Here is a 55,624-nt window from a genome sequence, read left to right as displayed (position 1 = left end):
CACCGGGAACGAGGCCGCCAGCGGTAGCGCGATCCATGGCCAGCTGGCGCCGACGAGCGCAGCGCGGAGGCCCAACATCATGCAGGCGCCGGGGAGCAGTAGCAGCGCAACGTCTATGGCGGGGCGGCCGGCGCGCAGCAGGATGAGGGCCTCGATTACCAGCACCGCAAGGACGAGATCGGCGGCGTGGCCGCTGGCGAAGAAGGTAGCGAGATCAGGCATGACTTGCCCTGCACCGTTGCGTGAGCACCCTTCGACAGGCTCAGGGTGAGCGGAGTTGTTGTGGTGATCGCCGTCTCAAAACGGCCCGTTGAGCTGGATCACCTGCCAGTTGAGCGCGCCGGCGATGCTCACCCAGACGAGATAGGGCATGAGCAGCAACGCGGCGAGGCGGGAGAAGCGGCCGCAGGCCACGATCAGGACGAGGATCGAGACCCACAGCACCGCCAGCTCGACCATCGCCCAGTCCGGGCGGCGCAGCTGGAAGAACAGCACCGTCCAGCTGACGTTGAGCGCGCCGTTGATCGCGAACAGCCCGATCAGTGTATCGGCGGAGCGGCTGTCCGGCGCGGCGCGCCAGGCGTAGACGCCGGCGGCGGCGATCAAGGTAAAGACAACGGTCCAGATCAGGCCGAAGGCGGGCGCCGGCGGGTTCCAGCTCGGCAGGTTGAGCGACTGGTACCAGCCGGTCGTATCGGTCATCGTGCCGCCGACGCCGGCGACGATCGTCGCGGCAATGGCGGCAACGGCAATCGGCAGGCCCCAGGGCCGGTTGGCGTGCCTGCTCAAGGGTGCGCGGCCCTCAAACCAAGCAGATGCGCGGTGTCCTTGAGGAAAATCCTGAGGTGCGCGAGCGGATCGGCGCGGACCAGCTTCTTGTTCATGTAGGCCTGCCAGGTCAGGCGCTGCACATCGGGATCGGCGCACATCGCCACGAAGCGTTCGCGGCGCTTGTCGCTGGAATACCAGAAGTACTGCATGATCCCGAGGATCCAGAACACGCGCCCATGTTCCTTCAGGAAGGTACGCCGCGCGGCCCGGAGGGCGGAGGGCTTGCGCGTCAGCAGGAACTGGTGCGCTGCGTTGGCCACGTGGCGGCCGCACGTCATTGCGTAGTAGATGCCCTCGCCCGACGCGGGCGCGACAACACCGGCGGCATCGCCGGAGACGATGACATCCCGGCCATTATCCCAGCGCTTCAATGGCTTGAGCGGGATCGGCGCGCCTTCGCTGCGGATCGTTTCGCAATGGGCAAGGCCCATTTCCTGGCGCATTGCGGCGACCGAGCCGCGCAGCGAAAAGCCCTTGTTCGCGCTGCCGACGCCGATACTGGAGGTCTCGCCGTGCGGGAAGACCCAGCCGTAGAAATCAGGCGAGACGCGGCCCTGGTAGATCACGTCGCAGCGCGCGGGATCAAAGCCGTGGTCGTTGGCGGGGGGCGACTTGATGATCTCGTGGTAGGCGAAGACACACTTGACGTTTTCGCTGCCGGGCAGGCTGTCGCGCGCCACACCGGAGCGGGCGCCGTCTGCACCGACGACGAGGCGGGCGCGCACGCGGTGGTCCGGTCCGCTGCGGCTCTCGCGGTAGACGACGACTGCGCCCTCGGCCCCGTCGCGCTCGATGCGTTCGAAGGTGCCGGTGCGGCGCTCGGCCCCGACTAGCGCAGCGCGATTGCGCAACCATTCGTCGAACACGTCGCGATCGACCATGCCGACGTAGCCGATCTCGCCCACCGGCATATCGACCGCGCGATCGGACGGCGCGACCATGCGCGCGCTGCGGGCGCGGGCGACGAGGAGGCTGTCGGGGATGGCGAACTCTTCCATAAGTCGTGGGGGGACTGCGCCGCCGCAGGGCTTGATGCGGCCATCGCGGTCGAGCAGCAGCACGGAGTGGCCCATGCGGGCGAGGTCGGCAGCCGCCGTGGCTCCGGAGGGGCCGCCTCCCACCACGACGACGTCGAAATCGATCTTGATCATGCTTCCGCCTCCCGCAATTTCACTGCCGCGCCCTGACCCGCAATGCGCGCCGCCATCACCGCCGCGGCCATGAACAGCATGGCCTCGAACGTGAAAATCGTCTGGAATGCACGCCCATCGCTTTCCGCGTGGCGCGCAAGATCAACGCCGATGGCGCCGGAAAGGCCGCCGAGGCCGAAGGCGATGCCCTGCGCCGCGCCCCATATGCCCATGCGCAGGCCGGTATCGGATTTCCGGCCTTCGCCGGCGAGGCTCATCATCGCGCCGATGGCGGAGACGGCAAATACGCCGTTGGTGAAGCCAAGCACCCCGATGTTGGCGGCGAGCGGCCAGCCGGGTCCGATGCCGGCACCGACGGCCAGGCCTGCCAGTGCGAGCGCGGAACCGACACAACCGGCGGCGATCCAGCCCCTGAGTTCGCCCGCCGCGCGGCCTGCAAAGGCACTGCCGCCGATGCCGGCGACGATCATGCCGAGGAGCACGCCGCTGTGCTGGACCGCGGAGAGCGAGGTGGACTGGGCAGGCGTCATGCCGAAGACGATCCCGGCGAAAGGTTCAAGGATCAGGTCCTGCATCGAATAGGCGAGCATCGAGAGGAACACGAACACGGTGAAGCGGCGCGCGGCGGTTTCTGCAAAGACGGCGCGCAGGGCCTCGCCGAGGCTGGTTTCACTGGTCGGTTCGGGAGTGGCGGGCTGGATGCCGCGTTCGAGGCGGAAGGTGGCGAGCACCGTGATCAGGAGGGCAGCGAGCGCGATGCCGCCGGAGACCCTGACGAGTTGCGCCCACGAAAATGGCTCAAGCAGCGCACCAGCTGTGCCGGCGGATACCACGATGCCCATGACCATCATGATCCACGTGACCGCCGCGGCAGCGGCGCGGCGCTGGGGTGCGACACCCGCCGCGAGCAGGGCGAGAAGCGATGTGCCCGCCGCACCGACACCTGCTCCAATCAGGACGAAGCCGAGCAAAAGCAATGCATTGGCAGGGAGCGGCGCGAGCGGCAGTGCGAAAACGGCGAGCATTGCTCCAGCGCCCAGCACGGCAACACCGCCGATGATCCACGGCGTGCGGGCATGGCCACGGTCCGAGCCATGGCCCCAGACCGGCCGCGCAAGCTGGACGGCATAATGCAGCGCGACGAGCCCCGCCGGAACGGCGGCGGCCATGCCATATTCGACGACCATGACGCGGTTGAGCAGCGACGTGGCGAGCATGACGATCGCGCCGATGGAGGCTTGCACCAGCCCGAGCCGGGCGATCGAGAACCAGCCGAAGCCTGTCACCACGCCCCCTTCACCAATGCCCGCCGAGGCCGCCGGCAGCTGCCAGCATGCCAAGGACATAGAGCGTGACGCCGGTTCCGCCATACCAAGGCGCGCGGCCCGCCGGATCGGCAATCAGTCTCGGCATCAGCGCGAATTGCACCGCGAGGACCGCCGCAACGATAGCGGCAGACAGCATGAAGCCATGTTGCACAAGGTAGATCGCGGCGAGGACTTGCGCGAGCGCCATGACCGTGCAGGCGAGCAGCGCGGCATTGCGGACGCCGAGCACGACCGGGAGCGAGCGCACACCGGTCTGGCGATCACCCTCTACAGCCTTGAAATCATTGAGCGTCATGATCCCGTGCGCGCCCAGGCTGTAGAGCACGAGGACGACGAGCACCGGCGTGGGCGGCAGCGTGCTGGTCATCACGGCGGCGCCAGTGAACCAGCTGAGGCCTTCGTAGGTCAGCCCGACCAGCATCGGGCCCCACCAGCCGCTGGCCTTCAAGCGGAACGGCGGCGCGCTGTAGGCCCAGGCGGCGGCAAGGCCGACCACGGTCGCGGCCATGACCCACAGGCCGAGCGCCGCGCCGACCGCAAGGGAGATGACCGTACCGATGCAGGCGATCCACAGGCCCCAGCGGCCAGGAATGCGGCCCGACGGGATCGGGCGGTTCGGTTCGTTGATGGCATCGACATGGCGGTCGAACCAGTCGTTGATCGCCTGGCTGTTGCCGCAGACCAGCGGGCCGGCAAGGAGGCCGCCCGCGATGATCTGCACCAAATGCCCGGAGGCAGGCTGACCCGACGAAACGACGCCGCACATGAAAGCCCAGATCGGCGGGAACCACGTGATCGGCTTCAAGAGCTCCAGCACGTCGCGCGGAGCGGGACGCCGGATCACCTTGGGGTCCGTAAGTGCCATCGAGCGGGCCGAAGTGGCAGGCTTCGTCATACCCTCGGAGGGTATGGTTGACACCAACAAGTGTCAATTGATTCTTACACTTGCGTGGAAAAGGCTACTCGCCCTCACCCACGAGGTTGCCGAGCCCGTAGCGGTGCAGCTTGGAATAGAGGCTCTGGCGGCTGAGGCCGAGGATCTCGGCGGCCGAGGCGCGGTTGTCCGAGGTGTAGGCGAGCGCGGCCTCGATGCAGAGCCGCTCGATGAGATCGGTGCTCTCGCGCACGATTTCCTTGAGGCTGGCGCGGCCGACGAGTTCGGTGAGCTGTTCGACCGAGCGCGGTAGATCGAGCGGCGTCGGCGGCAGATCGCGCAGACGGCGGCCGATCTCGCGGATTGCGAAGCCATAGCACGGATTGTCGCCCGACGTGCGCACAGCGGAAAGCTCGACCGGCTCTTCCAGCTCGGAATCGCGGGCACGGACCACGGTGCTCACGTTGCGCGCAAGGCCGTACTTGGTGAGCTGGCTTTCGATGAGATCGAGATCGATCCCGGGCCGGCCGACAAATTCGCCCAGCGGACGTCCGCGGATCTGATCGAGCGAGGCCGCGCGCGCGAGTTCGAGGAACGCGATGTTGGCCGCGATGATCCGCATGTCGGAATTGGCGACGACGAAAGCATCGGGCATGCGCTCGACAATGTCGAGCAAAGTGGCAGCGCCTTCGGTGGTGCGCGCGCCAGCCGAACTCAGCCGGACCAGCAAGTAGCGGCCTCCCAGCTGTCGGAAACCGGTGGCGGAAATGGTGAGTTGCTGGCGCGCTCGTTCGAGTTCGACCGTGAGCGGCGACACCTCGGATGTCGTCAGCACCGCGCCAAGATAGGCGATCAGCGCGTCGCGCGAGCCGCGCGCGACGAGGCCGGAGAGCTTGGTGCCGACGAGACTGCCGGGCCGCGCCTCCAGCACCGCATGCGCGGCCGGGTTCGCTTCCTGGATGCGCTGGCTGTCCGCCTCGACGAGCAGGACCGGCTCGGATGAGAGATCGAACAGCAGGCGGTAGCGTGTCTCGATCTGGCGCAGGCGCATGTAGTCCCGCTCGAGCGATTGCTGCGCCTGGAGGAGGCGCTGCTGCAGCACAACGGCATTGCGCATGTCGCGCCCCACCGCGATCAGGCGCTGGCCGCCATCGAGGCTGATAAGAAGGTAGCGGACAGGGATATCGCCGGCGGGGCTGGTGTGGTTGATCTGGCGCCAGCGATTGCTCGCGTCAGCATGGTCAGCCTGCAGCATGTCCTTGATCTTGCTGCGGCTTTCTACCGTAACGGTGGCATCGAAGTGCTGCCCGATCCAGCCGTCGCAGCCGGGAAAATCCTGCCGGTTGGCAGCAACGTCGAGGATCTGGCCAGCGGGATCAAGCGCAAGGGTCACATCGCCCGAGGCGAGCACGAGGCGCATCGCATCCGCAGGGCCGATGGCATTGAAAGCGGATTCCGACCGATTAAACGGCATCTTGTCCGCGATGGCGCGCTCGGGTTCTACCACGGGGTGCCCGGCCCTAGCCGGCGTTCACGGTCCGGTGCGCGACCGCGCCAACCAGACGGTTGGCGAGAGCGAGCGCTCCGGGCGCATCAACCGCCGAGCCATCCGCGCCGGCTTCCAGAGCCATCGCCGGATTGGCATTGATCGCATGTCCTCCCACCAGAATACTCACTTCTTGGCACATGGACACGCTGCGGATCGCCTTGATCGTTCTTGCAAGAGACTCGGTAGTAACTTCACAAGATACGGTCAAGCCAACGAGATCGTAGGATTTGTTGGCAACTTTCGCGACCAGCTGGCGCATGTCGGGCGCGACGAGAACCTCGCTGTCCCACGCGGCGCGGACGAAGACTTCGTGCACCATGGTGGCGCCGAAACTGTGCTGCTCACCCGGCATCGGCGAGAAGAGTGCGCGGCGAGGTGCGCTGAGCGGACCGGTGATGATCGGGCTGCCCCACGCAATCTCGCGCATGACTTCCTGCAAACGCCAGAGACCGATGGTGACATCGAGAAAATCGCAGAGATCCTCTTCCCACAGCACGCCGAGGCGGCGGGCTGCCGGAGCCAGGAGATCCACGAAGATCGCATCGATGCCGACACCGCGCGCGAGGTATTCCTCGACATGGACGAGCAGTTCGTCTGCCTGCAGTGTCAACGGCAGTGGACAGAAGCGCGCCAAATCCTCAGGCGTGATGACCCCGCCGCCACTTGGTGCCGCGCGGCCGGGCCGCATACGGTGCGCCACGAGGAGCTGGGGAATGATCTCGCCCTCGATCAGCGAGTTGATGGCCGAACTGGAACCAGAACGCTGCGAGCGGCGCGAGCTTCCGCTCCGGCCATTGCCGCTACCGCTGCCATTTCCGCCGCTGCTGCCCTTGCGCCGCCCTGTAACGGGGACGCCGGTATGCTCTTCGTGTGCAGCGCCGGGATCCGCCTTGCGGGGTCCCTGGCCACCTTGTGGCCCGCTTTTCCCAACCGCCAAGTCCATGCCAGACTCCCCCCGTCTGCCGCGGCAGGTACCGCGTGGGGATAGTGGTTAAAGACACTCCGACTCTGTCCCGTTCACAAGACGTACGCCCATTGTCCGACCTTGGCAAACGCAATGATGTCAATTTTTCTTGTCGTCCAATTTTATTGACAGTCCTCGCGAACGAGTCGTAAGCTGCCCGTTGCGAAGAGGATGGGACGCACGAAATGTCGGAAGCTCGTACGACAGCGCTGCGCGGAATCAGGTCCGGTTCGGACCACCGCCAGAATGCTCGCGGGCCTGCCCGACAGGCCCGCCCACTTTATACCCCCGAAGAGCAGCAAAGGCGTGACAATACGCCGTGGACACTGGTCCAGGGCCTGCTCGCACCCTTCCAGTTCGTGGTGTTTCTGGTCAGCCTCGCGCTGGTTGTGCGCTGCCTTCTGACCGGTGACGGCGCCTTCGCGGCAGACCTTTCGGTCATCGCCAAGACCCTCACGCTCTACACCATCATGGTTACGGGATCGATCTGGGAGAAGGTCGTTTTCGGGAAGTGGCTCTTTGCCCCGGCGTTCTTCTGGGAAGACGTCGTCTCGATGCTCGTGATCGCACTGCACACGGCCTACATGGTCATGCTGCTGGGCAAGATCGGCACGGTGGAAGCACGGCTTACCGTGGCGCTCGCCGCCTACCTCACCTACGTCGTCAACGCAGCGCAGTTCGTTCTGAAGCTGCGCGCGGCGCGGCTGCAGCGAGCTGCCGCATGAGCCCTGCCCAGTCCTCCGCCCTTGCGGCCAGCCCGCGCGATGGCACGCTCGAAGTGCTGCGCGAGCGCGGCCAGCGCGAGGTGTTCTGCGGGCTGACCGGAATCGTCTGGCTGCACCGCAAGATGCAGGACGCGTTCTTCCTCGTCGTCGGCTCGCGCACCTGCGCCCACCTGCTGCAATCGGCGGCGGGCGTGATGATCTTTGCCGAGCCGCGCTTTGCTACCGCAATCATCGAGGAGCGCGATCTGGCGGGAATGGCCGATTGCCATGCCGAGCTCGACCGCGTGGTGGAGCGGCTGCTGGCGCGGCGCCCGGAAATCCGCACACTCTTCCTTGTGGGCTCGTGCCCTTCCGAAGTGATCAAGCTCGATCTCGCCAATGCCGCCCAGCGCATCGGCGCGCGGCACCTGAAGGGCGAGAACGGCTCCGAGGGCGTGCGCATCCTCGCCTATTCGGGGAGCGGAATCGAGACGACCTTTACCGAGGGCGAAGACGCCTGCCTCACCACGCTGGTGCCTGAAATGCCGGCCGAAGCTTCGGGCGCGGCGCAGTCGCTGCTGATGGTCGGGACCCTGCCGGACATTGTCGAGGACCAGTTCCTGCGTCTGTTTGCGGAACTGGGCATCGAACATGTCGGCGTACTGCCTGCCCGCCGCGCCGGGGCGCTGCCTTCAATCGGCCCGAACACCCGTTATCTCCTCGCACAGCCCTTCCTCGGCGAAACGGCGCGAGCGCTGGAAGACCGGGGTGCGGTGCGGATCGATGCGCCCTTCCCGTTTGGTGCTGACGGCACTGCCGCATGGCTGACCGCGGCAGCAGCGGCGTTTGGCATTGACGAAATGCATGTGAACCGCGTGATCGCCCCGGGCCGTGAACGCGCCAAGCGTGCGCTGGAGCGCTACAAGCCGGCACTCGCAGGCAAGCGCATCACGTTCCTGCCGGACTCGCAGCTGGAAATCCCGCTGGCCCGTTTTCTGGCGAACGAACTGGGCATGATTCCGGTCGAGGTGGGCACGCCTTATCTCCACCGCGCGCATCTTGCCGCGGACCTGGCGCGCATGCCCGAAGGCACCCGCATCAGCGAAGGGCAGGATGTCGAGCGCCAGCTCGATCGTGTGCGCGCCGATCGGCCCGACCTTACCGTCTGCGGCCTCGGCCTTGCCAACCCGCTCGAAGCCGAAGGGCTTTCGACCAAGTGGTCGATCGAACTCGTCTTCTCACCCGTCCACGGCTTCGATCAGGCCGGTGACCTTGCCGAACTGTTCGCCCGGCCGCTGCGCCGCCGCGACGTGCTGAGGATCTAGGCCCATGCAGCTTGCCGTCTGGACCTATGAAGGACCGCCGCATGTGGGCGCCATGCGGGTTGCGACGGCCATGCGCGGGGTGCACTACCTGCTCCATGCGCCGCAGGGCGATACCTATGCGGACCTGCTGTTCACGATGATCGAGCGGCGCGCTGCCCGTCCGCCAGTCACTTATACGACATTTCAGGCGCGCGATCTGGGCAAGGATACCGCGAGCCTGTTCCAGAACGCGGCGCGCGATGCTGTGGCGCGGTTCCAGCCGCAGGCTCTGCTGGTGGGTGCATCGTGCACGGCAGAGCTAATCCAGGACGATCCGGCGGGCCTAGCTGCGAATATGAACCTGCCCTGCCCGGTGATCCCGCTCGAATTGCCGAGCTATCAGCGCAAGGAAAACTGGGGCGCGGCGGAAACGTTCTACCAGATCGTACGCCATCTCGCGGATACCTCGGTGCGGCCCGCGCCGCGCGAAGGCCGCCGCCCACTGGTCAATCTGCTCGGCCCCGCCGCGCTCGGTTTCCGCCACCGCGACGATATCCGCGAAGTGCGCCGCATTCTCGACCTGCTCGGGATCGACGTCCATCTCGTCGCGCCGCTGGGGGCATCGCCCGAGGACATCCGCACGATCGGCGCGGCGGACTTCAACATCGTGCTCTATCCCGAGATCGGCGACGAGGCCGCGCGCTGGCTCGACAGGACCTTTGCCCAGCCCGCCATCCGCACGGTTCCCATCGGCGTCGGCGCCACGCGTGCCTTCATCAACGAAGTTGCGGCGCTGGCCGGGGTCGATCCGGCGCTGGCGCTCGATGATCCTGCATCGCGCATGCCATGGTGGAGCCGCTCTGTGGACTCGACCTACCTTACCGGCAAGCGCGTCTTCATCTTCGGCGATGCAACCCATGCCGTCGCTGCCGCGCGGATTGCGCATGAAGAACTCGGTTTCACCGTCTGCGGGCTGGGCTGTTACAACCGCGAATTCGCGCGCGACATCCGCAATGCCGCCAAGGAATATGGCGTCGAGCCGCTGATCACCGACGATCACCTGACCGTCGAGGAAGCCATCGCTGCAGCCGCACCCGAACTAGTGCTGGGCACGCAGATGGAGCGCCATATCGCGAAGCGGCTGGGCGTGCCCTGCGCGGTGATTTCCTCGCCGGTGCATGTGCAGGATTTCCCGGCGCGGTTCAGCCCGCAAATGGGCTTCGAGGGCGCGAACGTGATCTTCGATACCTGGGTCCATCCGCTGGTGATGGGGCTGGAAGAGCACTTGCTTACCATGTTCCGCGACGATTTCGAGTTCAGCGATGCGGCTGGCCCGTCGCACCTCCATGGGCACACCAAGCCGGAACCGGTACTGGCGCCTGCAGGCGACATCCTGATCAAGGAGGACGCTGCGCCGGCCATGGCGGGCGAGCTCGGATGGACCGCCGAGGCGGAGCGGGAGCTGCGCAAGATCCCGTTCTTCGTGCGCGGCAAGGCCAAGCGCAACACCGAGAAGTTTGCGAGCGAGATGGGGCTCGGCGCGATCACGCTCGAGACGCTCTACGACGCGAAGGCCCATTATGCGCGGTAAGGCGCCTCTCGCCCCCACGCCGGACACCCCGGTGCGCGTCGTGGTCATCACGCTCGACAACCACCTTTCGGGCGCATTTGCCCGCGCGCAAGCGCAGTTTGCGCGGGCCGGGACCGGGGTCACCATCGGCTTCCACGCGGCGGCGGACTGGGAAGAAAAGCCCGGCACGCTCGATGCCGCGCGTGCCGATATTGCGCGGGCCGACATCATCCTGTGCACGATGCTGTTCCTCGAGGACCACATCCGCGCGGTGATGCCCGCGCTGGAAGCCCGGCGCGAGGATTGCGACGCGATTGTCGGCCTGATGTCGGCGGGCGAAGTGGTCAAGCTCACGCGCATGGGCGACTACCGCATGGACAAGCCCGCCACCGGCATGATGGGCCTGCTCAAGAAGCTGCGCGGATCGGGCAAGCCGGGCGCCAGCTCGGGCAAGGGCCAGATGGCCATGCTGCGCCGTCTGCCCAAGCTGCTGCGCTTCGTGCCTGGCACCGCGCAGGACGTGCGGGCCTATTTTCTGACCTTGCAATACTGGCTGGCGGGCAGCGACGACAACGTGGTGGACATGATCCGCGCGCTGATCGACCGCTATGCCAGCGGCGAACGCGCAGCCCTGCGCGGCGCAATGAAGGCGGAGGCCCCGCGCGAATATCCCGAAGTCGGCGTCTACCACCCGGCGATGACTCCGCGCATGGCGGCTACCGCGGCTGCGCTTCCCGCCAGTGCGACCGCAGGCAAGCGCGGCACCGTCGGCCTGCTGATGCTGCGCTCCTACGTCCTCGCGAAGGATGCGCGGCACTACGACGGCGTGATCGCGGCGATGGAAGCACAGGGCTTGAGCGTGATCCCGGCCTTCGCCGGTGGGCTTGACGGGCGTCCGGCGATCGAGGCGCTGTTCCTGAAGGACGGGAAGTCGACGGTCGACGCGGTGGTGAACCTCACGGGGTTCAGCCTCGTCGGTGGCCCCGCCTACAACGACACGGCGGCAGCGGAAGAAATTCTGGCAAAGCTCGACCGCCCGTACATCGCGGCGCATCCGGTGGAATTCCAGACGCTGCAGGCCTGGGGTGCAAACCCGCAAGGGCTGCTGCCGCTGGAATCGACGATGATGATCGCGATTCCGGAACTCGACGGCGCGATCCAGCCGATGGTGTTCGGCGGCCGCGCGGACGGCAGCGGCGAGGCCTGCACCGGCTGCGCGAAGGGCTGCACCTTTGCCGGCGCGAGCGCCGCCGGCGTGCGCCAGATGGAAAGCTGCGCCGAGCGGGCCGAGGCCCTCGCCGCGCGGGTGGTGAAGCAGATCGATCTGGCCCGCGCCGCGGCTGCGGAACGGCGGATCGCGGTCGTGCTCTTCAACTTCCCGCCGAACGCCGGTGCGGCGGGCACGGCGCAGTTCCTCAGCGTGTTTGAATCGCTTCACGCAACGCTCTCACGGCTGGCGGCTGAAGGCTACACGGTCGAAGTTCCGGAGAGCGTCGATGCGCTGCGCGAGGCGATCCTGATCGGCAATTCGGCGCGCTACGGCACCGAGGCCAATGTCCATGCGCGGGTGACGGCGGACAGCATCGTGTCGCGCGAAGTCTGGCTCAAGGAGATCGAGGCCTCGTGGGGCCCGGCGCCGGGCAAGCTGCAGTCCGATGGCAGCGCGGTCCAGGTGCTGGGAGCCATGTTCGGCAATGTGTTCGTCGGCATCCAGCCCGCCATCGGCATCGAGGGCGATCCGATGCGGCTGCTGTTCGAGGGCCGCTTCGCTCCGAGCCACGCCTTTGCCGCGTTCTACCGCTGGCTGCGCGAGGACTTCCAGGCCCACGCCGTGCTGCACTTCGGAACACACGGCAGCCTTGAATTCATGCCCGGCAAACAGACCGGCCTAACTGCACAGTGCTGGCCGGACCGGATGATCGGCGACCTGCCCAACGTCTACCTCTACGCCGCCAACAACCCTTCGGAAGGCGTGCTGGCCAAGCGCCGTTCGGGTGCAACGCTGGTCAGCTACCTCACCCCTGCCCTCACCCGCTCGGGTGTCTACAAGGGCCTCGCCGACCTCAAGGCCTCGGTCGAACGCTGGCGTTCGTTGCCCCCGGGCGACGAGCAGGCCGGACTGCTCGCGGAGCTGATCGCCGAACAGGCCGAAGCGCTTGACCTTGATGGCAGAGAGGTGCCTGCCCTCGCCGCGCGGCTCTACGAGATCGAGCGCGAGCTGATCCCGCAGGGGCTCCACGTCGCGGGACAGGTGGCAAGCCGCGAGGAGCGCATCGACATGATCCGCGCCTCCGCCGAAGCGCGCGGGGAACCGCTGCCAGCGCAGACCGCCGAACTGCTGGTCGATGGCCGGATCAAGCTCGATACGCCGCTGCTCAAGGACATGGGCGCGCTTAACGCAGCGCTCTCCACCAACCACGAGCTGGACGGCATCGTCCGCGCGCTGGCTGGGCGGTTCGTGCGGCCGGTTTCGGGCGGGGACGTGCTGCGCGCACCGGAAATCCTGCCCACCGGGCGCAACATCCACGGCTTCGATCCGTTCCGCCTGCCTTCCGCATTCGCGGTGAAGGACGGTGCCGAGCAGGCGAAGAAGCTGATCGAGCGCAGCCTCGCGGACAGCGGTCACTTGCCGCAAACCATCGCGATGGTGCTGTGGGGCACCGACAACCTCAAGAGCGAAGGCGCGCAGATCGCGCAGGTCCTTGCGCTGATCGGCGCCCGCCCGCGCTTCGACAGCTACAGCCGTCTTGCCGGGGCTGAACTGATCCCGCTGGAAGAACTCGGCCGCCCGCGCATCGACGTGATCGCGACGCTTTCGGGCGTGTTCCGCGACCTGCTGCCGCTGCAGACGCGCATGCTAGCCGAGGCTGCCCTGCTCGCCGCCAGCGCTGACGAGCCGCTCGAAATGAACTTTGTGCGCGCCCACGCCATCGCTCACCAGGACGAGCACAAGTGCGACTTCGAGACGGCGGCACTGCGCGTCTTTTCCAATGCGCAAGGGGCTTACGGCGCCAACGTCAACCTGATGATCGACAACGGCGCGTGGACCGATCCGGACGAGCTGGCGGACAGCTTCGAGCGGCAGAAGGGCTATGCCTACGGCGTGAAGGGCGTGCCGGTGCGGCAGGCGGCGATTCTCGCCTCGGCGCTCAAGACGGTCGATTGCGCTTACCAGAATCTCGAAAGCGTCGAACTCGGCATCACCACCATCGATCAGTACGTCGATGCGCTGGGCGGGATCAGCCGCGCGGTGACGCGGGCCAGGGGCGGCGAGACCGCGCCGGTCTATATCGGCGACCAGACCCAAGGCTCGGGCAAGGTCCGCAGCCTGCAGGAGCAGGTTGCGCTGGAAACCCGCACCCGCATCCTCAACCCTGTCTGGCAGGAGAGCCTCCTGCGGCACGGCTACGAAGGCGTGCGCGCGATCGAGGGCCACGTCACCACCACGATGGGCTGGTCCGCCACGACCGGCGAAGTCGATCCGTGGGTCTACCAGCGCATCAGCGAGACCTATGTGCTCGACGCCGCGATGCGCGAGCGCATGGCCGCCCTCAATCCGCGCGCTTCGGCGCGCGTTGCCAACCGTTTGCTCGAAGCGGTCGACCGGCAGTTCTGGTCGCCCGACGAAGCCACACTCGCAGCTCTCCACGCCGCCAGTAACGAACTCGAGGACCGCCTTGAGGGCATCATGCCTTCAACGTCGGCCCCCGCGTCCGTTGCAGCCGTCGCGGCATAAAGGAAACCAAGCATGGCACTTCTCGATCCCCCCGTCCGAAAGCCTGATGGCGACGGGTCGGTGCAAGTCCGCCTCGATCCCGCTGATCGCATCGGCAATGCCAAGGTCTTTGCCGTCTACGGCAAGGGCGGCATCGGCAAGTCGACCACCTCGTCGAACCTTTCCGCCGCGTTCTCGATGCTCGGCCACCGCGTGCTGCAGATCGGCTGCGATCCCAAGCACGATTCCACCTTCACCCTCACCAAGAAGCTGATGCCGACCGTGATCGACGTGCTGGAGACGGTGGAGTTCCATGCCGAGGAACTGCGGCCCGAGGACTACATGTTCGAGGGCTTCAACGGCGTGATGTGCGTCGAGGCGGGTGGGCCCCCGGCGGGTACCGGCTGCGGCGGCTATGTCGTGGGGCAGACGGTGAAGCTCCTCAAGCAGCACCACCTGCTCGAAGACACCGACGTCGTGATCTTCGACGTGCTGGGCGACGTGGTCTGCGGCGGGTTTGCCGCCCCGCTCCAGCATGCCGAGCGCGCCATCATCGTGACGGCCAACGATTTCGACAGCATCTTCGCGATGAACCGCATCGTTGCGGCCATCAACGCCAAGTCGAAAAACTACGACGTGCGCCTTGCGGGTGTGGTCGCCAACCGTTCGGCAGGCACCGACGAGATCGACCGTTTCAACGCCGCCACCGGCCTCAAGCGCCTCGCCCACTTCAAGGATCTCGACGAGATCCGCCGCTCGCGGCTCAAGAAGTGCACGCTCTTCGAGATGCCGGACAGCCCGGAAGTGATCAAGGCGCGGGAGGAATATCTCAATCTCGCCCGCACGCTGTGGGCAGGAGCGCCTGCGCTTGACGCGCTGGCGATGAAAGACCGCGATATCTTTGATTTTCTGGGGTTTGAGTGATGGCAACGCACCCGTCTTCCGGCTTCGGTCACCATGGCTCGCGCTTCGCCACGCAGCGCGACAAGCTGACGACGTACTTCGACAGCACCGCTCGCAAGGCCTGGATCGACCTGACGTCCGACACCAAGGTCAGCGGCATCCGCGCGACGGTGCGCGCCGGGCGGGATGCCATGCGCGACGTGCTGCTGAGCTGGCTGCCGCATGATCTGAGGCGCATGCGCGTCCTCGATGCGGGCTGCGGCACCGGCGCGCTGAGCGTGCTGGCCGCGCGGCGCGGGGCGGAAGTGGTAGGGGTCGATGTTGCGGGCGGGCTCGTTGCCATCGCGCGCGAACGCCAGCCTTCGTTTCTTGGCCATGGCCGGATCCACTGGCGGGTGGGCGACATGCTCGATCCCGCGCATGGCCGATTTGACCATGTGGTCGCGATGGACTCGCTGATCCACTACCGGCCCGAAGATATCGTCGCGACGCTGGTTTCGCTGGCGGAGCGCTGCGACGGCTCGATCGTGTTCACCCATGCGCCGTCTACGCCGATGCTGCGCGCAATGCACACGATGGGCCTGATGTTCCCGCGCAGCGACCGCGCCCCCGCGATCGTGCCGGTGCGCGACGCGGACCTCGTCGCGATGATCGAGGAGGCCCTGCCCGGCTGGCACGTCGGCCGCAGCGAGCGGATCGGCAGCGGCTTCTACATCTCAAACGCCATCGAACTGGTCCGCGACTGACGATGACCGGCACACCCGCCTTGACTGACACCGTGCCGCAAAGCCGCATGTCGCGTATGGCGGGCCAGTGGACGCGCGTGGCGGTGAGTTGGCTACCTTTCGCCGACGCGGCCAGCGCCGAACTGCCGCTCTCCCGCCTGCTGCGCCTCGCGCTGTTCCAAGTGAGCGTGGGCATGGCGACAGTGCTGCTCAACGGCACGCTCAACCGCGTGATGATCGTCGAGCTGCACACGCCGGCCTGGCTGGTTTCGCTGCTGATCGCGATGCCGCTGCTGTTCGCACCCTTGCGCGCGCTGATCGGGCACAAGTCCGATACCCACCGCTCGGTGCTGGGCTGGCGGCGCGTGCCCTATATCTGGTTCGGCACGCTGATGCAGTGGGGCGGCCTTGCCATCATGCCCTTCGCGCTGCTGCTGATGAGCGAGGCCCGCACGTTCTATACCGGCCTTGGCGGAGGGGCGCTGGCGTTCCTGCTGACGGGTGCCGGGCTTCATGTGACGCAGACTGCGGGCCTTGCGCTCGCGACCGATCTTGCGCGCGAGGACAAACGTCCCCGCGCGGTGGCGCTGCTTTATGTGATGCTGCTGGTGGGCATGATGGTTTCAGCCTTCGTGATCGGCGGCCTGCTGGTGCCGTTCAGCCCGACCCGGCTGGTGCAGGTGATCCAGGGCGCAGCGGTGGTCACGCTGGTGCTCAACGTGACCGCATTGTGGAAGCAGGAAGGCCGCAATCCCGGCCGGACCGCCAAGGACCGCGGGACGCCGGAGTTCAGCGATGTCTGGCGCGAATTCGTCGCCGAGGGCAACACCAAACGCCTGCTGGCCGCCATTGGCCTCGGCGCGGCGGCCTTTGCGATGCAGGATGCGCTGCTGGAGCCCTATGGTGCCGAACTGCTGGGCCTTGCTGTCGGTTCGACCACGATGTTGACGGGTTCGTGGGCCTTGGGGGCGATTGCCGGCTTCTCGATTTCCACGCGGGTGCTGGAGCGCGGCTTCGATCCGCTGCGACTGGCGGGTGCGGGTATGGTCGGCGGGATCTGCGCGTTCATTCTCGTGCTCTTGGCAGCGCCGCTCCATTCAGCGCTGCTCCTTGCCGTAGGTGCGGGCTCGATCGGCTTCGGCATCGGGCTGTTCTCGGTCGGGACGCTGATCGCGGCGATGTCGCTGGCGCAGCGCGGCGACTCCGGTGTGGCGCTGGGCGCATGGGGCGCGGTGCAGGCGACGGCGGCGGGCAGCGCGCTCGCGGTGGGCGGCGTGATCCGCGATACTGTCTCGTGGGCGAGCGGCGCGGGTGGACGCGCGGCAGGCTATGCCACGGTCTACAGCCTAGAAATCGTTATGCTGATTGCAGCGCTGGTGGTGCTCGGGCCGCTGGCCGGCAAGCGCATCGGCCTTACGGGCGAGCTGCCCGGGGGGCAGATGGTCTTGCCCGAGTTTCCGACGTGAATGCGAAGAATTTGACTGAGGTGGTGGGAATTGCGGCCTCCGGGGCCCTGATCCGGGAAAGGAAAGTTCGATGAAAACCGCATATGTAGTTGGCTCGATCGACGTCGCGGAGATTGCCCTCTGGGCGTTTTTCCTGTTTTTCGTCGCCCTGGTGTTCTGGCTGCGCCGCGAGGATCGCCGCGAGGGCTATCCGCTTGAAGACGAGATCAACGGCTTCATCGAGAGCGTGGGCGGCCCGCTTTCGACCGCGCTGCCCAAGACCTTCCGCCTGCCCTTCGATCGCGGCACGGTGTCCTATCCGCTCCCGCGCGAGGAAGGCCGCGAGCCGGTGGACATCGCCGCCAAGCGCTATGAAAACTTCCCCGGCGCGCCCTATGTGCCGACCGGCAATCCGCTCGTCGACGGTGTTGGCCCCGCGTCCTACGCCAACCGCGCCAAGTGGCCCGATCAGGACGCGCATGGCCGCGCCCGCATCGTGCCGCTTTCGACCGAGGACCACATCTCGGTATGGAAGGGCGGTCCCGATCCGCGTGGCATGAAGGTGACGGCGGCAGACGGCAAGGTCGCTGGCACCGTGACCGACCTGTGGATCGACCGCGCGGAGCATCAGGTGCGCTACCTGCAGGTCGAGACGGCCAGCGGCAAGACCGTGCTTGCCCCGATGGCGATGGCTTCGGTCAGCACTTCGGGCGTGAACATCGATGCGATCAACGCGGCTGACTATGACGCCGTGCCGCAGCTTGCCAGCGCGACCGAGATCACCCGCTACGAGGAAGAGCGCGTGATCGGCTACTTCGGCGGCGGCTATCTCTACGCCAACGCCGGACGGCAGGAGCCGATCCTGTGAGAGAGCATGATATCGAGCCGATCCGCGGCCTGCCGGGTGATCTGCCTCCGGGTGAGGCGATCCTCTGGCAGGGTGCGCCCGATGCGCGGGTGTTTGCCCGCAGCGCCTTGGGCGTGCGGTGGATCGGCGGATATTTTGCGGTCCTTGTGGCATGGGCGATGGTCGGCGGCACCCCGCTCGGCGCGCTGCTGACGGCTGTCGCTGGCCTGCTGGCGCTCGGCCTTGCCTATGGCTTCGCGCTCATGGTGGCGCGCAGCACCGTCTACACGATCACCAACCGCCGCGTGGTGCTGCGGATCGGCGTCGCGCTCAGCAAGTGCATCAATCTGCCGCTGGTGAAGCTCTCCGGGGCTGATCTGCGCAAACTGGGCGCAGGCTATGGCGACATCGCGCTCTCGCTGCAGGGTTCGAGCATGCTCGGCTATGCGATGCTCTGGCCGCATGCCCGGCCCTTCCGCCTTGCCGCGCCGCAGCCGATGCTGCGCGCCCTGCCCGATGCGGCCAATGTCGCGGGCATTCTCGCCAAGGCGACCGCGGCGGTGATGCCGGTGCAGCAGCGCAGCGAAACGACCGCACCCGCCACCACCGCACCGCGCCCGGCGATGGGCGCAAGGGAGGCCACCGCATGAGCCTGGTTCACGATCACGAACAGACGATCCCCAAGCATGCCGTGGCCTCGGCCGCGATGCTGGTGCTGACCGCGCTCGCGCTGACCACATTGGTCAAGGTCGGCGTGCTGAGCCGTGAGGCCGTACCCGCCGTCGTCCGCAGCGAAGCACATGTCGCGCCGGTGATCGTGCGCCAGCTCACCTTCTCGGACCGGGCCGACGGCGCGGTGGTGGTGCGGGACGTCGCAACGGGCGAGACCGTGCGCGTGCTGGTTGACGGGGTGCCGGGCAACGGCTTCGTGCGCGGTGTGATGCGCGGCATGGCGCGTGACCGGCATATCCACGGCATCGGCATGGCCCCGCCCTTCACGCTGACGCTGTGGAAGAACCAGTCGCTCAGCCTCGAGGACAAGGCCACCGGCCGCTCCATCGAACTGGGTTCGTTTGGGCCGGACAACCGCGCCGCCTTCGCCGCCATGCTGCCCGGAGGCGCCAGCTGATGGCTGCCAGCCGCTTCGATACCCCTTGCCGCATCGAGATCGAGCAGACGCCGGAGCACTTCCACGCGCATGTCCGTCTCGCGGGCGATATCGAGCTGCAGCCGGGCGACCGCGTGAAAGTCCACGGCGCGCCGATCAAGGTTGATTTCGGTCAAAGCCTCGCGATCGACCGGATGGCAACCGTAACACGGGCAGGTCCGCTCGTGCGGGCCTGGATCCGGCTGGCCGCCTATTTCGACCTGACCGAACTCTACGAAGTCAGCTTCACACCCGGGAGAGTGTCATGAACGCCCCTACCAAGATCGACCCGAACTCCCCCGATCATGGCGAATTCAGCCGCGCGGCGGCCGCCGCCGGGCTGGACCTTGGCAGCGATGGCAAGCTCGACACGATGGCGATGGCCCGGCAGGAAACCGTCCTGAGCCCGCGCTTCTACACCACCGATTTCGCCGCGCTCGATGCGATCGACGTGAACCCGGTGCGCGCCGAGTGGGACGACCTGATCGCCGAGATGCAGGCGGACCGCAACAAGCTGCACTTCAAGCGCAAGGAAAGCTTCGAAGGGATCATCGAGAACCTTGAGCCCGACCTGCGCGAGGAATTCACCGATTTCCTCGTGAGCTCGATGACCTCGGAATTCTCCGGCTGCGTGCTCTATTCTGAAATGGCGCGCCGCACGCGCAATCCGGACATGAAGATGCTGTTCAAGCTCCTCGCCCGCGATGAGAGCCGGCATGCCGGGTTCATCAACGAGACGCTGAAGGACGCGGGGATCGGCGTCGATTTGGGCTTCCTGACGAAATCGAAGAAGTACACCTATTTCCGGCCGAAGTTCATCTGGTACGCTGTCTATCTTTCGGAAAAGATCGGCTATGCCCGGTACATCACGATCTTCCGGCACCTCGCCAAGCACCCCGAACACCGCTTCCACCCGATCTTTTCGTGGTTCGAGGAATGGTGCAACGACGAGTTTCGCCACGGCGAGGCCTTTGCCCTCCTCATGCGCGCCGATCCGAAGCTGCTGAAGGGCGGCAACCGCCTGTGGATCCGTTTCTTCCTGCTTTCGGTCTACGCGACGATGTATGTGCGCGACCACTCGCGCCCGGTGTTTCACAAGGCATTGGGCGTCGATCCGACCGAGTATGACTACAAGGTCTTCACGGTCTGCACCGCCATCACCCGGCAGGTGTTCCCGATTGAGCTGGAAACCGATGATCCGGCCTTCCGCGCCCGGATGGAAGACCTGCTGCAGTCGAGCCGCCGCATCGATGCCGGCAAGGCGCGTGGCGGGCTGATGGGCGCGTTCCAGCGCTACAGCGGCGTTGCCGGCGCGGGCCTGGCCTTCGCCCGCATGTACTTCCACCGCACGCGTGAAAACGCGCTGCCCGCTTCGGTGCGGATGCAGCCTTCGTGGTGAGCTTTTCCGGCCATGCCGTGCCCCTCGTGGTCACGCTGCTCGTGTGGTTCTTCGCCACCGGGCTGATTGCGTGGCTGGACAACCGCGACCGCGCGACCTTTCCGCGGGCGCTCGCATGGGCGGGCGCGGGCGGCATTCTCGGGCTCGTCGCGGTGGTGGCGGGCTCGGTCATGCCTGGCATGGCGGGGGCCTATGTGGGCTTCGTCGGCGCGCTGATGGTGTGGTCGTGGCACGAGGCAAGCTTCCTTATGGGCGCCGTCGCCGGCCCTCGCCGCGAGCCGAGCAACCCCGCTGCGCGCGGTTGGGACCGGTTCATCGATGCGGGCTCCACGCTGATCTACCACGAAGTCGCGCTTGCCCTGACGGCGCTGATGCTGATGTCGCTGGGGTGGAACGCGCCGAACCCGACCGGCGCCGAAGTCTTCGTGCTGCTGCTCGCTCTGCGCCTCGCCAGCAAGTTCGCGCTCTACGCCGGGGTGCCGAGCCAGGTGGGCGATCTGCTGCCGCCGCATCTCGATTACCTGCGCAGCTATTTCGGCCCTCGCCGCTTTTCCGGTGCGCTGGGGCTGGCTCTCGTCTTCACCGTGGTGCTGGCCGCGCTGCTGGGCAAGGCCGCCCTCGCCGCGCCTGCGGGCAGCGCCGAAGCGGTGCGTGCCAGCCTGCTCTTTGCGATGGCCGCGCTCGGCGTCCTCGAACACGTGTTTCTCGCCTTGCCGTTTCGCGACGGCGCTCTGTGGGGTTGGGCGCTGCCCGGCCGCCGCAATCATCTGGGCGCCTGAGCGCGCCGCATAGGGTTTTGAAGGGAAGGGGTATTTCGGCCATGGATTATGAGGCCTTCTTTACACAGGAACTCGATGGGATCCGCGGCGAAGGGCGCTATCGCATCTTCGCCGAACTGGAGCGCCATCGCGGCTCCTTCCCCAAGGCGACGCGGCATGTGGACGGCGGCACGCAGGAAGTGACCGTGTGGTGCTCGAACGACTACCTCGGCATGGGCCAGAGCCCCAAGGTGCTCGAGGCGATGCACACCGTGCTCGATGAATGCGGCGCGGGCGCGGGCGGCACGCGCAACATTTCGGGCACCAACCGCCATCACGCGCTGCTGGAAGCGGAACTGGCCGATCTCCACCACAAGGAAGCCGCGCTGCTGTTCACCTCGGGCTATGTCTCGAACTGGGCGGCGCTGGGCACCCTCGCCTCGCGCCTGCCGGACTGCGTTGTCTTCTCGGATGCAGGCAACCACGCCTCGATGATCGAGGGCATCCGCCACAGCAAGGCGGAGCGCGTGATCTGGAAGCACAACGACTGGCGCGATCTTGATCGCAAGCTCAGCCAGGTCGCTCCCGGCCGCGCCAAGCTGGTGGCGTTCGAAAGCGTCTATTCGATGGACGGCGACATCGCGCCGATCCGCGAGATCGTCGAAGTCTGCGAAGCGCATGGCGCGCTGTCGTACATCGACGAAGTGCACGGCGTCGGCCTCTATGGCCCGCGCGGCGGCGGCGTGGCCGAACGCGACGGCCTGATGGACCGCATCGACGTGATCGAAGGCACGCTGGGCAAGGCCTTCGGCGTGATGGGCGGCTATATCGCGGCCTCCGAAGCGCTGTGCGACTATGTCCGCAGTTTCGCCTCGGGCTTCATCTTCACGACGGCGATCCCCCCTGCCCTCGCCGCCGGCGCCTGCGCCAGCATCCAGCACCTCAAGGTGAGCGGCCACGAACGCGCCCGCCACCGCGACCGGGTGAGCACGGTGCGCCGCAAGCTGAACGCGCTGGGCATCCCGCACCTCGACAACCCGAGCCACATTATCCCGGTGATGGTGGGCGACGCGCGCAAGTGCAAGATGATCAGCGACTGGCTGCTCGACAACCACGGCATCTATGTCCAGCCGATCAACTATCCGACCGTGCCGCGCGGCACCGAGCGGCTGCGCATCACCCCCTCGCCGGTCCACACCGACGGCGATATCGACCGGCTCTTGGAAGCGCTGACCGATATCTGGTCGCAGTGCGAACTGGCGCGCCGCAGCCACGCGGCCTGAGGTGAGCTGAAATCAGAAGCCCGGCTCCCTACGCTGGAGGGCCGGGTTTCTTGTTGGGCCGCATATAGCCCGCGAAAGCGCGCTAGCCGAAGGCCATCGGCAAACGGTGCTCGATCCGCATGGCCGAGATAGCCCAGCCCTCGGCGGTCCTGCGCATCGTTGGTCGGTACTGCCCTGCTTCGATCGGTATGATGCGGCCTTGTGCGCCGAATGTACCTGCAGGCCATCCGTTGTCCGGAACCTCGTCCCCGACAATGCTGAACACCATGAACTGCGCGTCGATCGTGGCATGATCGCCATCGATGGCAATGATCGGGGCGCTGATCACGTTCTGGCTCCACGCGCGCGCTTCATGCGGTGCCATCATCTGGCGGACCGCCTCGCCGATCGCCGCGCGCCCTTCCAGCCTGCCGAGCAGGCACGCCGCTCCACCGACCGCATCCATGATCTCGATCGTTGCATCAGGCGTGAAGAGCGCCGCCATCGCATCGGGATCCCGATGGTCATGCGCCCGGGTGTAGTGGCCAAGCAGATTGAGCAGTGCGCGCTCGTCGGTAAGGGACATGTCGTCCTCCATGGTGGGTGAGCCGCCAGGCAGTCAGCCTGCCCGGCGGCCTGCAATGCCGAGTCAGGCGTCCGGCAGTTTGCGCTGCGCTGTTGCAGCGGAGCGAAGATCGAAGCTCTCGCCGACCCATTCCTCGGTCCTGGCCCAAAGCGCCTTGGCGGTTGCCGGATCGAGCGCATAGGGCCGCACGCCGGGGCTGCCGAAACCGATGCTGGCAGAGGTGACCACGGGCGAGACCTGGCAGTCTTCGCAGTAGCGCCCGCCGACGGCATCCGCATCCGCAACAAGGCCCGCCCAGAGCGAAGTGGCAGCGCCCTGCTGCGGGGTTTTCCATTCCATCGGCGGCTTGCCTTCCCTGGCGAGGTCCACGTTGATCTGGTCGAACAGCCCCTGGAGCTTCTCATCGCCCATGTGGCGGGACAGCTCGGTGCGGATACCGCCCGGATGGACGGCGGTCGCACGCAGGCCGAGCGCGCGGTAGCGGCGGTCGAACTCCACCGCGAAAAGGATGTTGGCTGTCTTCGAGCGCCCGTAGCCGATGAACGGTTCGTAGACGGTGGTTTCGAATCCGGGGTCCGTCAGGTCGACGTCCGAGAACCGGTGCCCGGATGAGGCGAGCATGACCAGCCGCGATCCGGGCCGCATCAGGCCGGCAATCCGGTTCACGAACACGAAGTGCCCGATATGGTTGGTGCCGAACTGGGTCTCGAAGCCATCGGCGGTGCGACCGAACGGCGGTGCCATGACACCGGCATTGGCAATCACCAGATCGAGCACGGGCTTGGCTGCATTGAGTTGATCGGCCGCGCGCCGGACGCTTGCGAGGTTGGCGAGGTCCATTTCGACGAGTTCCGCGGCGTTGCTGGCGACACCGGCAGCGGCCAGCGCCCTGGCCGCCTTGGCAAGGTCCCGCGCGGTGCCGATGACCTGCGCGCCATGGCTGGCAAGAGCGCGGGCAGTCTCCACGCCGAGGCCGGCCGAAACGCCGGTGACGAGCACGCGCTTTCCGGTGAGATCGATCCCGGCGAGCACCTCGTCGGTGGTGGACGTGCGGTCGAAGGTCTTGGTCTGGGTGGGCATTGTCGATCTCCTGCTGTTGCTCAGGAGATGAGCGCATTCAGCTGCGGCGGGTAGTCACGAAAGGCGCACGACGGCCATGCACTTTCGAATGGATAGATCGCCGGTCTAAGCCATCTGGTGTCTCTGGACGAACCGCGCTTCGGGCCGCCGAATTGCCATGTCATTGGGTTGACGGGAGGCACAGCCGGTTGGACCGGCCACACTGCGAGGCTTCACTGCCAATCGAGATCGGCGACGGCGCAAGCGGCCATAATGAATGCCGCGGCGCCATAGAATTGGGTATCGGTCGCGAGGACTTCATCCGGACGGTCGCCCACCTGCTGCACCCATCCCACCTTGCCTTCGCGTGAGATCGCCTGATTCAATGCTGACCAGCCGGAGCGGATGACCGGCTCGTAGTCCTTGCGCGAAAGGAGGCCGGTCTTCACGCCGTAAGCCATGCCATAGACCATGAACCCGGTTCCGCTTGATTCCGGCGGCGAAGCTGCCGCAGCAGCCATCAGCGATGGCGACCAGAACCCGTCGGGACGTTGCAGCTGCCGTAGCCGGGATGCCATTCTCCGCAGGAGATCTTCGTAATAGGCTCTGCGTGCATCCCGCGCCGGCAGGGCTTCCAGGATCCGGACCAGTGCTGCGAAGACCCAACCATTGCCCCGTGCCCAGAAGATCTTCAGGCCCGCCGGGTCGCGACGTTCAAGAAACCGGCTGTCGCGGAAATACAGGCTCTCGGTGGGGTCCAGCAGGAACGCCGATGTTGCCTTGAACTCCTTGTCTGCGAATTCGGCGTAGCGAGGATCCCCGGTCGCGCGGGTCAGCTCGACATACGTTGGCGGAGCCATGAACAAGGCGTCCGCCCATGACCACCGATCGTCGGGATCGGGATCTGCCGGGTTGTCACTCATCGCAAGACCCGCCGGAGAAGGATGACGCAGGACATAGTCGAGACCCGAAGTGACTCCAGCCAGCGCCGCGCGCCCGCCACCATGCCGCGCTGCCCAGATGTAAGCAGAGCCCACTAGGTGATCATCTGCGTGGAACGGGCGATCTCCCAACCGCCAAACGGTAGAGCGCCCAAGGTCCTGCAGCGCCTTCCGGTAGTGTCTCTTGCGGCTTCGATCGGCGATCTTGGTGAGGGCGACGTAGAACGTGGCCTTCTGCCATCCACGGATATCAGCGGTATCTCGCCCCACCTTCCGGATGGGAGACAGGTCCGTCATGCGAGACAATTGCCAGTCGGCCGCCTTCTCCGCTTGAGACAGTACGACAGCGCGCTGCAGCGACGGTTGTGCTGCTGCGGGGCTTGCGAGCAGTGCGAGGATTGCAAGCCAGACCCAGAACCGCATGCTCGTTCGTCCCCGGGAAGCGGATTCGCCGTGTGCAATCTGCATCAAACGCGATCGTGCGCAAAGGCTGCTCACCGCAAAGCCGAGGCGCGATCATTCGTCGATGGTGATGGGAAAATCCGGAATGACGGCCATCCGCGCCAACCACCGCAAAAAAACGCCGCCCCCTTCCCGGGAGCGGCGCTTTTGTTCAGCGATGTCGCCCTGGCGAAGCTTACTTGGTGGCTTCGGTCAGGTAGGCGATCACGTCCGCACGGTCCTGGCCCTTGGGCAGGCCGGCGAAGGCCATCTTGGTGCCGGGGACGACGCGAGCCGGCTTTTCGAGGTACTGGTACAGCTTCTCGGGCGTCCAGGTGATGCCGCTTTCCTTGTTCGCGGTCGAATAGGAGAAGCCGGCGACTTCGCCCGACTTGCGGCCGATGATGCCGTGGAGCGACGGGCCGATGCGGTTCACGCCGGCGTCGGTCACGTGGCAGGTCTTGCACTGGGTGAAGACGGCCTCGCCGTGCTTGGCATCGCCCTTCATGTCGGCGAACTTGGTGCCGTCGAGCGTGGTGGTGTCGTCGGCCGCGATCTTGGCGGCAGCCGGAGCAGCCGCATCAGCAGCAGCCGAGGTGGCCGCAGCGGGAGCTTCGGCGGCAGGCGCCGCAGCTTCTTCCTTCTTGCCACCGCAAGCCGCCAGGGCGGCGGACAGGGCGATCAGACCGAGGTATCCTCTCAAATTGCTCATGGCCACTCCTTCAAGAATTGGGGCAGTTCCAAGCTGCCGATTATGACGAAAATCACAGACCGGCAACGGGCAATCACGGCGCGGCAGGCTTGGATCGTGTACGTTACACACACTTAATCTTCACGGCGGAAGCCGCCCGCGCAATTGTCCTCAAGGGCATGTCGCGCAAGGGGCGTCAATCTGCCAACTGGCTGATGATTCATACGGCCCAGAGCCGCCCTTTGACAGGGACATGGCACCCCCCGTAAAGGCAGGCGCGATGAGGGTATGGCCGTTCTCCGTATTGGTTGATCCGCGCGGCGGTGCCCGCGTCCGCGACCCGCTTGGCGAGATCGCGCTGATTGTGCTGATAAGCGCGCTGGCTGCCTTGCCCGCGATCTTTGCGCCCATTCTGCCGTTCACCGATCTGGGCGGACACGTGGGGCGCTATGCCGTGCAACTCGATGCGGGGCGCTCGGAAGTCCTGCGCATCTGGTACAGCTTCGCATGGGGTCTGCTGCCCAATCTTGGCGTCGATTTGCTGGTGCAGCTGCTCGCGCCGGTGATGGGGCTGGAGCCGGCAGTCCACCTGATCGTGGGCTCGATCCCGCCGCTGACGGTTTCAGGCATGCTGCTGCTCTCGCGCGCGGCGCATGGGCGGATCGGCGTGCAGGCGCTCTATGCGCTGCCCCTGGCATTCTCGCTGCCCTACCTCTACGGCTTCGTGAACTTCGCGCTGTCGATCGCGCTCGCCTTCCATGCCATCGCACTGTGGATCGCGCTGGAGCACAAGCCGGTGCTGCGGACGCTGCTGTTCGTGCCGATCGGGTTCCTGCTGTGGCTGTGCCATCTGGTCGGCTGGGCGGTGTTCAGCCTTGCGGCGGGCATGACGGCGCTGGCGGCCGGCTGGCGTGACCGCAAGGGCCTCGTGCGAACCGGATGGACCACCGGGCTGATGACCGCGCCGCTGCTGCTCGGCCCTCTCGTGGGCATGCTGGCGCAGCGTCCGGGCAAGGAAGCGGTGGCCCTGCTCGCCAACAACGATGCGCCGCGCAAGATCGTCTGGCTGATCATGGCGATGGCCGATCGCTGGCTGGTGTGGGACGCCGCCGGCGCCGCGATCATCGCCTTCGCACTCTACATCTGCCTGCGCACGCGCGGGTTTGTGGTGCATGCGGGGCTGCTGGCCACCGCATTTGCGCTGCTCGGGCTCTATCTGGTGATGCCCGATACGATCATGGGATCGCGCTTTGCCGACATGCGGCTCGGCTGGGTGATCCTGGCCCTGTTTGTGCTGGCTGTGACGCAAGGGCCGCTGTTCGATCCGCGCGTCGCGCGTGCGCTGCTGATCGGGGCCCTGCTCTTCTGCTCCGCCCGGCTGGCGACCAATACCGCAAGCATAGCGCTGGCCGGCCGGCAGTTTGCCGAAACGCTGACCGCAATCGACGCGGTGCCGCGCGGGGTAAACCTCGTCTCGCTCTATATCGACGAGTGCAAGGGCTGGAACACCGATCGGCGGCGGCACATCATGGGCTATGGCCTTGCGCGGCGGCACTTGTTCGACAACGGGCAGTGGCAGCTGCCGAGCGGCCAGTTGATCAGCATCCACCACCGGAGCCTCGCCCCGTTTGACCGTGATCCTTCGACGATCACCTTCCTTGAAGGCTGCGGCGATTCCCCCGCATTGCCTGAAGTGGTCGCGGCGATCCCGCAGCGGGTGCGGTTCCTGTGGGTGATCCGTATCGATCCGGGCCGGCAGTTCCCGGGCTGGCAGCCGCTGCGCAAGACGGCAGACAGCGTGGTCTACCGCCGCTTGCCAACTCAACTGAATTAATAGACTATAATGACAAACTCCCGGAGCAGGATGCCGACCATGACCGACCTTTCCAAAGCCAAGCCCGAGACCCTTGCCCTCCACGCCGGCTGGCGCGCCGATGCGACGACCGGTTCGGTCGCGGTGCCGATCCACCAGACGACCTCGTACCAGTTCAACTCGACCGAGCACGCCGCGAACCTCTTTGCGCTCAAGGAACTGGGCAATATCTACACCCGGCTCGGCAACCCGACGACCGATGTGCTGGAACAGCGCATGGCGGCGATCGAGGGGGGCGTGGCGGCGCTTGCGGTCTCCTCGGGCCAATCGGCGACGACGCTGGCGATCCTCAACCTCGCCAAGGCGGGCGACAATATCGTTGCCTCGACAAACCTTTACGGCGGGACATGGAACCTCTTTGCCAATACGCTGCGCGATCTGGGCATCGAGACGCGTTTCGTCGATCCGGCAGACCCCGAAGGTTTCCGCCGCGCAACAGACGACAAGACCCGCGCCTACTACGCGGAATCGCTGCCCAATCCGAAGCTGGAAGTGTTCCCCATCGCCGAAGTGGCGGCAATCGGGCGCGAGTACGGCATTCCGCTGATCATGGACAACACCGCGGCGCCGCTGCTGATCAAGCCGTTCGAGCATGGCGCGGCGGTGGGGGTCTATTCGGCGACCAAGTATATCGGCGGGCACGGCACGTCGATCGGCGGCCTGATCATCGACGGCGGCAACTTTGAGTGGGACGCCTTCCCCGAGCGCCAGCCGCATCTCAACACCCCCGACGCGAGCTACCACGGCGCGGTGTGGGCGCGCGACATCAAGCCGCTCGGCCCGATTGCCTACATCATCCGCGCGCGGGTGATCCTGCTGCGTGATCTGGGCAACGCGATCTCGCCGTTCAACGCGTTCTCGCTGATCCAGGGGCTGGAGACGATGCCGCTGCGCATGGAGCGGCACTGCGCCAACTCGGTGAAGGTGGCGGCGTTCCTTTCCAGCCATCCGAAGGTCGCTTCGGTGATCCATCCTTCGGTGGCGAAGGGCCGCGCGGCGGACCTTGCGGCCAAGTATCTGCGCGGCGGACAGGGCGGGCTTGTCGGCTTCGAACTGAAGGACGGCGCCGAGGCGGGCAAGCGCTTCATCGATGCGCTGCAGCTGTTCTACCACGTCGCCAATATCGGCGACGCGCGCAGCCTTGCGATCCATCCCGCCTCGACCACCCACTCGCAGCTTTCGGCGGACGAGCAGGCGGCTACGGGTGTGTCACCGGGCTATGTGCGGCTTTCCATCGGGATCGAGCACATCGACGATATCCTCGCCGATCTGGGAGCTGCGCTGGACGCGGCGTAGGCCGTTGCCAGGCTAGCCGACTTGCGCCGCCAGCGCGAGGCACCAGCCGGCCAGCACCAGCATTGTCAGCCAGGTTCCGATGACGCCGAGCGAGCGCGGCAGCGGCGGCTTGCTGTCGATGGGCGCATAGAGCCCGATGATGTGCAGCACGCGCGCGGCAAGGAACAAACCGGCGAGCGCCTTGAGGCCGAGCGGCGAGGCGTGGGCCAGTTCCAGCACGCCGAGCATCAGGATGACGATCGGGGCATGCTCGGCCAGATTCGCGTGGCTGCGGCTCGCACTGATGAGCTTGGCATCGCCCCCGTCGCCAAACGCGGCGCTCAACCGCATGCGCTGCCGCACGGTGTCGATGGCGGTGATCAGCAGCATCAGCGCGCAGACGGCAGTGACGAAGGCAGTGACGGGAAGAACAATCATGGCGGGTTCCTGTAGGAGTGGAATAGCAGTCAGGCCTTCTGCCAGCCGTGCGAGAGGAGCTTCACGGTGACCTTGCCGGTGGCGACGACCACGCCATCTGCATCGCGCATCGGAAACTCGGCGAGATAGCCGGCGCTGCCCTTGCGTTCGAGATCGGCAAGGAGGCCTTCGAGCGTCGGTTCATCAAGCGCGAAATCGGCAAAGACATCGGTCGCAGCCATCTTGTGAAACGAGACAGCGATATCCTTGATGATCGGGTAGAAACGTGCGGTATCGAGGATCGAGATGCCGGGGATGGCGGCGGTCGCTTCGGCGAGCACGGTGAAGGCGCCCATGTACATCACGCCGACGTGGTTCTCGTTGCCCGCCAGCGGCATGCGGTAGCGGGCGGTGCCGCGCCCGCCTTCGAGGAGTTCGAGGCCGGTACGTTCGACGAATTCGACGCGGTAGGTCATGCGGGGCTCCTCAGGCCTTGTACTTCACATCGCCGCCGACAATCGTCTGCTGCACGCGGATGTCCTTGATCTTTTCGGGGTCGATGCTGGCCGGATCGCCATCAAGGATCACCATGTCGGCCAGTTTGCCGGGGGTGAGCGTGCCCTTGAGGTCTTCCTCGAAGCTGGCGTGCGCGCCGTTGCTGGAGAGGACCTTGAGGCCTTCCATCACGGTGATCTTCTGGCTTGGCCCCCAGACCTCGCCGTTCCAGCCCTTGCGCGTGACCATGCCTTGCAGGCCCATCAGGGGGGCGAACGGACCGGGCGGGAAATCGGACCCCGCGCAGACGGGCACGCCCGCATCGATCAGCATGCGATAGGCCATCATGTGTTCCATCATCTCCGCACCGTAGAAATGGAACTTGTCGGCGTTGTAGTAGGCATAGCTGGTGAACAGCGCTGGGACCGCGCCGAGCGCCTTGATCCGGGCCACAAGCTGCGACGAGACATTGGTGCAGTGGGTGATCTTGGGGCGGCGGTCGGCGGGGCCGAGCAGCTTCATGCCGCGTTCGTAGGCCGTGAGCACCATCGCGATGGCGACGTCGCCGTTGGCGTGGAAATTAGGCTGGATGCCTGCGCGCATCTGCTTTTCGACGAGCGCATCGAGGCCCTCCTGCGTCTGCATGATGTTGCCGTAATAGGGCGGGGTGCGGCCGGGATAGGGCGTCGAGCGCGACATCGTGCGTTCGGAGAACGAGCCGTCCGAGAACTGCTCGGCGGTGGCGCCGAAGCGGATCCACTCGTCGCCGTAGCCGGTGCGGATGCCGTTGGCGATCATCGCATCGAGCATCGCGCCCGAGGTTTCATAGGTCACACGGTGCAGCAGGCGGCCCTCGCGGCGGATCTGCTGGATGGCAGCGAAATCGTCGGCAAGGCCGGTGCTGGCAGCGACGAGGCCCGGGGCGGTGTGGCAGACGCTGGTGAGGCCGTAGCGCACGAATTCCTGGCTGATCTTGGCCTGCCCGGCAATCGCGCGGGCGCGCAGCTGTTCGGGCGAGAGATCGGGCTCCTTCGCCGCATCGCGCACGAAGTTGAGCGCGGCATCGGTGACGCGGCCAGTGAGATTGCCGTTCGCATCGCGGTCATAAGTGCCGCCGAAGGGATTGGGCGTATCGCGCGTGATCCCGGCGTTTTCAAGCGCAAAGCCGTTTACGACGCCGGTATGCCCGCCGCGATGGGTGACGATGACCGGGTGGGTCGTGGAGACGCGGTCGAGGTCCGCCATGACGAGCGGGCGGCCGTCCTTGATCTTGGTATCGTCGTAGAATTCACCGCGCACGAGGCGGCCCGGCGGGGTCTGCGCGGCACGCTCCTTGAGGCGGGCGATGATGCTTTCGATGGTGGGGAATTCGACTTCGAACGGATTGCCGACCAGCACATCGCCCAGCAGGCTCTCCCCCACCGCGTGGAGATGCGCATCGTTGAAGCCGGGGACCACGGTCTGCCCGCCGAGGTCGATCACTTCGGTGCGGGCGGAGGCGAGTGTCTTGAGCTCGGCCCAGCTGCCGACGCCGACGATGCGGCTTCCCGAAATGGCAATGGCATCAGCCGAGGGTATTGCCGGATCGAGCGTGTGGATGCGCGCGCCCTTGTAGATGCGCGTGGGGGCGGGATCGAGGACTGCGGCCATGGCGCGGGGCGAGATGCTCGCAAGGCCCAGCGCGCCGCCGGAACCGATGAAACCGCGCCGCGTGATCGCCAGTGATGCCATGCCCCTGCCCTCCCCCTTGGAACTGCCGCATCGTGCTGGCTTGGGGCGAGGCTGGCAAGGGGTCGTGCGCCTACATCACGCGGAGGATATCCACCGCTTCCTTGCCGGGCCACTTGAGCGCCGCGCGGAGCAGGCTGCCGATCACCGCGCAGCGTTCAGCAGGCTGCCCTTCGCCCTTTAGCACCACTCGGACGCGCGCTTCCGGCAGATCGGTCACCTTGATCACTTGGCCGATCAGGGCGCCCGGTATGGTCGCCTGCTTCGGAACAGTCTCGCCGCTATCGGCCAGCACGCCCTGATCTACCATACGCGCCGCCAGCGCCCGTTCCTGCGCGCGAACTTCCTCTGGAACCGGGATGTTGGTTAGGTCCGCTGTTTCGAGGAAATGACTGCAGACGTCGGGGTCTTCCTTGCGCGCGACCTCATAGAGCGCAAGGCGGACTTTGGTCATCTCGCGCAGGGTCTGCACGTCGGCAGCGCGGCCATCGTAGTAAACCCGCCGCCGTACGTACTCGAGCGGATCGGAGATGATCCCGGCCTCATCACGCCCACCCGCGCTCCGGGCGGACTCGATGTGGCTCTCGAAATTCGTCGCAAGGCTCGCCTGCTTCTCGCGCAGCCACCCGATGGTCTTGCCCTTGCCAAAGACTTCCTCGACCGCCTTGTCGCGCAGGGGAGCGTAGGCCGGATCGGCAGTGGCGGTGGTGGTGGGCGGGCCGAACAGTGGATCGTGGCCGCCCGTGGGATCGGGCGCCGCCATGCGCAGCACCGCCATAAGGATTTGCAGGCCAACAAAAATCGAGATCGCGTAGCCGGCGTTGAACGTGAAACCGGTGCCGAACAGGCGGAACACTCCGAAGCCCGACCCGCTTTTTGCTGCGCCATCACCCCACGATACGACGCGTTCGCGCGGGAAGTGGTGCTCCAGCTCAGGGAAATGCTTGCGCACGCCTTCGAGGAGCTGGTTGATATCCGCGCGTTTGACCCGCAGCTTGTCGATCATGTTCGCGCTGCCCGTGCGCGTCAGTTCGGCCCAAGCCTTGTGCAGCGGGTGATCGGGTTCGGCCACCTTGTCCTGAAAGCGCAGGCCGCGCAGGCGGGCGTTGAGCCAGGCGATGGAGGGGCGCTCAGTAATCTGGCCGCGCTCGTTTTCCCAGCCGAACGCCTCGGCGGCGGGGCGCAGCAGGGGAGCGCTGCGCGGCCAGGTTTCGGCGAGGAGATCGGCAACCCAATCCTCGATCTGCGCGTGCCGGGTGAGGTTGGCGGTCGCTGCTTCGGCCAGCAGCGCGGCGAGACAGCGCTGAGCGAAGGTTTCGCCGGCATCGTCGAGCGGTGCGAGATCGGCCTCGTCATCATGGAGCAGGCGCGCGAGGTCAACGTCGGGCCGCGCGAGATAGCTTACGTCGGCGCGCACCGGTTCAGCAGTTGCGAGGACCGGCGGGCCTGCAAGTGCCCTCAGCGCCGCATCGGGGGTGGCCGGGGCATGGATCGCCTGCGGGGCGGGAGGGACGACCTCGGGATGTTCGATCTGCCCGGCGATCAGCAGCGGCATTTCGCCCGCCTCAGCCAGCGTGACGGCAGGAGCCGCATAGAGCCATGGCGCGGCGGAAGGTTCAGCAGCAGGTGCTTCAGGCTCCTCCACCAGTGGAGGCGGGGGTGCGGCGGCGAGCTTGGCGGCGCGCAACGCCACATCGCGGGCCTGACGGAGGCGGGCATAGCCTTCCGGATCGGCGTCCGGGTCCATCGCCTTGAACAGCGCGGCATAGGCCTTGCGGATGGCCGCGACATCGGCCCCCTTGGCCAGGCCCAGCCGCTTGAGCGCCGCAGCGGGCGTCACAGCAGTGACGGTCCGCTGGCTGCCTCCAGCTGGCTCTGGAGCACGGCGCGGGCGTCGGCGATGCGGCGGGGGTCCTGGCTATCGAGCGCCCCGACAAAATCGGTGATCCACTGGCCGATCATGCGGCGCTCCTCGCCGACGAAATCCTCGTAGACGCGCTCGGCGCGGGCCATCAGCGCGACATTTTCCGCATCCTCGCGCGGGTGGAACTTGAGCTTGGCCAGTGCCTCGCGCCGCGCGGCGACTTCGCGGTCGGTCATGACTTCGGCCTCGCCCGCGATGACGAGATTACGGGTCACACCGGTCTCGTGGACGGTCACATCGACTTCGAGCAGGCCGCTGCTGTCGTAGCTGAAGCGCACGTCTGCGCCTGCCTCGCCCGCCGGTCTTGCAGGCACCGGAACCTTGATCGCGCCGAGGTGTATATTGGCCGAAACCTCGCGCGCCTCGCCCTGGTAGATGTTGAACAGGAGCTCCTTCTGGTTGTCCTGCACGGTGCGGTAGTTGTTGACGCGGCTGACCGGGACGGGGGTGTTGCGGTCGATGATCGGCGAGAAAATGCCGTGCTGATAGACACCGCGGGAATCGCGCTCGGCGGAATCGACGCCGAGCGTGAACGGGCAGACATCGGCGATACGGATCTCGTCGAGCGCGGCATCGCGGCTGAGCAGTCCGGCCTGGATCGCCGCGCCGAGGGCCACCGCGTGGTCGGGATGGACCGAGCTGTTGGGAAAGCGGCCGAACATGCGCGTGATCGCCTTGCGCACGACCGGCATGCGCGTGGCGCCGCCGACGAGAACGATGTCGCCGAGTTCCGCCACATCGAACGCGCAATCACGCAGCGCCCGGACCACGGGTTCGCGCAGGCGGCGAAGGAGGTCCTCGCAGGCGGCCTCGAACTGGTCGGCGGTGACTTCGGCGGCAAGACGGTCTTCGCCCAGCACCACCGCGAAGGTTGCCTTGTCTTCGCTGGACAGCTGGCGCCGCGCGGTTTCGGCGGCGCGGTGGAGCATCGCCTCGCGCTGGCGGGCATCGAGCTTTTCGAGGCGGCCATCCGGATCGACCAGCGGTTTCATGCGGACGGCGAGCGCGGTGTTGAAATCGTCGCCGCCGAGCCGGTTGTCCCCCGCCGAGGCGCGCACTTCGACGACGCCTTCGAACTTCTCGACAATCGAGACGTCGAAGGTGCCGCCGCCGAGATCAAACACGAGAAACGGCTCGCGGTCTTCCTGATCCTGCAGGCCGAAGGCGAGCGCGGCGGCGGTCGGCTCGTTGATCAGGCGCCGCACGGTGAGCCCGGCAAGCTCGCCCGCATGGCGCGTCGCCTTGCGCTGGCGGTCGTTGAAATAGGCAGGGACGGTGATCACCGCTTCGGTCGGCCGCGCGCCGAGGAAGGCTTCGGCATCGTCGCAAAGCGCGCGCAGGACGAGTGCGGAGAGGTCTTCCGGGCGCCATTCCTTCTTGCCGAGCCGCAGCTTGCGCTCGGTGCCCATGTAGCGCTTGAAGCTGGTTGCGGTGGCTTCGGGGTGAGTCGCCAGCCGGTCGAGCGCGGCGGCGCCGACGTAGGTCGTGCCATCGCTGCCGACCGAGACCGCAGAGGGCGTGAGCATCTCGCCCAGCGCATTGGGGATCAGGACAGGTGCATCGTCCTGCCAAACTGCGGCGGCGCTGTTGGTGGTCCCCAGATCTATTCCGACAATCATGCCCCGCGCGTGCCCCTGTGCCCCATCGGCTTAGGACTTGCCCGCAGGCGCAGCCTTGCGCAAGCCTGCGAGGTCCGAAGCGGACCAATCCAGCGTTCTAGGCCTGATGCTCCAGCGCGCTGCGGGTGGCGCGGGTCCAGGTCTGGCTGCCGGTGAGGAAGGCATACCAGCCCAGCGCGGCGCCGGTGTGGCGCAGCAGCTGGAAGCTGAACGGTTCGGCCAGCGCGGCGATGAAGGCTGGCCCAAGGCGCAGGCCCTCGCGCCGGCCGGTCCAGCGCTTGTAGATGCCGAGCGACCAGAGGTGGAAGGTGAGGTCGATCACGATCTTGGCGATCATCACGAGGAGGATCGGGAACGCGAGGTAGAAGCGGCCCGTTGCGACGAGGAAGATGAGGATCGCAAAGGCGGCGAGACCGTAGATCGGCTGGAGCGTATCGAGCGCCTTGACCGGCAGCATGCGCGTGCCGACGAGGCCGTAGCGGCGGTTGCCCACCATGTCGCGGTTCCAGTACTGCGTCTGCAGGAAGCCGCCGAACCAGCGCTGGCGCTGCTTGAGGAAGCCGCGAATGCTGGCAGGCGCATCCGTGCGGGCGAGCGCGCCGCCGACGACGCTGACGTGCCAGCCGAGGGCGTGGTCGTTGCTGTGGCGGTGAAGGCGGTGGATGAGCTCGTAGTCCTCCACCATGCAATCGGGATCGAACCCGCCGACCGCAAGCACTGCCTCGCGCCGGAACGCGGCGAAGGCGCCGGAGATCAGCAGCAGGCCTTTCAGCTGCATCCATGCGTGGCGCGAGAGGAAGTTGCGCACGTATTCGTAAGATTGGAACCATTCGAACAGGCGGCCCGACAGTGAAGGGCCGCAGATCGGCTGGAGTACGCCGGTGGCGGCCACCAGCTTGGGATCGCGCAGGAAGGCGGTCCGCATCGCGGCAATCGCGCCCGGCTCCAGCAGCGTATCGGCATCGACGGTGAGCACGACATCGGTGCGCGCATGCTGCAGCGCCTGATTGAGCGCGCGGGCCTTGCCGCCATGGGGCAGCCGCAGCCACTGCAGGCGGGTTGCGCCCACCACCGTCTCGGCCATGCCGCCGATGCAGGGCGCCGCGAGGCCGTAGGTATCAAGCATGACGGCCGGGGTTGCATCGCTCGATCCGTCATCGGCGATCAGGATGGCCTCGGGCGGCTGGGCCTGCGCGAGGAGGCGGTTGATGGTGAGGTGGATGACGCCGGCTTCGTTGTGCGCGGCGACGATGACGCCGAGTGTGGGCGCATCGGCGGTGTGCGGCACCGGGCGCGTGGTATCGGCCACCAGCTTTCGGATCTGCCACGCGGTGAACAGCAGCAGCGCGGTATCGTAGAGGATATAGACGACACCGACCGACCACATGCCGAGGCCTTGCCGGTAGAATGCCTGCGCGGTGAGCAGGACGAACAGCAGCGGCGCGGCGATCCCGATCAGCTTGCTGACGAGCGGAATAGGGCGCGGCGTAAAGCGTGGGGACTCGGCCACGAGCACGGCATTGAGTGAAGGCATGGACAGGCGCCTTAGTCATCCGAACCTGAACCGGCTATTGCGTTTGAGGGGCAGGTGGGTGAACATCCGGGAAAATAGACCGAAATGGACTTTGGAGCAGACATGGTCAGGAAATACAGCGGCGTCGCGATTGCCCTGCACTGGATCATCGCCTTGGGTATCCTCGTGAACCTGATGCTGCCCAATATCTGGGAAGTGGCAGGCGATGAGAACGTGCGGCCGCTGATCGATGCGCACAAGTCGATCGGCGTGACCGTGCTGGGCCTTGCCGTGATGCGGCTGTTGTGGCGGCTGACGCACCGCCCCCCTGCCCTCCCCACGAGCTACAAGCCGTGGGAAGTGAAGGCCAGCCATGCCGCGCATTGGGCGCTCTATGCCTTCATTTTCGCGATGCCGCTGACTGGGTGGATCATGGACTCGGCATGGAAGGACGCCGCGACCCACCCGATGCAGTGGTTCGGCCTGTTCGAATGGCCGCGCATCGGCATGGTGATGGGTCTCGACGAAGTGACCAAGAAGACGGTGCACGACAGCTTCGGCGAAGCGCATGAACTGCTGGGCTGGGCGCTGTGGGCGCTGTTCGCGCTGCATGTGATCGGCGCGCTGAAGCACCAGTTCCTAGACGGCGAGAAGGAACTGCAGCGGATGATGCCGTAAGGCGCGCTGAACGTTGGGGGGCGTAGATATGCGAAACGGGGCGATTTCGTGCGCGCTGGCGCTGGTTCTGGTAGCGACATCGGCAGCTGCCAAGGCGCCCGCACCGGCGGACACCGTGCTGCATCACGGCACGATCCTGACCGTCGATGCCAAGGACCGGGTGGTCGAGGCCATGGCCATCCGCGGCGGGCGGATCGTCGCGCTGGGCACCGACAAGGCGATCAAGGCATTCATCGGCAAGCGCACCAAGGTGATCGATCTGGCGGGGCGCACGGCGACGCCGGGGATGATCGATGCCCATGCCCATGCGCTGGGCGGCGGAATCGATGAAGTGGCGAACCTGCAGCTGGGCGAAGTCGCCAGCGTTGCCGATTTCCTTGAGCGGGTAAAGGCGCGCGCGGCGGAGTTGCCGGCAGGGGTCTGGCTGACGGGTTCGGGCTGGAACGAGAGCCGGATTGCCGAACATCGACCGCCGTCGCTGGCTGAGCTTGATGCGGTATCGGGCGGGCATCCTGTCGCGCTGGGGAACACGACAGGGCACTATACGCTGGTGAACAGCGCGGTGCTGAAGCTGGCAGGGATCACCGCGCAGACGCCCGATCCGGCGGGCGGGCGCTTTGACAAGGATGCATCGGGCGCGCTGAACGGCGTGCTCTATGACAGCGCGCAGGATGTGCTCGAAAAGCTGGTGCCGTCGGTCGATGCCGCGACCCGCGCGAAAGGCCTCAACCACCTGATCGAAGGCGCGCTCTCGCAGGGCTTGACCGGCTTCAAGGACCCCGGCATCGACCGGATCTACTGGGACACTTATGCCGCCGCGGCTCGCATCGCACCGCTGCCTATCCATGCCTGTACGCTGGTATCGGCGCGGTCAGACATGATGACCGCGCGCGCGGCGGTGGACGACTACCGCCAGCGCAAGCGCGAAGTCGCCAGGCTGAAGGGGCGCAACCTCGACGTCTGTGGGGTGAAGATCTATATCGATGGATCTGGCGCCGGGCGCACGGCGTGGATGTATCAGCCATTCGAAGCGGATGAATCGCATGTCAATCCGGGCACCGGCTTTCCGATGATGGATGCCGGTGTCTATCGCCGGATGGTCGACCTGTTCACCAAGGAAGCCATTCCGATCGGGACGCATGCCATCGGCGACCGGGCGATCGACACGGTGGTCGATGCCTATGCTTCGGCCCTGAAGACGTGGCCGAAGCAGGGCCTGCGGCACAGCCTGATCCACGCCAACCTGCCGACCGAGCATGCGCTGGAGGTGATGGCGAGGCTTCAGAAGACCTACGATTCCGGCTATCCCGAAGCGCAGGCGGAGTTCCTGTGGTTCCTCGGCGACGCGCTGGCGGCAGGCTGGGGTCCGCAGCGCAGCGTGAAGATGATGCCGTTCGCGACCTATGTGAAGCGCGGCATCGTCTACAGCGACGGGTCGGACTATCCGGTGACGCCCTATGCGCCGCGCTATGGCCTGTGGTCATCGGTGGCGCGCGAGCCCGATGGGGACCGCTTCGGCAAGGCACCGTTCGGCACGGCGGAAGCGGTGGACATCCACACCGCGATGAAAAGCCACACGATCTGGGCGGCGCGGCAACTGTTTCTGGAAAAGGAGACCGGCTCGCTCGAGGTGGGCAAGCTGGCGGACGTGGCGATCTGGGACCGCAATCCCTATTCGGTGCCGACTGCAGACCTCAAGGGCATGCGCTGCATGATGACGCTGTTTGGCGGCAAAGTGGTGTTCGAGCGCAAGTGATGCGGCATCTACAGGCTGACGTGGTGGTGATCGGCGGGGGAACCGCTGGCTTCGGTGCGGCGCTCGGCGCGGCGCGGGCTGGTGCCAAGGTCCGCCTGATCGAGGGGACAAGCAAGATCGGCGGCGTGATGGCGTTCTGCCCGGGCATGCCGTGGGGCGGCGGCTATCCCACCGGGCGGAGCATCGGCGGGGTGTTCGGCGAGCTGACCGACATGCTTCTGGCAATGGACCCGCCGATGGCGCAAGTGCGCGCCTCGACGCTGGAGAACTTCGGGTACGAAGTAATCTACGACCACGAAGCCGCTGTTTTCGCCATGTTCCAGATGCTGGAGGATGCAGGTGTAGAGGTGCATCTGAACACTTTCGCGGGCGCGCCAGTGGTGGAAGGTGGGCGGATCACACGGGTGGAATGCATCGACCGCACCGGGCCGATGATGATTGAGGCCGGGATGGTGATCGATTGCTCGGGCGATGGTGACACCTCGGCGCGGGCGGGCGTTCCCTATGTGGTGGGGGACGGGCGCGGCAACATGATGGGGGTGACGCTTTCGTTCGCGATGGTGGGCGCGGACTGGGACCGAGTGTTTGCCAGGGGCGATCCCTATTTCGAGGAGGAAGCCGCATTCGGCGTCGCGCAGGGCCTGATCCATCCGGACCTTGCCAAGCTCTATCTGATGAAGGGGTTTCACCCTGATACGGTGTTCTGCAATTCGGTGCATATTCGCGGTGTGGACGGGACCGACCCGCAGGCCGTGGCCCGCGCGACGCAGGAAGGGCGGCGGCGGTGCCATCAGCTTGCGCGGTTTCTGGTGGCGCACGTGCCCGGCTTCGAGCGGGCGCGGATGAACCAGCTTGGGCCGACGGTGGGCGTGCGCGAAACGCGCAAGCTCGAAGCGGTGCACCGGATTCTGGCGAGCGACCTGCGGTCCGGCGCAAAACCGACAGATGGCATCGTGGCCTGCGACAACCCGATCGACGACGTGATGCGCGGCGACGAGGCGATGACCCACGATGCCATCGTGGCCAGAGGCGAATACTATACGATCCCATTCCGCGCGATGGTGCCGGAGCGGGTGAGCAACCTGCTGTTCGCCGGACGGCTGGTCTGCGCCGATCCCGCCGCCTTTGCTTCGGTGCGCGGGATGCCGCAGTGCATGGCGATGGGGCAAGCAGCAGGAACGGCCGCCGCGATGGCACTGGCCGATGGCGTGACGGTGCAGGCGCTTGATCCCGAACGCGTGGTCGCCTCGCTGGCCGCGCAGGGCATGCGCGGTATCGGCGGGGATGTGCTGCACCGGCATGAGCCGGCGCTCGCGGCCTAACTGAAGATCACCTTCTCCTCGCCCAGCCAGAGCGGAGAGCGCGGCAGATCGATGAACTTGCGTTCATCTTCCAGAAGGAGCGCGCCCGCTGCGCGTGCTTCGGGGGTATCGGTCGCGAGGTCTTCCAGACTGTCCCACCAGAGCTGCGCGACGCCGTCATAAGGCCCCGGTGCGCCGCGCACGCGGGCGAAGGGCGCAGCTTCCGCATCGGGCAGCGAATGCATTTGCACGTAGCGCCGGATCTTGAGCGCCTGACGGACGCTGGCAACAAGCGGGCCGTGCCGGTTGATCCAGTAGTCCTGAAACTCCGCGCGGCTGAAGTGCGGCAGGCGGTGGAGGCAGAAAGTGAGCTTGATCATGCTTTGCGCGCCTTGAGCCATGCCTTGCCGGCCTTCTGGACGGTGAGCAGCGCCTTGAACGGCGCGATGCCGATATTGGCGCGGCCGGTCCGGGCGATCGCATCGATCTGGGCGTAGTACCAGTAGGTGACGGCAAAGCCTTCGACCGCACGCATCATCTTGAGGCCGCCGAGGAACGAAAGCCAGGGCGGTAGCAGCTTGAGCTTGTTTTCCCAGCGGTCCAGCTCGTCCGCGCCCGCAAGCAGCTTGGCGGGACCTGCGGTATCAACGCAGAGCGGACGGCCGAGGCCGATGACATCCGCTCCGCCGGTTTCGAGCGCCATGTTCATCGCGCGGCGGGTGCGGAAGCCGCCGGTGACGAGGAGCGGCATCGTCAGCGAGGCGCGCATGGTCTTGGCGAAATCGACGAAATAGGCCTCGCGCGCGGCAGTGGAGGCGGCGACTTTGGGCGCGTCGGGCGCTTCCATGCCCTGAATGTCCATCATTGCGGGCTGTTCGTAGGAGCCGCCGGAGATCTCGAGCAAGTCAACGCCTGCGTCCTGCAGCCAGCGCGCGACGACCATGCTGTCTTCGAAGGCGAAGCCGCCCTTCTGGAAGTCGGCGGAATTGAGCTTCACGCCGATGGGGAATGCAGGCCCCACCCCGGCCCGCACGCGCGCGACGACGGCGAGCAGCATGCGCGCGCGGTTTTCGAGGGAGCCGCCCCACTGGTCGGTGCGCAAGTTCGCGCGCGGGCTGAGGAATTGCGAGAGAAGATAGCCGTGCGCGGCGTGGATCTGGACGCCGGTGAAGCCGGTTTCCTTGGCGACTTCCGCCGCGTGGCCGTAACGTTCGATCAGATCGAGAATCTCGGTCTCGGTCAGCGCTTCTGGCAGGCCGAACTGTTTGCCGGGGAGGCCGACGGCGACGGCAGAGGGCGCCTTGGGATGCGGATTGACGGTGACTTGCGTCTGGCGGCCGGCATGACTGATCTGCATCCAGAGGTGGCCCCCTGCCCGCGTTCCGGCGTTGGCCATGGCGCGCAGACCTGCGAGCGCGGCTTCGTCCTGCGGGCCCTGAATGATCACGTTGCCGGGGCGCTCGAGATGGTCGCGGTCGATCTGGACGTTGCCGCTGATGAGGAGACCACTGCCACCATCGGCCCAGAGCCCATAGAGCCGCTCAAGCTCGGGCGTGGCGCGGCCTTGCGGATCGGCAAGGCCCTCGGTCATCGCCGCCTTGGCGAGGCGGTTTGGCAGCACGGCGCCACAAGGCAAAGTGAGGCTGTCGGCTATCGTCGGCATATGGCGTTTATCCCCCCGCGTTTTCTTATTGGCCAAAGTATTGCGCGCCTTTGCCGGGCGGGCAAGCGGTTCAGGCCGATGTGGGGGGAAGTGGCAGGCTGGTGGTGTGCTTGATCCGGTCGAGCACCACGCTGGAGCGCACGCTGGCGACATCGCCGTGGCCGAGGAGCTGCTCGTTCATGAGCCGCGAATAGCTGGCAAGATCACGGGCGACGATGCGCAGGAGATAATCGGAATCGCCGGTCGTGGCGCGGCAATCGAGCACTTCTTCCAGCGCGGAAATGCGCGCATGGAAACCGCGCACGACATCCGGCGCATAGCTCGCCATGGCGACGGCGACATAGGCTTCGACCTGCAGGCCGAGCGCGGCTTCGCTGAGCAGGGCGACGGTAGCGCGGATATAGCCATCCGCTTCGAGCCGGGCGACGCGGCGGGAAACCTGGCTGGGCGAAAGGTTCACCAGCTTGGCGAGATCCGCGTGGGCGCGCGAGGCATCGGTTTGCAGGAGCGCGAGAAGCTGGCGGTCGAGCTTGTCCACGTCAGGCCGCCAAGGCTGCGACGATGGCGCGGTCGACAATGGCTTCGGCGAGGGCCGTGAGCGTGGTCGTGCCAGGGACCGGGCGGATCACGCCCTTGCGGCGCATCGAGGCGAAACCGTAGATCGCGGACCAGAAAGCGAGCGTGCGCAAGTCCGCCGCTTCCTCGCCAAGGCCGGGCATGGCCTCGTCGATCGCGGTGCGCAGCGCGGTGTGGCCTTGCTGCTGGAAGGCGAGCAATTCCTCGTCGAGCGCGGGACTGGTGAGCTCGCTTTCGTACATCAGGTCGACGAGGCGGGGGTTCTCCTCGGCAAAGCGGATGAATTCGGTGCCCATCGCGTGCAGCTTGGCGCCCGGATCAGCACGGCTGGCAGCAATGCCTTGCGACTGGGCCAGCATTTCGCGGAAGCCATCGAGCGCGAGCGCCAGCAGGAAGGCGCGGCGGTCCGGAAAATGATGATAGGGCGCACCGGGGGAGACGCCGACTTGCTGCGAGAGCGTGCGCATGGACAGGCCGACATGGCCGTTCGCCTCGATCCATGCGCGGCCGGCCTTGAGCAGATCGCCCCTGAGATCCTCTTTGTGGTACGGCTTCTTGCTCGCCATGCGCTTTCCCGGTTGCGCTGCTGTCCTACCACCATTCCGCGATGATGCCAGCCTGCGCGGTGCGGGAGGCGGTTGACTCGCGCTCGCCGACAATTTAATCACTGATTAAATAGAACGGAGAGTGCGATGCCCCGGCTGATTTCAACCCTGCTCAGTGCGGCGATGCTGGCTGCCCCTGCCCTTGCTCGGGCGCAAGGAGGCGCGCCCGATGGATCGACGCCGGAAGAGCAGGCGGTCATCGCCAAGGACCCGCCGTTCCGCGCGCAGACCCTGAAACTGGCCGGCGCACAACAGGGCCGCGCGGCGCCGCTGTTCAACGGGCGCGACCTCACTGGATGGGACAGCTGGCTGGGCTATGCCGACGCGCGGGATACCTATGGCCAGCCGACCGCGGCGCCGATCGGCCTCAATCATGACACGACCGGGGTGTTCCGCGTCGAGCAGACCGATGGCCGCCCGGCCATCCATGTCAGCGGCAAGATCTGGGGCGGCCTGCTGACCAAGCGCAGCTATGGCAACTACCACCTGCACCTGCAGTTCAAATGGGGCGAGCACGCGTGGTTCCCGATGCCGCGCAACAACGGCGTGCTCTATCATTCGCACGGCGCATACGGCGCGTTTTTCGGGACGTGGATGTCCGCGCTGGAGTTCGAGGTCGTGCCGGGATCGGTCGGCATGCTGCTGGCGGTGGGCGATTCCAAGGGGACGCATTCCTTCCAGACCGTCGACTGGCGCGCGGGCGCGAAGGTCGAGGTTGGACGCGATCCAACGATCCCCTATCCCTTCCGACGCTATATGCCGGGCGGGCCGTTGCTGCCGATCCAGATGCCGGCCTTCAATGTCGATGCCAACCGCAATGCCGAGAAGCCGCTCGGCGAGTGGAACACGCTTGATATCTACACGCTGGGTGACCGCTCGATCCATGTCGTGAACGGCGTGCCCGTTATGGCGGCGAGCGGCCTGACCACGACCGATGCCAAGGGCGTGAGGCGGCCGCTGGTGCGCGGGCGCATCCAGCTGCAGTCCGAAGGCGCGGAGACATGGTTCCGCGACATCACGATCACCCCGATCACGCGCCTGCCGCGGATCGTCGCAACGGGAGGGGCGAAATGAGCGGTTCGGGACAGCAGGGCGACGACTACATTCTTTCGCCGGACGAGATCGAACAGTTCCACCGCGACGGCTATGTCACCCTGCGCGGGGTGCTGAGCGAGGGCGAACTGGCCGCGATCGAGCCCGAGTTCGACCGCTTCATCCGCGGCGAAGTGGCGGGCATGGGCCGCGATTTCTGCGACATGTCGGGCCCCTACGGCCGCAAGTTCGAAGACTTTGCGCTGGTGAATGCCGTGCTGCCGCGCCGCTATCGGCCCGAGATCCGGGACAACCTGTTCGAGAGGCGCGCGGCCTCCATCTCGCGCCAATTGATCGGCGAGACCGCCACGCTCGACTACGACCAGTTCCTCGCCAAGCGCCCCGCAAAACCCGATGCCGTGTTCACCTGGCATCAGGACCTTGGCTACTGGCCGACCGGCACGCCCGAACCGCTGACCGCGACCTGCAGCCTCGCGCTCGACGATGCGGACAGCGAGAACGGGTGCCTGCGGGTGGTGCCCGGCTCGCACCGCAAGGGCCTGCGCCCGCACCGGCCGCTGATGGGCGAGGACCGCGAGAAATCGCACATCCTCAGCGTGGAACTGACGGCGGACGATCCGGTGGTCGAACTGCCGCTGCAGCGCGGCGATATCACCGTGCATGACGAGATGATCATCCACGGTTCGGGTGGCAATTCGTCTCCGGACCGCTGGCGGCGGACCTATATCGCTGCATTCCGGACCAAGGCCTGTGTCGACTTCGAGCGCGCCATAGGCTTTACCCATTCGCACAATGACACGATCAACTGGGAAACCCACCTCGGCGCGCTTACCGCGGCAGACTGACGAGCGCGAAGTGCGTCTGGCGATTGCGGCGGGCGACTACCGGCTGGTTGTCGCCCCGGAGCGCGGCGGTTCGATCCTATCGTTCACCTGGCGCGGTGAGCCGGTGATGCGCGAGGCAGAAGGGCCGGGCATTCTCGATGTCGGCTGTTTCCTGATGGTGCCCTTTGCCAACCGGATCGCGGGCGGGCGCTTCGACTGGAACGGCCGCGCGATGGCGATCCCGCCCAATTTCGGCGACGAGGACGCGTACAATCCGATCCACGGCTATGGCTGGCTCACGGGGTGGGATGTGCTGCAGTCAGGCGAGGACTGGCTGGAACTTGGCCATGAACGCCACGGGGGAGAGTGGCCGTGGCCCTATCGGGCAGCGGTGGAGTACGTCCTTGAGGCCGATGGGCTGACCGCACGGTTGTCGCTCACCAACACGGGGGAGGAGCCGATGCCGGCGGGCCTCGGCTTCCACCCCTATTTCCCGCGCACGGATGCAACCCGCTTCATCGGCCTTCATCGCGGCGAATGGCGCGGCGAAGGCAATCCGCTGCCGGTCACGCTCGACGAGCGCGACACGCCGTTCGATTGGTGGGAAGGCCGCCCCGTCAGCACGCGGGTGGTCGATACGGTCTATTCGGGGCGACAGGGCCCGCTGGAAATCATCTGGCCGGAACGCGCAATGGCGGTGACCATCACGCCCTCCGCCAACCTGAGCCGCACGGCGGTCTACGCGCCGCAAGGCAGCGACTGGTTCTGTGTTGAACCCGTCAGCCACCTGACCGATGCGCTGAACGGGCGCGATCCCGGCGCGCCGATGCCTGCGCTGGCGCCGGGTGAGACGCTCAGCGCCGAGATGCGGCTCAGCGTTCGCCCGCTTTAGGGCATGCAGATTGTCGCCATGCGCGCTTCGTGCATTGGGAAAATGTGCACGTCGGGCGGGAAGTAGGAATAACGGATGCGGGCGAGCACTTCGACCTTGTGCACGCCGGGTTCGAGGCCGCCGGGCTTGTCGACAAGGATCTCGCCCCATTCAGTGAGGCCCCAGCGCGCTTCGGTTTCCTCGCGCAGCTCGGCCAGCGTGTAGACCTCGTCTCGGATGCCAAGGCTGTTCTGTTCGAAGGGGAAGACTTCGCCGTCGACGGTGACGGTGAAGCCGTCGAGCTGGCAGAGACGGGTGCCATGATAGTTGGGAATGCGGATACGCACCGCGAAGCCGGTGCGCGCGCCGACCGGGCCGACATTGCGGAAGCCGGTGCTTTGGATGAGCTGGTGTTCAAGCATCTTGGTATCTCCGGAAAGCGTGCTCAGGCGAGCGTGCCGGCGTCGAATTCGGCTTCGAGCTTGCGCAGGAGCACTTGCTGGCGGCGGACCTGATCGATCGCGCGCCACGGGCTGCGCAGGCCTTCGTATTCGCTCGAAAGCCAGCCCGAGTAGCCCGACCGCAGAATCGCCGACATGACCGGGCGCCACGGGATGTTGAGATCCTCGAGGCTGTCGTCGATGTCGTGGAACTTGGCCTGGATGAACACGACATACTGCGCGATTTCGAGGAACTGCTCGGGCGGCACCTTGATGCCGTTCAGGAATTCCATGTGCTTGCGCGCTTCGTCGTTGATCTGGTGCGAGCCCCAGTGCGTGAGCGGGCGATCCTGGAAGATGCCGGTATCGATCATCAGGCCGAAGTTCCTGGTGCCGGTGCGCTCGATGAACTGGATGTAGCCATCGGTGACACGGTGCCTGATCGGCGTCGGCGCATGGATTTCAGGGCAGATCACCACGCCGAGCTGGTGCGCGAGATCGAGATTGCGCTCGACATAGGCTTCCCACTGCGGATCGGGATCAAGCTCGTGCGAGGTGACGCCGAACTTGGGGCGGTAGAACTTGAAGCCGAGGCGCGCGGCGAGCTTGAGGTCTTGCGCAAGTTCGGCGGCGCCTTCCTCCACGGTGATGTTGCGGGCAAGCGTGATGCGCGTATCGATCCAGCCGCACATGTTGGTGGGCTCGAGCTTGTAGCGATCAACAAGGCCGAACCACCGGTCGAGGAAGGCGCTGGAGGGTTCGGGATAGCCTTCGATCTGCCCCTCGCCGAGGATTTCGATGCCGGTCGCGCCGGTATCGGCGATGTGATCGAAGGCGTCTTCCAGCGTCATCACCGAGGCATAGTCGTTGACGTAGCTGTAGACCGAGACGCCGTACTTCAGAGAACCCATTGCCTGCCAAACCCCTGCGCGCGAGCGGCGCGAATCCCGAACGGCGCTGTGCCGTCCGCCCTCTATCTAATCGCTGATTAAATCTGACGCAAGTCCTCGACCGCCGGGGCGACCTCCGAGATACAGCCCGGCGTCGGCTGCATGGACGCCGCGACCCGGCTTGACGCCAACCTCATGGTCGAACGCTGCGATCCCGAACGCGACCAGTCGCGCATGATCCAGCGCCTGATCGAAAGCGGGGGCGATGGCTTCCTCCTGCCGCCGCCGCTGTGCGACGATACAGCATTGCTCACCCGCCTGCGCCGCGCTGGCACGCACGCGGTCCTGATCGGCCCCGGCCAGGCCGAAGCGCATCACGGCGTGGTGATGATCGACGACTATCAGGCCGCACATGACATGACGCGGCATATCCTCGGCCTTGGCCACCGCCGCATCGGCTTCATCATCGGCAACCCGCACCAGTCCGCCAGCGCGCTGCGCCTTGCCGGTGTCCGCGATGCGATGGCCGAATCCGCACGCGATCTAGTGGCGCAGGAAGTCCGCAGCGACCGCTCGCCCGGCGTCGCCAAGCCGCGCCTTGCCACGCTGGATTACGAGCTGGTGCAGCGTCATCGACTTCGTCACCATCGCCGTGACTGTCACAAGCGCCGCGCCGGAAGACGGCCTTATCTAAACCGGGGAGTTGATTCATCCCCGCGCGGCCCCCAAGGCCGCCGTGCATCATGCCTGTTTTCTCCGGAAAGGTCCGCACATGACGATCAGCAGCGAAGCGCTGGAAATGGCCGCAAGGGTCGAAGCATTCGTGCGGGAGAAGATCTTCCCCTACGAGCAGGACCCGCGCCGCGACCACCACGGCGCGCCGACCGACGAACTCGTGATGGAAATGCGCGAACTGGCGCGCGAGGCGGGCGTGCTCACCCCGCATATCCGCCCGGACGGCAGCCATTTCAACCAGCGCGAGACAGCGGTGATCCTGATCAAGTCGGGCCTCACGCCGCTCGGCATGTTGGCCTGCAACACCCAGGCGCCGGACGAGGGCAACATGTACCTCATCGGCCATGTCGGCAGCCAGCACCTCAAGGAACGGTTCCTCAAGCAGCTGATCGAAGGTCGTGCGCGTTCGGCCTTCTTCATGACCGAACCCGCCGAACTCAACGGCGCGGGCGCGGACCCTTCGATGATGCTGACGACCTGCCGCAAGGACGGCAACCACTGGGTGGTGAACGGCAGGAAGTGCTTCATCACCGGGGCCGAGGGCGCCAAGGTGGGCATCGTGATGGCCAAGTCCGAGGATCCGGACAGCAAGGGCGGCGCGTGCATGTTCCTCGTCGACCTGCCGGACCCGGCGATCCGGATCACAGGGGTTCCCAACACGATCGACAGCTCGATGCCCGGCAGCCACGCCGAGATCACCATCGACAACTTGCGCATTCCGGCGGACCAGATGCTGGGCGATGCCGGCGAGGGCTTCAAGTATGCGCAGATCCGCCTCTCCCCTGCCCGCCTCTCGCACTGCATGCGCTGGCTGGGCGGCTGCATGCGCGCGCAGGAAATCGCGACCGACTATGCCAACCGCCGCATGGCCTTCGGCAAGCACCTGATCGACCACGAAGGCGTCGGCTTCATGCTCGCGGAGAACATGATCGACCTCAAGCAGTGCGAACTGATGATCGACTGGTGCGCCTCGGTGCTCGACACCGGCTCGCTTGGCACGGTCGAAAGCTCGATGACCAAGGTCGCGGTGTCGGAAGCCCTGATGCGCGTGGCGGACAAGTGCGTGCAGGTGATGGGCGGCCTCGGCGTGACCGACAAGACCATCGTCGAGACGATGTTCCGCGAAGTGCGTGCCTTCCGCATCTATGACGGCCCGACCGAAGTCCACAAGTGGAGCCTCGCCAAGAAGCTGCGCCGCGACTGGAAGGCGGCGCAATAAGCTAGGCTCAGGCCAGCGGCATATGCCGCTCGAGGAAGGCGATCGCGGCGTCGTTGAAGGCGTCGTTGCGGTCGCCTGCCACCATGTGGCCAGCGCCGCCGACGTCGGCGACCTCGAGATGCGGCACGAGTTCGCGGAAGGCGGCCACCCCGGCGTCGCTCACCACATCGCTCTTGAGCCCGCGCACCAGCAGCACCGGCACGCCCGCTTGGGCTAGCGAGACGGCGGAGCGCTGCACCGTTTCGTGAAAGTCTTCCGGACGATGCGAGACGACCCGCGGGTCCCAGTGCCAATAGAACCGGCCGTCGTCGCGCTGCCGCAAGTTGCGCATCAGACCTTTGGGATCGCGCGGCCGCGGGCGCGCCGGATTATAGGCCGCCACCGCGTCGACCGCTTCGCCCAGCGTCGCAAACCCGTTCGGATGCGCGCGCATGAAGCCGACGATGCGGTTGATCCCCTCCGGCTCCGGATGCGGCACGATATCGACGAGCACCACTGCCGCGGGCGTGATCGCCGAAGCCACCGCATGGATCGACGTCGCCCCGCCCAATGAGGCACCGACCAGCGCGAAGGGCTGCTCCAGCTGCGCCACGATGGCCTCGACATCGGCGACGCGGTCGTCGAGCGAATAGGCACCGGTCTTGGACCACTCGCTGTCGCCGTGCCCGCGCAAGTCGACGTTGACCACGCGGTAGCCGCGCCGCGCCAGCGCCTGCGCGGCGCCGGACCAGCTGTGCCGGGTCTGCCCGCCGCCGTGCATCAGGATCACGACCGGCGCGGTCATCGGCCCGATGTCATCCGCCACAAGCGCCAGCTGATCGCGCGAGACGATCCGGTTGAGGCGACCTTCGCCAGCTCTTGTCATTGCCTCAAGTCTACCAGTCGTTCGAGAAACAGGGCATCCATCAAACACGCGAACCGACCGCGCTGGAACCCCCAAAATGCCCAGTCGGCCCATCGCGAGCCCTGACCTGCCCCCGGACCTGTAACCGCGCGCTCCGTACACGCGAAGCTCACGGCGACCGTCCAGATTTCAGGAAAACCATGACCACCGCGACGACGTTCTGCTTCGGTGCCAGCCGCGCCCGCCTGCGCGCTGCGCCGCTTGACGTCCGGCTCGGCGCGGATGCCGCCAGTGCGCTCGCCACACTGGTGCCCCTGCTCGGCTGCGGCGAGGAAGCGGCGGCGATTGCCTTCGACGGCCTTGCCGCACGCGACGGCGATCCTGCCACAGCGGTGGCTCTGCGCACGATTGCCGAGGAAGAGCGCGTCCACGACAGCTTGCTCCACAGCCTTGCCGAGGCCCTGCCTGCCGTTTCGACCGAAGCGCTGCAGCAACAAGCGCGCCGATTTCATATCCAGCTCGGACGCGGTTCTACCTTGGCGCACCTTGCCCGGATCGCCGCGATCGATGCCGGGGTCTGCCTGATCCTGAGTCGCCTGCTGCGGCCGGGTGGCCCGGTCTCCGACGATACCGCTGTGGCGCAGATGCTCGCACGTATCCGGCGGGACGAGACGCGCCATGTCCGCCTCAGCCGCGCGCTGGTGCTGGAGCGCGCCGAAGGTCGCCCGTTCGAGGATGTCGCCGCCGCCGCGCGCGAAGCGCTGGCCAATGTGATAACGCTCGCCGCCGACGCCTTCGAGGGGCTGGCGGTTGATCCGGCCCGCCTGCAGGCGGACTTGCGCGCCCTGCCGCAAGGCTTGCTTCGCGCATGAGCATGGCGCCATGGCTATCGCGCGGAAGGCTGGCCGTGCTCGGTACAGGTCAGGCGCTGCCGGGCGCGCCGATCTCCACCGACGATCTGATCGCAATGATGGCGCAGCGTTTCGGATTCAGCCGGACGCGCGAGGCCGCGGCCATTGCGCGGCGCCTCGGCGTCGAAAGCCGCCACCTGGCGCGCAATTTCAAGGATCAGGGTGACCCTGCTCGCAGCGGCACCGCCAATTCGGAGCTTGCGGCCAAGGCCGTGCAAGCTGCATTGGCAAACGCCGGATTGCAGCCGCGCGATCTCGCCTACCTCATCGGCCATACCACGACCCCCGATCAGCCTCTGCCCGCGAATGTCGCGAATGTTGCGGACCGGCTAGGCTATGACGGCCCGCACGTCGAACTCCGGCAGGCCTGCACCGGCTTTGCCAACGCGCTCATGATCGCGTTCGGGCTCGTCGCGGCAGGCAGCGGCCCGGTTGCCATCGTCGGCTCCGAGACCGGTTCGTTCTTCTTCGATCCCGCCGCGCTGGACAGTGAGCCGGACCAGATCGTCAACATGGTCCAGATGGGCGACGGCGCCGGGGCGGTGATCGTGGGCACACCCGAGAAGGGTCGCCCGGCCATCGAGGCGGCATGGTTCGGCGCGCTGGGACGGGACCGCGCTCCGGGCATTTCCCGTCAGCATCACACCCGGCGGTTCGACCACGATTTCGCCGCCATCCGCGCCGAAGGCCACCGCCTGTTCGACGCGGGCCAAGCGGCTGCAGCGCTGCAGGGCGCTCCCATCGAGGCTGCGCACCATGTGATCCCGCATCAGGTCAGCGGCCGAATCGGCGCGCTCGCCGCCGCGCACTTCGCCCTGCCGCCCGAACGGATGTTCGTTCAGGCGGACCGCATCGGCAACACCGGCTCCGCTGCCATCTGGATCGCGCTCGATAGCGTCCGGCACAACGCCGCGCCTGGCCAACAGATCGTCATCCTCGGCGCTGAGGCGAGCAAGCACATGTACGGCGGCTTCGCCTACCGCCATGCCTGAACCGGTCGTCGACGTACGCGGTCTCGCCAAGACCTACGACGGCCGCGAAGTGGTCCGTCAGGTGACCATCTGCGCGCGCCCCGGCGATCTGCTCGGGCTCGTCGGCGCGAACGGCGGCGGCAAGACGACAACCTTGCGGATGCTGGCGGGGCTCGTCACGCCCGATGCCGGAGCAGGCTTCGTGCTGGGCCGCGCAGTGCGCTCCGGCGGGCTTGACCGGCGGCGGATCGGCTACATGAACCAGCGGCTGGCGCTCTATCCGGAGCTGACTGTCACCGAGAACCTGCGCTTTCATGCGCGGATGCATGGCCTGCCCGCGAAAGCTGTCGGCGACGCGCTGGAGCGCTTTGGCCTCGGCGAAGTCGCCTCCCGCCGATTCACCCACCTCTCTGGCGGCTGGGCCCGCCGCGCGCAGTTCGCGGCCAGTGTCATCCACGCGCCCGATCTCCTGCTGCTCGACGAGCCGACTGCCGGACTCGACGTCGTCACCCGCCTCGCGCTGTGGGATTGGATGACGCAGATCGCGGCGACGGGCAGCGCGGTGATCGTCAGCACGCACGATCTGACCGAGGCGGAGCTGCTGCCGCAGATCATGCTATATCATGATGGCCTTGCCGGTGCGCAGACCACCCCCGCCGCGCTGATCGCTGAGGCTGGCGCGCCGACGCTCGAAGCCGCCGTGCTCGCCGAGGCCCGGCGATGAACGCGCCAAGGCGCATCATGGCCATTGCGGCGGTCGAGTGGGCGCGGCTGCTGCGCACTCGCATCGCGCTGACCTTGCTGGTGGTCGTGCCGCTCCTCCAGATCGTGCTGTTCGGCACCGCGATCCGCCCCGATGCCGCCGTTGCCGTCGCCGTCGCCGCACCCACATCGACCGATGCCGAAAACGTGGCCAAAACGCTGCGAAAACAGCGCAACATTCTCGTTGTCGCGCAGGGCGAGCCCGGATCAGCCGAAGCTGCGGTGAAGCATGGCAACGCGGTGATCGGCATCGAGGTTCCCGAGGCACGCTCCTTCGCCAACCCGCTCGCCAAGGGCGGGCCGCTGCGGATCGTGGTCGACGAAAGCAACGCCGCGCTCTCCTCCGCCGCGACTGCCCGGATCGAGACCGCCTACTGGCGCACTCTTGCCGAACGCAGCGACGCGGCGGGCCCGGGCCTCAGGACCGAGCGCCTCTACAACCCCGCCTCCCGCTCGGACTGGAGCTTCCTGCCGGGCCTGATCGGGGTGACAGTGATGATCGCGATGATCATGCTGGGCTCGCTCAGCCTCGCGCGCGAGCGGGAGGGCGGCACCTGGGAAGCGCTCCTGATCCTCCCCGCCGCGCGCTGGGAAGTGCTGCTCGGCAAGCTGCTGCCCTACATCGTGATCGGCACCGTGCAGGGCCTCGCCGTCATGGCAGTGGGCATCTGGCTGTTCGAACTGCCCTTGCCGCAAGGCGCAGCCGCGCTCGCCGCGCTGCTGCCGCTGTTCTGCGCCGCGCATCTGGTGCTCGGCTATGCCATTGCAGCAAGGGCGCAGACGCAGTTGGCGGCGCTGCAAGGGGCAGTCGCGTTCTACCTGCCCTCGATGCTGCTCTCCGGGTTCCTCTACCCCTTCGCCACATTGCCGCGCTGGGCGCAGGCCCTCGGCGAAGTCTTTCCGCTGACCCATTTCATCCGCGCCGCGACCGGCGTCCTGCTGCGCGGCAAAGGCTGGTCAATCGTGCTCGAGCAGGCGCTCCCCATCGCGGCCTTCGCGGCGGCAGGTATCCTCATCGCCACCCTGTTCCAGTCGCGTTCGACTGGCTGATGTAACCCGCGAGGCCGCCGTGGCGAAGGAGGGACATCAGTTCAGGAGACCGTATCCCATGTTCCGTCCCATCGCTTCCATCGCCCTCGCCGCCGCTGCGGCTGCCTCGTTTGCCACCCCCGCCCTCGCCGCCGAGCGTCAGGCCTACACCCCCGCCGCGCTGGCTGCCGCACAGGCGCAGGGCCGCCCCGTGCTGGTCGAGGTCAAGGCCTGGTGGTGCCTCGTCTGCGCCTCGCAGGGCCGGACGATCAAGGCGACCACCGCCGCGCCCGCCTATGACAAGCTGCTGATCCTTTCGATCAACTACGACACCCAGAAGGACTACTGGAAGGCGCTCGGCGCGACCAAGCAATCGACGCTGATTGGCTACAAGGGCAAGCAGGAAGTCGGCCGCGTCGTCTACATGACCAACAAGCAGCTGATCAACGATCTGCTCGCCAAGACGATCAGCTGACGCCATGGCCGCCGATATCCTCAGCCCGGCGCTCGCCTATGCCGCGGGCGCGCTCACCATCCTCTCGCCCTGCGTGCTGCCGCTCGTCCCTATCGTGCTTGGCAGCGCGGCGCAGGCACACCCGCGCGGGCCGCTTGCGCTGGCCGGAGGCCTCGTCGCTTCGTTCACGCTGACGGGGTTCCTCCTTGCGACCATCGGCGCCGCCTCGGGCTTCGATGGCGACTGGGTACGCCTCGCCGGTGCCGTGATGCTCGTTGCTGCCGGTGTGGCGCTGGTCATTCCCCACGTGCAGGACATGCTCACCCAAGCAGCCAGCCCGCTGGCCAACTGGGCCAATGCGAAGAAGGCCGGGCTCGAGCGCTACGGTCTGATCGGACAGGCGGGGATCGGCGTGCTGCTCGGCCTCGTCTGGAGCCCCTGCGTCGGCCCGACGCTCGGCGCGGCGACGGTGCTGGCGGCACAAGGCGAGAACCTGACGATGGTCGCCGTGACGATGGCCGCCTTCGGCCTCGGCATTGCCAGCGTGCTGCTTGTGCTGGCCTTCGCCACCCGCTCGCTCCTCGCACGCTGGCGCGGTGGGCTGATGTCGGCAGGCAGCAGCGGCAAGCGCGTGCTTGGCGGGCTGCTGATGGTCGTCGGCGTGATGATCTTCACCGGCGGTGACAAGCTCGTCGAAGCCGTTCTCGTCGCCGCTTCGCCCGATTGGCTCGTCGATCTGGCGACGGCCATCTAGGGAGGTCAGACGCGGTTCAGGTGGTTCGCGCCAATCTGCGCGACATGTTTCGTCAACAAAGCCGAGCCACCTGCAATCGACAAGCCGCTTCTGCTCCGGTAACGCGCGGGGCCATGAGGACCGATCCGCATACGCCGCTTCTTGATCAGGTTGATACGCCTGACGATCTTCGCAAGCTTGCCCCTTCCCAGCTTCGCCAGCTCGCTGACGAGCTTCGGGCGGAGATGATTGCCTCGGTGGGGCAGACGGG

At 66.6% G+C, this 55,624-nt stretch carries 54 protein-coding genes and 1 pseudogene (1 of these 55 cut by a window edge); 31 read left to right on the top strand and 24 right to left on the bottom strand.

Annotation, left to right across the window (positions count from 1 at the left end):
* The 7 genes from NDB2M1_RS16630 to NDB2M1_RS23355 all read right to left on the bottom strand — a co-directional run.
* Positions 1-222 carry the 5' portion of a hypothetical protein gene (locus NDB2M1_RS16630; RefSeq protein ID WP_171955427.1) on the bottom strand. It extends 39 nt beyond the left edge of the window, so only the first 222 of its 261 coding nucleotides appear in the window; it begins with the start codon at positions 220-222; the stop codon falls past the left edge of the window.
* 75 nt (positions 223-297) lie between these two features.
* A complete protein-coding gene (locus tag NDB2M1_RS16625) occupies positions 298-789 on the bottom strand; it encodes a TspO/MBR family protein (protein WP_072383981.1) in 492 nt (163 codons plus the stop codon).
* The gene (locus NDB2M1_RS16620; RefSeq protein ID WP_072383980.1) at positions 786-1,982 is read right to left on the bottom strand and encodes a geranylgeranyl diphosphate reductase; all 1,197 of its coding nucleotides are present in this window, start codon (positions 1,980-1,982) and stop codon (positions 786-788) included. The genes NDB2M1_RS16625 and NDB2M1_RS16620 overlap by 4 nt, the downstream gene beginning before the upstream one ends.
* Positions 1,979-3,322, bottom strand: a complete 1,344-nt coding sequence (locus NDB2M1_RS16615; RefSeq protein ID WP_371328215.1) for a BCD family MFS transporter — start codon at positions 3,320-3,322, stop codon at positions 1,979-1,981. Before NDB2M1_RS16615 ends, NDB2M1_RS16620 begins: the two co-directional genes overlap by 4 nt.
* Positions 3,279-4,175 carry a chlorophyll synthase ChlG gene (gene chlG, locus NDB2M1_RS16610; protein WP_072384005.1) on the bottom strand — a complete coding sequence of 299 codons (897 nt, stop codon included), beginning with the start codon at positions 4,173-4,175 and terminating at the stop codon, positions 3,279-3,281. Before chlG ends, NDB2M1_RS16615 begins: the two co-directional genes overlap by 44 nt.
* A 94-nt stretch (positions 4,176-4,269) precedes the next feature.
* Positions 4,270-5,691, bottom strand: coding sequence for a transcriptional regulator PpsR (gene ppsR / locus NDB2M1_RS16605; RefSeq protein WP_072383979.1), 1,422 nt, complete (start codon positions 5,689-5,691; stop codon positions 4,270-4,272).
* Positions 5,692-5,704: 13 nt separating this feature from the next.
* A complete protein-coding gene (locus tag NDB2M1_RS23355) occupies positions 5,705-6,676 on the bottom strand; it encodes a cobalamin B12-binding domain-containing protein (protein ID WP_305778330.1) in 972 nt (323 codons plus the stop codon).
* Positions 6,677-6,882: 206 nt separating this feature from the next.
* On the opposite strand from NDB2M1_RS23355, the gene bchF reads away from it, so the two are divergent.
* The 14 genes from bchF to hemA all read left to right on the top strand — a co-directional run bounded on the left by bchF (position 6,883) and on the right by hemA (position 22,497).
* Positions 6,883-7,422: a 2-vinyl bacteriochlorophyllide hydratase gene (gene bchF, locus NDB2M1_RS16595; protein ID WP_082364782.1), complete on the top strand. Its 540-nt coding sequence runs from the start codon at positions 6,883-6,885 to the stop codon at positions 7,420-7,422.
* Complete coding sequence (locus tag NDB2M1_RS16590) at positions 7,419-8,726, top strand: ferredoxin:protochlorophyllide reductase (ATP-dependent) subunit N (protein WP_054123304.1); 1,308 nt, start codon at positions 7,419-7,421, stop codon at positions 8,724-8,726. The genes bchF and NDB2M1_RS16590 overlap by 4 nt, the downstream gene beginning before the upstream one ends.
* A 4-nt stretch (positions 8,727-8,730) precedes the next feature.
* On the top strand, positions 8,731-10,296 hold the full coding sequence (bchB, locus tag NDB2M1_RS16585) for a ferredoxin:protochlorophyllide reductase (ATP-dependent) subunit B (protein WP_072383978.1): 1,566 nt from the start codon (positions 8,731-8,733) through the stop codon (positions 10,294-10,296).
* Positions 10,286-14,011 (top strand): magnesium chelatase subunit H, encoded by a 3,726-nt coding sequence (locus NDB2M1_RS16580; RefSeq protein ID WP_072383977.1) that lies wholly within the window; start codon positions 10,286-10,288, stop codon positions 14,009-14,011. Before bchB ends, NDB2M1_RS16580 begins: the two co-directional genes overlap by 11 nt.
* Positions 14,012-14,023: 12 nt before the next feature.
* Positions 14,024-14,914 carry a ferredoxin:protochlorophyllide reductase (ATP-dependent) iron-sulfur ATP-binding protein gene (gene bchL / locus NDB2M1_RS16575; protein ID WP_054123307.1) on the top strand — a complete coding sequence of 297 codons (891 nt, stop codon included), beginning with the start codon at positions 14,024-14,026 and terminating at the stop codon, positions 14,912-14,914.
* The gene (gene bchM, locus NDB2M1_RS16570; protein WP_072383976.1) at positions 14,914-15,639 is read left to right on the top strand and encodes a magnesium protoporphyrin IX methyltransferase; all 726 of its coding nucleotides are present in this window, start codon (positions 14,914-14,916) and stop codon (positions 15,637-15,639) included. Before bchL ends, bchM begins: the two co-directional genes overlap by 1 nt.
* A 47-nt stretch (positions 15,640-15,686) precedes the next feature.
* Positions 15,687-17,084 carry a BCD family MFS transporter gene (locus tag NDB2M1_RS16565; RefSeq protein WP_072384003.1) on the top strand — a complete coding sequence of 466 codons (1,398 nt, stop codon included), beginning with the start codon at positions 15,687-15,689 and terminating at the stop codon, positions 17,082-17,084.
* 70 nt (positions 17,085-17,154) lie between these two features.
* Positions 17,155-17,931 (top strand): photosynthetic reaction center subunit H, encoded by a 777-nt coding sequence (puhA, locus tag NDB2M1_RS16560; RefSeq protein ID WP_072383975.1) that lies wholly within the window; start codon positions 17,155-17,157, stop codon positions 17,929-17,931.
* Positions 17,928-18,560 (top strand): photosynthetic complex putative assembly protein PuhB, encoded by a 633-nt coding sequence (gene puhB / locus NDB2M1_RS16555; protein ID WP_072383974.1) that lies wholly within the window; start codon positions 17,928-17,930, stop codon positions 18,558-18,560. Before puhA ends, puhB begins: the two co-directional genes overlap by 4 nt.
* Positions 18,557-19,039, top strand: coding sequence for a photosynthetic complex assembly protein PuhC (puhC, locus tag NDB2M1_RS16550; protein WP_072383973.1), 483 nt, complete (start codon positions 18,557-18,559; stop codon positions 19,037-19,039). The genes puhB and puhC overlap by 4 nt, the downstream gene beginning before the upstream one ends.
* Positions 19,039-19,326, top strand: coding sequence for a hypothetical protein (locus NDB2M1_RS16545; protein ID WP_072383972.1), 288 nt, complete (start codon positions 19,039-19,041; stop codon positions 19,324-19,326). The genes puhC and NDB2M1_RS16545 overlap by 1 nt, the downstream gene beginning before the upstream one ends.
* 104 nt (positions 19,327-19,430) lie before the next feature.
* Positions 19,431-20,456, top strand: a complete 1,026-nt coding sequence (acsF, locus tag NDB2M1_RS16540) for a magnesium-protoporphyrin IX monomethyl ester (oxidative) cyclase (protein WP_072384001.1) — start codon at positions 19,431-19,433, stop codon at positions 20,454-20,456.
* On the top strand, positions 20,453-21,235 hold the full coding sequence (gene puhE, locus NDB2M1_RS16535; protein WP_231625088.1) for a putative photosynthetic complex assembly protein PuhE: 783 nt from the start codon (positions 20,453-20,455) through the stop codon (positions 21,233-21,235). The genes acsF and puhE overlap by 4 nt, the downstream gene beginning before the upstream one ends.
* Positions 21,236-21,276: 41 nt before the next feature.
* The gene (gene hemA / locus NDB2M1_RS16530; protein ID WP_072383971.1) at positions 21,277-22,497 is read left to right on the top strand and encodes a 5-aminolevulinate synthase; all 1,221 of its coding nucleotides are present in this window, start codon (positions 21,277-21,279) and stop codon (positions 22,495-22,497) included.
* 82 nt (positions 22,498-22,579) lie between these two features.
* On the opposite strand, the gene NDB2M1_RS16525 is transcribed toward hemA, so the two are convergent.
* The 4 genes from NDB2M1_RS16525 to NDB2M1_RS16510 all read right to left on the bottom strand — a co-directional run bounded on the left by NDB2M1_RS16525 (position 22,580) and on the right by NDB2M1_RS16510 (position 26,215).
* Positions 22,580-23,062, bottom strand: coding sequence for a nuclear transport factor 2 family protein (locus NDB2M1_RS16525; RefSeq protein ID WP_171955426.1), 483 nt, complete (start codon positions 23,060-23,062; stop codon positions 22,580-22,582).
* A gap of 63 nt (positions 23,063-23,125) precedes the next feature.
* Positions 23,126-24,142, bottom strand: coding sequence for an SDR family NAD(P)-dependent oxidoreductase (locus tag NDB2M1_RS16520; RefSeq protein ID WP_072383969.1), 1,017 nt, complete (start codon positions 24,140-24,142; stop codon positions 23,126-23,128).
* Positions 24,143-24,354: 212 nt separating this feature from the next.
* Positions 24,355-25,485, bottom strand: a complete 1,131-nt coding sequence (locus tag NDB2M1_RS16515) for a glycoside hydrolase family 88 protein (RefSeq protein ID WP_072383968.1) — start codon at positions 25,483-25,485, stop codon at positions 24,355-24,357.
* Positions 25,486-25,699: 214 nt separating this feature from the next.
* Entirely contained in the window at positions 25,700-26,215 is a 516-nt protein-coding gene (locus NDB2M1_RS16510; RefSeq protein ID WP_072383967.1) for a c-type cytochrome, read from the bottom strand.
* 232 nt (positions 26,216-26,447) lie between these two features.
* Between NDB2M1_RS16510 and NDB2M1_RS16505 the strand changes: the two genes are divergently transcribed.
* Positions 26,448-28,028: a GtrA family protein gene (locus NDB2M1_RS16505; RefSeq protein ID WP_143146808.1), complete on the top strand. Its 1,581-nt coding sequence runs from the start codon at positions 26,448-26,450 to the stop codon at positions 28,026-28,028.
* 39 nt (positions 28,029-28,067) lie between these two features.
* A complete protein-coding gene (locus NDB2M1_RS16500; RefSeq protein ID WP_072384000.1) occupies positions 28,068-29,363 on the top strand; it encodes an O-acetylhomoserine aminocarboxypropyltransferase/cysteine synthase family protein in 1,296 nt (431 codons plus the stop codon).
* A 12-nt stretch (positions 29,364-29,375) separates the two neighbouring features.
* On the opposite strand, the gene NDB2M1_RS16495 is transcribed toward NDB2M1_RS16500, so the two are convergent.
* From NDB2M1_RS16495 to NDB2M1_RS16470, 6 genes are all read right to left on the bottom strand, one after another.
* Positions 29,376-29,780, bottom strand: a complete 405-nt coding sequence (locus NDB2M1_RS16495; protein ID WP_083554928.1) for an MAPEG family protein — start codon at positions 29,778-29,780, stop codon at positions 29,376-29,378.
* A 29-nt stretch (positions 29,781-29,809) separates the two neighbouring features.
* On the bottom strand, positions 29,810-30,235 hold the full coding sequence (locus NDB2M1_RS16490; RefSeq protein WP_072383965.1) for a PaaI family thioesterase: 426 nt from the start codon (positions 30,233-30,235) through the stop codon (positions 29,810-29,812).
* A 10-nt stretch (positions 30,236-30,245) separates the two neighbouring features.
* Positions 30,246-31,985, bottom strand: coding sequence for an amidohydrolase (locus NDB2M1_RS16485; RefSeq protein WP_083554927.1), 1,740 nt, complete (start codon positions 31,983-31,985; stop codon positions 30,246-30,248).
* 70 nt (positions 31,986-32,055) lie between these two features.
* Entirely contained in the window at positions 32,056-33,822 is a 1,767-nt protein-coding gene (locus tag NDB2M1_RS16480; protein WP_072383964.1) for a hypothetical protein, read from the bottom strand.
* Positions 33,819-35,525, bottom strand: coding sequence for an Hsp70 family protein (locus tag NDB2M1_RS16475; RefSeq protein WP_072383963.1), 1,707 nt, complete (start codon positions 35,523-35,525; stop codon positions 33,819-33,821). The genes NDB2M1_RS16480 and NDB2M1_RS16475 overlap by 4 nt, the downstream gene beginning before the upstream one ends.
* A 97-nt stretch (positions 35,526-35,622) precedes the next feature.
* The gene (locus NDB2M1_RS16470) at positions 35,623-37,059 is read right to left on the bottom strand and encodes a glycosyltransferase family 2 protein (protein ID WP_072383962.1); all 1,437 of its coding nucleotides are present in this window, start codon (positions 37,057-37,059) and stop codon (positions 35,623-35,625) included.
* An 84-nt stretch (positions 37,060-37,143) separates the two neighbouring features.
* Between NDB2M1_RS16470 and NDB2M1_RS16465 the strand changes: the two genes are divergently transcribed.
* The 3 genes from NDB2M1_RS16465 to NDB2M1_RS16455 are packed head-to-tail and all read left to right on the top strand — an operon-like array spanning position 37,144 to position 40,794.
* Positions 37,144-37,716: a cytochrome b gene (locus NDB2M1_RS16465; protein WP_253185922.1), complete on the top strand. Its 573-nt coding sequence runs from the start codon at positions 37,144-37,146 to the stop codon at positions 37,714-37,716.
* Positions 37,717-37,744: 28 nt separating this feature from the next.
* Entirely contained in the window at positions 37,745-39,472 is a 1,728-nt protein-coding gene (locus NDB2M1_RS16460; RefSeq protein WP_072383960.1) for an amidohydrolase, read from the top strand.
* Positions 39,472-40,794: an FAD-dependent oxidoreductase gene (locus NDB2M1_RS16455; protein ID WP_072383959.1), complete on the top strand. Its 1,323-nt coding sequence runs from the start codon at positions 39,472-39,474 to the stop codon at positions 40,792-40,794. The genes NDB2M1_RS16460 and NDB2M1_RS16455 overlap by 1 nt, the downstream gene beginning before the upstream one ends.
* Here NDB2M1_RS16455 and NDB2M1_RS16450 read toward each other — a convergent pair.
* The 4 genes from NDB2M1_RS16450 to NDB2M1_RS16435 form a co-directional block, all read right to left on the bottom strand.
* A complete protein-coding gene (locus NDB2M1_RS16450) occupies positions 40,791-41,153 on the bottom strand; it encodes an EthD domain-containing protein (protein WP_072383958.1) in 363 nt (120 codons plus the stop codon). The genes NDB2M1_RS16455 and NDB2M1_RS16450 overlap by 4 nt on opposite strands.
* Positions 41,150-42,436 (bottom strand): NADH:flavin oxidoreductase/NADH oxidase family protein, encoded by a 1,287-nt coding sequence (locus tag NDB2M1_RS16445; protein ID WP_072383957.1) that lies wholly within the window; start codon positions 42,434-42,436, stop codon positions 41,150-41,152. Before NDB2M1_RS16445 ends, NDB2M1_RS16450 begins: the two co-directional genes overlap by 4 nt.
* Positions 42,437-42,506: 70 nt before the next feature.
* Positions 42,507-42,974, bottom strand: a complete 468-nt coding sequence (locus NDB2M1_RS16440) for an Lrp/AsnC family transcriptional regulator (protein ID WP_072383956.1) — start codon at positions 42,972-42,974, stop codon at positions 42,507-42,509.
* Position 42,975: 1 nt separating this feature from the next.
* Complete coding sequence (locus NDB2M1_RS16435; RefSeq protein ID WP_072383955.1) at positions 42,976-43,578, bottom strand: TetR/AcrR family transcriptional regulator; 603 nt, start codon at positions 43,576-43,578, stop codon at positions 42,976-42,978.
* 126 nt (positions 43,579-43,704) lie between these two features.
* Between NDB2M1_RS16435 and NDB2M1_RS16430 the strand changes: the two genes are divergently transcribed.
* From NDB2M1_RS16430 to NDB2M1_RS16420, 3 genes are read left to right on the top strand one after another with little or no spacing between them, the layout of a single operon-like run.
* Positions 43,705-44,691, top strand: coding sequence for a 3-keto-disaccharide hydrolase (locus NDB2M1_RS16430; RefSeq protein WP_083554925.1), 987 nt, complete (start codon positions 43,705-43,707; stop codon positions 44,689-44,691).
* The gene (locus tag NDB2M1_RS16425; RefSeq protein WP_072383954.1) at positions 44,688-45,515 is read left to right on the top strand and encodes a phytanoyl-CoA dioxygenase family protein; all 828 of its coding nucleotides are present in this window, start codon (positions 44,688-44,690) and stop codon (positions 45,513-45,515) included. The genes NDB2M1_RS16430 and NDB2M1_RS16425 overlap by 4 nt, the downstream gene beginning before the upstream one ends.
* 10 nt (positions 45,516-45,525) lie before the next feature.
* Complete coding sequence (locus tag NDB2M1_RS16420; RefSeq protein WP_072383953.1) at positions 45,526-46,386, top strand: aldose 1-epimerase; 861 nt, start codon at positions 45,526-45,528, stop codon at positions 46,384-46,386.
* Here NDB2M1_RS16420 and NDB2M1_RS16415 read toward each other — a convergent pair.
* Both NDB2M1_RS16415 and NDB2M1_RS16410 read right to left on the bottom strand, forming a co-directional pair.
* Positions 46,383-46,787, bottom strand: a complete 405-nt coding sequence (locus tag NDB2M1_RS16415; protein ID WP_072383952.1) for a C-glycoside deglycosidase beta subunit domain-containing protein — start codon at positions 46,785-46,787, stop codon at positions 46,383-46,385. The genes NDB2M1_RS16420 and NDB2M1_RS16415 overlap by 4 nt on opposite strands.
* Positions 46,788-46,810: 23 nt before the next feature.
* Positions 46,811-47,716 (bottom strand): sugar phosphate isomerase/epimerase family protein, encoded by a 906-nt coding sequence (locus NDB2M1_RS16410; protein ID WP_072383951.1) that lies wholly within the window; start codon positions 47,714-47,716, stop codon positions 46,811-46,813.
* A gap of 141 nt (positions 47,717-47,857) precedes the next feature.
* On the opposite strand from NDB2M1_RS16410, the pseudogene NDB2M1_RS23420 reads away from it, so the two are divergent.
* Positions 47,858-48,190 (top strand): annotated as a pseudogene (locus tag NDB2M1_RS23420) (LacI family transcriptional regulator); the annotation flags it as partial.
* 277 nt (positions 48,191-48,467) lie between these two features.
* Entirely contained in the window at positions 48,468-49,649 is a 1,182-nt protein-coding gene (locus NDB2M1_RS16400; protein ID WP_072383950.1) for an acyl-CoA dehydrogenase family protein, read from the top strand.
* 7 nt (positions 49,650-49,656) lie between these two features.
* Here the strand turns inward: NDB2M1_RS16400 and NDB2M1_RS16395 are convergent, their stop codons facing one another.
* The gene (locus NDB2M1_RS16395; RefSeq protein ID WP_072383949.1) at positions 49,657-50,514 is read right to left on the bottom strand and encodes an alpha/beta fold hydrolase; all 858 of its coding nucleotides are present in this window, start codon (positions 50,512-50,514) and stop codon (positions 49,657-49,659) included.
* 179 nt (positions 50,515-50,693) lie between these two features.
* Between NDB2M1_RS16395 and NDB2M1_RS16390 the strand changes: the two genes are divergently transcribed.
* The 7 genes from NDB2M1_RS16390 to NDB2M1_RS22155 form a co-directional block, all read left to right on the top strand.
* Complete coding sequence (locus NDB2M1_RS16390) at positions 50,694-51,365, top strand: ferritin-like domain-containing protein (RefSeq protein ID WP_083554922.1); 672 nt, start codon at positions 50,694-50,696, stop codon at positions 51,363-51,365.
* Positions 51,362-52,396, top strand: coding sequence for a 3-oxoacyl-ACP synthase III family protein (locus tag NDB2M1_RS16385; RefSeq protein WP_253185921.1), 1,035 nt, complete (start codon positions 51,362-51,364; stop codon positions 52,394-52,396). Before NDB2M1_RS16390 ends, NDB2M1_RS16385 begins: the two co-directional genes overlap by 4 nt.
* Entirely contained in the window at positions 52,389-53,099 is a 711-nt protein-coding gene (locus tag NDB2M1_RS16380; RefSeq protein WP_072383947.1) for an ABC transporter ATP-binding protein, read from the top strand. The genes NDB2M1_RS16385 and NDB2M1_RS16380 overlap by 8 nt, the downstream gene beginning before the upstream one ends.
* Complete coding sequence (locus NDB2M1_RS16375; RefSeq protein ID WP_072383946.1) at positions 53,096-54,187, top strand: ABC transporter permease; 1,092 nt, start codon at positions 53,096-53,098, stop codon at positions 54,185-54,187. Before NDB2M1_RS16380 ends, NDB2M1_RS16375 begins: the two co-directional genes overlap by 4 nt.
* 58 nt (positions 54,188-54,245) lie before the next feature.
* On the top strand, positions 54,246-54,641 hold the full coding sequence (locus NDB2M1_RS16370; protein WP_054123345.1) for a thioredoxin family protein: 396 nt from the start codon (positions 54,246-54,248) through the stop codon (positions 54,639-54,641).
* A 4-nt stretch (positions 54,642-54,645) separates the two neighbouring features.
* Entirely contained in the window at positions 54,646-55,374 is a 729-nt protein-coding gene (locus NDB2M1_RS16365) for a cytochrome c biogenesis CcdA family protein (RefSeq protein WP_054123346.1), read from the top strand.
* 113 nt (positions 55,375-55,487) lie between these two features.
* Positions 55,488-55,624: 1-deoxy-D-xylulose-5-phosphate synthase N-terminal domain-containing protein (locus NDB2M1_RS22155; RefSeq protein WP_143146807.1), on the top strand; the 137-nt coding region annotated here is incomplete at its 3' end.

The sequence above is a fragment of the Novosphingobium sp. NDB2Meth1 genome (assembly GCF_900117425.1).
Taxonomy (GTDB): Bacteria; Pseudomonadota; Alphaproteobacteria; order Sphingomonadales; family Sphingomonadaceae; genus Novosphingobium.
The sequence above is the reverse complement of the archived record's forward strand: the minus strand, read 5'-3'. Positions and strand labels throughout refer to the sequence as shown.

What these genes read in the sequence shown, in the direction of transcription:
- NDB2M1_RS16620 (WP_072383980.1), bottom strand. Translation starts at nt 1,982, where the DNA reads ATGATCAAGATCGATTTCGACGTCGTCGTGGTGGGAGGCGGCCCCTCC.
- chlG (WP_072384005.1), bottom strand. Translation starts at nt 4,175, where the DNA reads ATGGCACTTACGGACCCCAAGGTGATCCGGCGTCCCGCTCCGCGCGAC.
- NDB2M1_RS23355 (WP_305778330.1), bottom strand. Translation starts at nt 6,676, where the DNA reads ATGGACTTGGCGGTTGGGAAAAGCGGGCCACAAGGTGGCCAGGGACCC.
- bchF (WP_082364782.1), top strand. Translation starts at nt 6,883, where the DNA reads ATGTCGGAAGCTCGTACGACAGCGCTGCGCGGAATCAGGTCCGGTTCG.
- NDB2M1_RS16590 (WP_054123304.1), top strand. Translation starts at nt 7,419, where the DNA reads ATGAGCCCTGCCCAGTCCTCCGCCCTTGCGGCCAGCCCGCGCGATGGC.
- bchB (WP_072383978.1), top strand. Translation starts at nt 8,731, where the DNA reads ATGCAGCTTGCCGTCTGGACCTATGAAGGACCGCCGCATGTGGGCGCC.
- NDB2M1_RS16580 (WP_072383977.1), top strand. Translation starts at nt 10,286, where the DNA reads ATGCGCGGTAAGGCGCCTCTCGCCCCCACGCCGGACACCCCGGTGCGC.
- bchL (WP_054123307.1), top strand. Translation starts at nt 14,024, where the DNA reads ATGGCACTTCTCGATCCCCCCGTCCGAAAGCCTGATGGCGACGGGTCG.
- bchM (WP_072383976.1), top strand. Translation starts at nt 14,914, where the DNA reads ATGGCAACGCACCCGTCTTCCGGCTTCGGTCACCATGGCTCGCGCTTC.
- NDB2M1_RS16565 (WP_072384003.1), top strand. Translation starts at nt 15,687, where the DNA reads ATGTCGCGTATGGCGGGCCAGTGGACGCGCGTGGCGGTGAGTTGGCTA.
- puhA (WP_072383975.1), top strand. Translation starts at nt 17,155, where the DNA reads ATGAAAACCGCATATGTAGTTGGCTCGATCGACGTCGCGGAGATTGCC.
- puhC (WP_072383973.1), top strand. Translation starts at nt 18,557, where the DNA reads ATGAGCCTGGTTCACGATCACGAACAGACGATCCCCAAGCATGCCGTG.
- NDB2M1_RS16545 (WP_072383972.1), top strand. Translation starts at nt 19,039, where the DNA reads ATGGCTGCCAGCCGCTTCGATACCCCTTGCCGCATCGAGATCGAGCAG.
- acsF (WP_072384001.1), top strand. Translation starts at nt 19,431, where the DNA reads ATGGCGATGGCCCGGCAGGAAACCGTCCTGAGCCCGCGCTTCTACACC.
- hemA (WP_072383971.1), top strand. Translation starts at nt 21,277, where the DNA reads ATGGATTATGAGGCCTTCTTTACACAGGAACTCGATGGGATCCGCGGC.
- NDB2M1_RS16525 (WP_171955426.1), bottom strand. Translation starts at nt 23,062, where the DNA reads ATGTCCCTTACCGACGAGCGCGCACTGCTCAATCTGCTTGGCCACTAC.
- NDB2M1_RS16520 (WP_072383969.1), bottom strand. Translation starts at nt 24,142, where the DNA reads ATGCCCACCCAGACCAAGACCTTCGACCGCACGTCCACCACCGACGAG.
- NDB2M1_RS16515 (WP_072383968.1), bottom strand. Translation starts at nt 25,485, where the DNA reads ATGCGGTTCTGGGTCTGGCTTGCAATCCTCGCACTGCTCGCAAGCCCC.
- NDB2M1_RS16510 (WP_072383967.1), bottom strand. Translation starts at nt 26,215, where the DNA reads ATGAGCAATTTGAGAGGATACCTCGGTCTGATCGCCCTGTCCGCCGCC.
- NDB2M1_RS16505 (WP_143146808.1), top strand. Translation starts at nt 26,448, where the DNA reads ATGGCACCCCCCGTAAAGGCAGGCGCGATGAGGGTATGGCCGTTCTCC.
- NDB2M1_RS16500 (WP_072384000.1), top strand. Translation starts at nt 28,068, where the DNA reads ATGACCGACCTTTCCAAAGCCAAGCCCGAGACCCTTGCCCTCCACGCC.
- NDB2M1_RS16495 (WP_083554928.1), bottom strand. Translation starts at nt 29,780, where the DNA reads ATGATTGTTCTTCCCGTCACTGCCTTCGTCACTGCCGTCTGCGCGCTG.
- NDB2M1_RS16490 (WP_072383965.1), bottom strand. Translation starts at nt 30,235, where the DNA reads ATGACCTACCGCGTCGAATTCGTCGAACGTACCGGCCTCGAACTCCTC.
- NDB2M1_RS16485 (WP_083554927.1), bottom strand. Translation starts at nt 31,985, where the DNA reads ATGGCATCACTGGCGATCACGCGGCGCGGTTTCATCGGTTCCGGCGGC.
- NDB2M1_RS16475 (WP_072383963.1), bottom strand. Translation starts at nt 35,525, where the DNA reads ATGATTGTCGGAATAGATCTGGGGACCACCAACAGCGCCGCCGCAGTT.
- NDB2M1_RS16470 (WP_072383962.1), bottom strand. Translation starts at nt 37,059, where the DNA reads ATGCCTTCACTCAATGCCGTGCTCGTGGCCGAGTCCCCACGCTTTACG.
- NDB2M1_RS16465 (WP_253185922.1), top strand. Translation starts at nt 37,144, where the DNA reads ATGGACTTTGGAGCAGACATGGTCAGGAAATACAGCGGCGTCGCGATT.
- NDB2M1_RS16460 (WP_072383960.1), top strand. Translation starts at nt 37,745, where the DNA reads ATGCGAAACGGGGCGATTTCGTGCGCGCTGGCGCTGGTTCTGGTAGCG.
- NDB2M1_RS16455 (WP_072383959.1), top strand. Translation starts at nt 39,472, where the DNA reads ATGCGGCATCTACAGGCTGACGTGGTGGTGATCGGCGGGGGAACCGCT.
- NDB2M1_RS16450 (WP_072383958.1), bottom strand. Translation starts at nt 41,153, where the DNA reads ATGATCAAGCTCACTTTCTGCCTCCACCGCCTGCCGCACTTCAGCCGC.
- NDB2M1_RS16445 (WP_072383957.1), bottom strand. Translation starts at nt 42,436, where the DNA reads ATGCCGACGATAGCCGACAGCCTCACTTTGCCTTGTGGCGCCGTGCTG.
- NDB2M1_RS16435 (WP_072383955.1), bottom strand. Translation starts at nt 43,578, where the DNA reads ATGGCGAGCAAGAAGCCGTACCACAAAGAGGATCTCAGGGGCGATCTG.
- NDB2M1_RS16430 (WP_083554925.1), top strand. Translation starts at nt 43,705, where the DNA reads ATGCCCCGGCTGATTTCAACCCTGCTCAGTGCGGCGATGCTGGCTGCC.
- NDB2M1_RS16425 (WP_072383954.1), top strand. Translation starts at nt 44,688, where the DNA reads ATGAGCGGTTCGGGACAGCAGGGCGACGACTACATTCTTTCGCCGGAC.
- NDB2M1_RS16415 (WP_072383952.1), bottom strand. Translation starts at nt 46,787, where the DNA reads ATGCTTGAACACCAGCTCATCCAAAGCACCGGCTTCCGCAATGTCGGC.
- NDB2M1_RS16410 (WP_072383951.1), bottom strand. Translation starts at nt 47,716, where the DNA reads ATGGGTTCTCTGAAGTACGGCGTCTCGGTCTACAGCTACGTCAACGAC.
- NDB2M1_RS16400 (WP_072383950.1), top strand. Translation starts at nt 48,468, where the DNA reads ATGACGATCAGCAGCGAAGCGCTGGAAATGGCCGCAAGGGTCGAAGCA.
- NDB2M1_RS16395 (WP_072383949.1), bottom strand. Translation starts at nt 50,514, where the DNA reads ATGACAAGAGCTGGCGAAGGTCGCCTCAACCGGATCGTCTCGCGCGAT.
- NDB2M1_RS16390 (WP_083554922.1), top strand. Translation starts at nt 50,694, where the DNA reads ATGACCACCGCGACGACGTTCTGCTTCGGTGCCAGCCGCGCCCGCCTG.
- NDB2M1_RS16385 (WP_253185921.1), top strand. Translation starts at nt 51,362, where the DNA reads ATGAGCATGGCGCCATGGCTATCGCGCGGAAGGCTGGCCGTGCTCGGT.
- NDB2M1_RS16380 (WP_072383947.1), top strand. Translation starts at nt 52,389, where the DNA reads ATGCCTGAACCGGTCGTCGACGTACGCGGTCTCGCCAAGACCTACGAC.
- NDB2M1_RS16375 (WP_072383946.1), top strand. Translation starts at nt 53,096, where the DNA reads ATGAACGCGCCAAGGCGCATCATGGCCATTGCGGCGGTCGAGTGGGCG.
- NDB2M1_RS16370 (WP_054123345.1), top strand. Translation starts at nt 54,246, where the DNA reads ATGTTCCGTCCCATCGCTTCCATCGCCCTCGCCGCCGCTGCGGCTGCC.
- NDB2M1_RS16365 (WP_054123346.1), top strand. Translation starts at nt 54,646, where the DNA reads ATGGCCGCCGATATCCTCAGCCCGGCGCTCGCCTATGCCGCGGGCGCG.